Source organism: Lactobacillus sp. ESL0260 (assembly GCF_003692935.1).
Taxonomy (GTDB): Bacteria; Bacillota; Bacilli; order Lactobacillales; family Lactobacillaceae; genus Lactobacillus; species Lactobacillus melliventris.
On record NZ_REHO01000010.1, the window covers coordinates 1 to 57,671 of the forward strand.

At 34.9% G+C, this 57,671-nt stretch carries 52 protein-coding genes, 2 tRNA genes, 1 other RNA gene and 3 pseudogenes (1 of these 58 running past the window's edge); 44 read left to right on the forward strand and 14 right to left on the reverse strand.

The window, feature by feature from the left end; all coding sequences use genetic code 11:
- The 12 genes and pseudogenes from F5ESL0260_RS09445 to ssrA all read left to right on the forward strand — a co-directional run.
- The coding region (locus F5ESL0260_RS09445; RefSeq protein ID WP_199700504.1) for a hypothetical protein at positions 1-2,217 on the forward strand (2,217 nt) is incomplete at its 5' end.
- Between the two features lie 496 nt (positions 2,218-2,713).
- Positions 2,714-3,097 (forward strand): VOC family protein, encoded by a 384-nt coding sequence (locus tag F5ESL0260_RS03710; RefSeq protein ID WP_122025909.1) that lies wholly within the window; start codon positions 2,714-2,716, stop codon positions 3,095-3,097.
- Between the two features lie 133 nt (positions 3,098-3,230).
- Complete coding sequence (gene comGA, locus F5ESL0260_RS03715) at positions 3,231-4,205, forward strand: competence type IV pilus ATPase ComGA (RefSeq protein ID WP_122025910.1); 975 nt, start codon at positions 3,231-3,233, stop codon at positions 4,203-4,205.
- Positions 4,171-5,175 carry a type II secretion system F family protein gene (locus tag F5ESL0260_RS03720; protein WP_122025911.1) on the forward strand — a complete coding sequence of 335 codons (1,005 nt, stop codon included), beginning with the start codon at positions 4,171-4,173 and terminating at the stop codon, positions 5,173-5,175. Before comGA ends, F5ESL0260_RS03720 begins: the two co-directional genes overlap by 35 nt.
- Positions 5,176-5,184: 9 nt before the next feature.
- Positions 5,185-5,523, forward strand: a complete 339-nt coding sequence (gene comGC, locus F5ESL0260_RS03725) for a competence type IV pilus major pilin ComGC (RefSeq protein ID WP_122025912.1) — start codon at positions 5,185-5,187, stop codon at positions 5,521-5,523.
- Positions 5,513-5,935, forward strand: a complete 423-nt coding sequence (locus tag F5ESL0260_RS03730) for a prepilin-type N-terminal cleavage/methylation domain-containing protein (protein WP_158593807.1) — start codon at positions 5,513-5,515, stop codon at positions 5,933-5,935. Before comGC ends, F5ESL0260_RS03730 begins: the two co-directional genes overlap by 11 nt.
- A complete protein-coding gene (locus F5ESL0260_RS03735) occupies positions 5,925-6,200 on the forward strand; it encodes a hypothetical protein (protein WP_052724639.1) in 276 nt (91 codons plus the stop codon). The genes F5ESL0260_RS03730 and F5ESL0260_RS03735 overlap by 11 nt, the downstream gene beginning before the upstream one ends.
- Positions 6,184-6,693: a ComGF family competence protein gene (locus F5ESL0260_RS03740; protein ID WP_122025914.1), complete on the forward strand. Its 510-nt coding sequence runs from the start codon at positions 6,184-6,186 to the stop codon at positions 6,691-6,693. The genes F5ESL0260_RS03735 and F5ESL0260_RS03740 overlap by 17 nt, the downstream gene beginning before the upstream one ends.
- 190 nt (positions 6,694-6,883) lie before the next feature.
- Positions 6,884-7,885 (forward strand): class I SAM-dependent methyltransferase, encoded by a 1,002-nt coding sequence (locus tag F5ESL0260_RS03745; RefSeq protein WP_122025915.1) that lies wholly within the window; start codon positions 6,884-6,886, stop codon positions 7,883-7,885.
- Positions 7,886-7,930: 45 nt separating this feature from the next.
- A complete protein-coding gene (locus tag F5ESL0260_RS03750; RefSeq protein ID WP_122025916.1) occupies positions 7,931-9,115 on the forward strand; it encodes an acetate/propionate family kinase in 1,185 nt (394 codons plus the stop codon).
- Between the two features lie 270 nt (positions 9,116-9,385).
- Positions 9,386-10,192, forward strand: a pseudogene (locus tag F5ESL0260_RS03755) (Cof-type HAD-IIB family hydrolase).
- A 70-nt stretch (positions 10,193-10,262) separates the two neighbouring features.
- Positions 10,263-10,628: a transfer-messenger RNA gene (gene ssrA / locus F5ESL0260_RS03760) on the forward strand.
- Between the two features lie 70 nt (positions 10,629-10,698).
- Here ssrA and F5ESL0260_RS03765 read toward each other — a convergent pair.
- The 4 genes from F5ESL0260_RS03765 to F5ESL0260_RS03780 all read right to left on the reverse strand — a co-directional run bounded on the left by F5ESL0260_RS03765 (position 10,699) and on the right by F5ESL0260_RS03780 (position 13,353).
- A complete protein-coding gene (locus F5ESL0260_RS03765) occupies positions 10,699-11,679 on the reverse strand; it encodes a tyrosine-type recombinase/integrase (protein WP_370448584.1) in 981 nt (326 codons plus the stop codon).
- A 9-nt stretch (positions 11,680-11,688) separates the two neighbouring features.
- Complete coding sequence (locus tag F5ESL0260_RS09525; RefSeq protein WP_233557708.1) at positions 11,689-11,811, reverse strand: Arm DNA-binding domain-containing protein; 123 nt, start codon at positions 11,809-11,811, stop codon at positions 11,689-11,691.
- A gap of 895 nt (positions 11,812-12,706) precedes the next feature.
- Positions 12,707-12,904, reverse strand: a complete 198-nt coding sequence (locus F5ESL0260_RS03775) for a hypothetical protein (protein ID WP_158593808.1) — start codon at positions 12,902-12,904, stop codon at positions 12,707-12,709.
- 116 nt (positions 12,905-13,020) lie between these two features.
- Entirely contained in the window at positions 13,021-13,353 is a 333-nt protein-coding gene (locus F5ESL0260_RS03780) for a helix-turn-helix domain-containing protein (protein WP_122025919.1), read from the reverse strand.
- 132 nt (positions 13,354-13,485) lie between these two features.
- On the opposite strand from F5ESL0260_RS03780, the gene F5ESL0260_RS03785 reads away from it, so the two are divergent.
- From F5ESL0260_RS03785 to F5ESL0260_RS03825, 11 genes and pseudogenes are all read left to right on the forward strand, one after another.
- Positions 13,486-13,704, forward strand: a complete 219-nt coding sequence (locus F5ESL0260_RS03785) for a hypothetical protein (protein WP_122025920.1) — start codon at positions 13,486-13,488, stop codon at positions 13,702-13,704.
- A gap of 33 nt (positions 13,705-13,737) precedes the next feature.
- A pseudogene (locus tag F5ESL0260_RS03790) lies at positions 13,738-14,127 on the forward strand (RusA family crossover junction endodeoxyribonuclease); the annotation flags it as partial.
- Positions 14,128-14,344: 217 nt separating this feature from the next.
- Positions 14,345-14,476, forward strand: a complete 132-nt coding sequence (locus F5ESL0260_RS09565; protein WP_255410399.1) for a hypothetical protein — start codon at positions 14,345-14,347, stop codon at positions 14,474-14,476.
- 169 nt (positions 14,477-14,645) lie between these two features.
- Positions 14,646-14,783 carry a hypothetical protein gene (locus F5ESL0260_RS09450; protein WP_158593810.1) on the forward strand — a complete coding sequence of 46 codons (138 nt, stop codon included), beginning with the start codon at positions 14,646-14,648 and terminating at the stop codon, positions 14,781-14,783.
- A gap of 350 nt (positions 14,784-15,133) precedes the next feature.
- Positions 15,134-16,045, forward strand: a complete 912-nt coding sequence (locus F5ESL0260_RS03795) for a DUF1980 domain-containing protein (protein ID WP_122025922.1) — start codon at positions 15,134-15,136, stop codon at positions 16,043-16,045.
- A gap of 62 nt (positions 16,046-16,107) precedes the next feature.
- Positions 16,108-16,266, forward strand: coding sequence for a sigma factor-like helix-turn-helix DNA-binding protein (locus tag F5ESL0260_RS03800; protein ID WP_122025923.1), 159 nt, complete (start codon positions 16,108-16,110; stop codon positions 16,264-16,266).
- Positions 16,267-16,308: 42 nt separating this feature from the next.
- Positions 16,309-16,605 carry a hypothetical protein gene (locus F5ESL0260_RS03805; RefSeq protein ID WP_147444114.1) on the forward strand — a complete coding sequence of 99 codons (297 nt, stop codon included), beginning with the start codon at positions 16,309-16,311 and terminating at the stop codon, positions 16,603-16,605.
- Positions 16,589-17,044 carry a hypothetical protein gene (locus F5ESL0260_RS03810; protein ID WP_122025925.1) on the forward strand — a complete coding sequence of 152 codons (456 nt, stop codon included), beginning with the start codon at positions 16,589-16,591 and terminating at the stop codon, positions 17,042-17,044. The genes F5ESL0260_RS03805 and F5ESL0260_RS03810 overlap by 17 nt, the downstream gene beginning before the upstream one ends.
- 3 nt (positions 17,045-17,047) lie before the next feature.
- On the forward strand, positions 17,048-17,431 hold the full coding sequence (locus F5ESL0260_RS03815) for a hypothetical protein (protein WP_122025926.1): 384 nt from the start codon (positions 17,048-17,050) through the stop codon (positions 17,429-17,431).
- 46 nt (positions 17,432-17,477) lie between these two features.
- Complete coding sequence (locus tag F5ESL0260_RS03820) at positions 17,478-17,942, forward strand: hypothetical protein (RefSeq protein ID WP_147444115.1); 465 nt, start codon at positions 17,478-17,480, stop codon at positions 17,940-17,942.
- A 229-nt stretch (positions 17,943-18,171) separates the two neighbouring features.
- Positions 18,172-19,365, forward strand: coding sequence for an MFS transporter (locus F5ESL0260_RS03825; protein ID WP_122025928.1), 1,194 nt, complete (start codon positions 18,172-18,174; stop codon positions 19,363-19,365).
- A 62-nt stretch (positions 19,366-19,427) separates the two neighbouring features.
- Here the strand turns inward: F5ESL0260_RS03825 and F5ESL0260_RS03830 are convergent, their stop codons facing one another.
- A complete protein-coding gene (locus tag F5ESL0260_RS03830) occupies positions 19,428-20,300 on the reverse strand; it encodes a LysR family transcriptional regulator (RefSeq protein WP_122025929.1) in 873 nt (290 codons plus the stop codon).
- A gap of 144 nt (positions 20,301-20,444) precedes the next feature.
- On the opposite strand from F5ESL0260_RS03830, the gene glpK reads away from it, so the two are divergent.
- From glpK to F5ESL0260_RS03860, 6 genes are all read left to right on the forward strand, one after another.
- Positions 20,445-21,959: a glycerol kinase GlpK gene (gene glpK, locus F5ESL0260_RS03835; protein WP_122025930.1), complete on the forward strand. Its 1,515-nt coding sequence runs from the start codon at positions 20,445-20,447 to the stop codon at positions 21,957-21,959.
- Positions 21,960-21,992: 33 nt separating this feature from the next.
- On the forward strand, positions 21,993-23,735 hold the full coding sequence (locus tag F5ESL0260_RS03840) for an FAD-dependent oxidoreductase (protein ID WP_122025931.1): 1,743 nt from the start codon (positions 21,993-21,995) through the stop codon (positions 23,733-23,735).
- A gap of 228 nt (positions 23,736-23,963) precedes the next feature.
- Positions 23,964-24,926, forward strand: a complete 963-nt coding sequence (manA, locus tag F5ESL0260_RS03845; RefSeq protein WP_122025932.1) for a mannose-6-phosphate isomerase, class I — start codon at positions 23,964-23,966, stop codon at positions 24,924-24,926.
- Positions 24,927-24,941: 15 nt separating this feature from the next.
- Positions 24,942-25,337, forward strand: coding sequence for an SdpI family protein (locus tag F5ESL0260_RS03850; RefSeq protein ID WP_122025933.1), 396 nt, complete (start codon positions 24,942-24,944; stop codon positions 25,335-25,337).
- The gene (locus tag F5ESL0260_RS03855; RefSeq protein ID WP_122025934.1) at positions 25,334-26,053 is read left to right on the forward strand and encodes a response regulator transcription factor; all 720 of its coding nucleotides are present in this window, start codon (positions 25,334-25,336) and stop codon (positions 26,051-26,053) included. The genes F5ESL0260_RS03850 and F5ESL0260_RS03855 overlap by 4 nt, the downstream gene beginning before the upstream one ends.
- An 8-nt stretch (positions 26,054-26,061) precedes the next feature.
- Positions 26,062-27,513 carry a cell wall metabolism sensor histidine kinase WalK gene (locus F5ESL0260_RS03860; RefSeq protein WP_122025935.1) on the forward strand — a complete coding sequence of 484 codons (1,452 nt, stop codon included), beginning with the start codon at positions 26,062-26,064 and terminating at the stop codon, positions 27,511-27,513.
- Positions 27,514-27,556: 43 nt separating this feature from the next.
- Here F5ESL0260_RS03860 and F5ESL0260_RS03865 read toward each other — a convergent pair whose 3' ends face one another.
- Together F5ESL0260_RS03865 and F5ESL0260_RS03870 are read right to left on the reverse strand one after the other, a co-directional pair.
- Positions 27,557-28,396, reverse strand: a complete 840-nt coding sequence (locus F5ESL0260_RS03865; protein ID WP_233557712.1) for an SPFH domain-containing protein — start codon at positions 28,394-28,396, stop codon at positions 27,557-27,559.
- Positions 28,397-28,449: 53 nt separating this feature from the next.
- Entirely contained in the window at positions 28,450-30,651 is a 2,202-nt protein-coding gene (locus F5ESL0260_RS03870) for an LTA synthase family protein (protein ID WP_122025937.1), read from the reverse strand.
- Between the two features lie 141 nt (positions 30,652-30,792).
- Between F5ESL0260_RS03870 and F5ESL0260_RS03875 the strand changes: the two genes are divergently transcribed.
- From F5ESL0260_RS03875 to F5ESL0260_RS03890, 4 genes are all read left to right on the forward strand, one after another.
- A complete protein-coding gene (locus F5ESL0260_RS03875) occupies positions 30,793-31,419 on the forward strand; it encodes a VanZ family protein (protein WP_046324683.1) in 627 nt (208 codons plus the stop codon).
- Positions 31,420-31,498: 79 nt separating this feature from the next.
- Positions 31,499-32,848, forward strand: a complete 1,350-nt coding sequence (locus tag F5ESL0260_RS03880) for a glucose-6-phosphate isomerase (RefSeq protein WP_122025938.1) — start codon at positions 31,499-31,501, stop codon at positions 32,846-32,848.
- Between the two features lie 143 nt (positions 32,849-32,991).
- Positions 32,992-34,380, forward strand: a complete 1,389-nt coding sequence (locus tag F5ESL0260_RS03885) for an MFS transporter (protein WP_122025939.1) — start codon at positions 32,992-32,994, stop codon at positions 34,378-34,380.
- A gap of 255 nt (positions 34,381-34,635) precedes the next feature.
- Entirely contained in the window at positions 34,636-35,724 is a 1,089-nt protein-coding gene (locus F5ESL0260_RS03890) for a PTS sugar transporter subunit IIC (RefSeq protein WP_046324686.1), read from the forward strand.
- Between the two features lie 105 nt (positions 35,725-35,829).
- Here F5ESL0260_RS03890 and pgmB read toward each other — a convergent pair whose 3' ends face one another.
- Genes pgmB through F5ESL0260_RS03905 form a run of 3 tightly spaced genes read right to left on the reverse strand, consistent with a single transcriptional unit; the run spans position 35,830 to position 41,014 of the window.
- Positions 35,830-36,498, reverse strand: a complete 669-nt coding sequence (gene pgmB, locus F5ESL0260_RS03895) for a beta-phosphoglucomutase (RefSeq protein WP_122025940.1) — start codon at positions 36,496-36,498, stop codon at positions 35,830-35,832.
- Entirely contained in the window at positions 36,479-39,298 is a 2,820-nt protein-coding gene (locus F5ESL0260_RS03900) for an alpha-L-rhamnosidase (protein ID WP_122025941.1), read from the reverse strand. Before F5ESL0260_RS03900 ends, pgmB begins: the two co-directional genes overlap by 20 nt.
- A gap of 12 nt (positions 39,299-39,310) precedes the next feature.
- Positions 39,311-41,014 (reverse strand): glycoside hydrolase family 3 protein, encoded by a 1,704-nt coding sequence (locus F5ESL0260_RS03905; protein ID WP_122025942.1) that lies wholly within the window; start codon positions 41,012-41,014, stop codon positions 39,311-39,313.
- Between the two features lie 162 nt (positions 41,015-41,176).
- Here F5ESL0260_RS03905 and F5ESL0260_RS03910 point away from each other — a divergent pair, with 162 nt between their 5' ends.
- The 4 genes from F5ESL0260_RS03910 (at position 41,177) to F5ESL0260_RS03925 (ending at position 46,070) form a co-directional block, all read left to right on the forward strand.
- Positions 41,177-42,187, forward strand: a complete 1,011-nt coding sequence (locus tag F5ESL0260_RS03910; protein ID WP_046324690.1) for an AraC family transcriptional regulator — start codon at positions 41,177-41,179, stop codon at positions 42,185-42,187.
- Positions 42,188-42,423: 236 nt separating this feature from the next.
- A complete protein-coding gene (locus F5ESL0260_RS03915) occupies positions 42,424-43,626 on the forward strand; it encodes an MFS transporter (RefSeq protein WP_122025943.1) in 1,203 nt (400 codons plus the stop codon).
- Position 43,627: 1 nt separating this feature from the next.
- A complete protein-coding gene (locus F5ESL0260_RS03920; protein WP_122025944.1) occupies positions 43,628-44,596 on the forward strand; it encodes an alpha/beta hydrolase in 969 nt (322 codons plus the stop codon).
- A 1-nt stretch (position 44,597) separates the two neighbouring features.
- Positions 44,598-46,070, forward strand: a complete 1,473-nt coding sequence (locus F5ESL0260_RS03925) for a beta-xylosidase (protein WP_122025945.1) — start codon at positions 44,598-44,600, stop codon at positions 46,068-46,070.
- Between the two features lie 126 nt (positions 46,071-46,196).
- Here the strand turns inward: F5ESL0260_RS03925 and F5ESL0260_RS03930 are convergent, their stop codons facing one another.
- Entirely contained in the window at positions 46,197-47,300 is a 1,104-nt protein-coding gene (locus tag F5ESL0260_RS03930; RefSeq protein WP_147444116.1) for a helix-turn-helix domain-containing protein, read from the reverse strand.
- A gap of 105 nt (positions 47,301-47,405) precedes the next feature.
- On the opposite strand from F5ESL0260_RS03930, the gene F5ESL0260_RS03935 reads away from it, so the two are divergent.
- From F5ESL0260_RS03935 to F5ESL0260_RS09490, 5 genes are all read left to right on the forward strand, one after another.
- Entirely contained in the window at positions 47,406-49,799 is a 2,394-nt protein-coding gene (locus F5ESL0260_RS03935; protein WP_122025947.1) for a DUF4982 domain-containing protein, read from the forward strand.
- Between the two features lie 19 nt (positions 49,800-49,818).
- Positions 49,819-51,018 (forward strand): MFS transporter, encoded by a 1,200-nt coding sequence (locus tag F5ESL0260_RS03940; protein WP_122025948.1) that lies wholly within the window; start codon positions 49,819-49,821, stop codon positions 51,016-51,018.
- 1 nt (position 51,019) lies between these two features.
- Complete coding sequence (locus tag F5ESL0260_RS03945) at positions 51,020-51,982, forward strand: alpha/beta hydrolase (RefSeq protein WP_158593811.1); 963 nt, start codon at positions 51,020-51,022, stop codon at positions 51,980-51,982.
- A gap of 1 nt (position 51,983) precedes the next feature.
- Positions 51,984-53,450 carry a hypothetical protein gene (locus F5ESL0260_RS03950; RefSeq protein ID WP_199700505.1) on the forward strand — a complete coding sequence of 489 codons (1,467 nt, stop codon included), beginning with the start codon at positions 51,984-51,986 and terminating at the stop codon, positions 53,448-53,450.
- Positions 53,451-53,733: 283 nt separating this feature from the next.
- On the forward strand, positions 53,734-53,910 hold the full coding sequence (locus F5ESL0260_RS09490; RefSeq protein WP_167334237.1) for a hypothetical protein: 177 nt from the start codon (positions 53,734-53,736) through the stop codon (positions 53,908-53,910).
- 28 nt (positions 53,911-53,938) lie between these two features.
- Here F5ESL0260_RS09490 and F5ESL0260_RS03955 read toward each other — a convergent pair whose 3' ends face one another.
- On the reverse strand, positions 53,939-54,949 hold the full coding sequence (locus tag F5ESL0260_RS03955; RefSeq protein ID WP_122025951.1) for a serine hydrolase: 1,011 nt from the start codon (positions 54,947-54,949) through the stop codon (positions 53,939-53,941).
- 198 nt (positions 54,950-55,147) lie between these two features.
- Between F5ESL0260_RS03955 and F5ESL0260_RS03960 the strand changes: the two genes are divergently transcribed.
- Positions 55,148-55,219: transfer RNA gene (locus F5ESL0260_RS03960), tRNA-Glu, on the forward strand.
- An 8-nt stretch (positions 55,220-55,227) separates the two neighbouring features.
- Positions 55,228-55,299: transfer RNA gene (locus F5ESL0260_RS03965), tRNA-Gln, on the forward strand.
- A gap of 481 nt (positions 55,300-55,780) precedes the next feature.
- Here the strand turns inward: F5ESL0260_RS03965 and F5ESL0260_RS03970 are convergent.
- Positions 55,781-56,770, reverse strand: a complete 990-nt coding sequence (locus tag F5ESL0260_RS03970) for an Abi family protein (protein WP_122025952.1) — start codon at positions 56,768-56,770, stop codon at positions 55,781-55,783.
- Between the two features lie 451 nt (positions 56,771-57,221).
- Positions 57,222-57,671, reverse strand: a pseudogene (locus F5ESL0260_RS09530) (DUF3862 domain-containing protein); its annotated part runs 15 nt beyond the window's last position; the annotation flags it as partial.

The window sequence follows — 57,671 nt, forward strand, 5'->3', positions numbered from 1 at the left end:
GACAAGACTATTAATGACTTAATCAATGCGGGCTATGAAGTAGCTTCTGATGGTTTTACTGATGGCGGGGATAAAGTATTTAATGACGCTTCGCAAAAGTTCGTCGTTAAGATGAAGCACAAGAAACAAACTTATCTACCAGGACAAAACAATCCGCTGACAGGTAAAAATGATGATGCGAACCTCATTAAAGAAGTTAAACAGACTATCAAGTATGTTGGTACGCCAGCACCACTGCCTGAAAACGTACAAACGGTCAAGTTTACCCGTGAGGGTACAGTAGACTTCGTAACCAAGAAGACCACTTATGGTCCATGGGGTCCGGCAAGTGCTGCGTTTAAAGATGTCAACTCACCAGAAGTAACTGGGTATGAAGCTGATACCAAAGTAGTAAAAGGGACGCAGGTAAAGTCAACTGATCAAGACATCACGATCACGGTTAAATATACCAAGATAAATAATAAGCAATCGGTTATTGAATACCAAGACGTTGACGATAACAACAAGGTGATTGCTTCTAATAATCTTGCAGGCAAGGAGGGTGAAAAGATCCCTCATGATGAACACGACAAGACTATTAATGACTTAATCAATGCGGGCTATGAAGTAGCTTCTGATGGTTTTACTGATGGCGGGGATAAAGTATTTAATGACGCTTCGCAAAAGTTCGTCGTTAAGATGAAGCACAAGAAACAAACTTATCTACCAGGGCAAAACAATCCGCTGACAGGTAAAAATGATGATGCGAACCTCATTAAAGAAGTTAAACAGACTATCAAGTATGTTGGTACGCCAACACCACTGCCTGAAAACGTACAAACGGTCAAGTTTACCCGTGAGGGTACAGTAGACTTCGTAACCAAGAAGACCACTTATGGTCCATGGGGTCCGGCAAGTGCTGCGTTTAAAGATGTCAACTCACCAGAAGTAACTGGATATGAAGCTGATACCAAAGTAGTAAAAGGGACGCAGGTAAAGTCAACTGATCAAGACATCACGATCACGGTTAAATATACCAAGATAAATAATAAGCAATCGGTTATTGAATACCAAGACGTTGACGATAACAACAAGGTGATTGCTTCTAATAATCTTGCAGGCAAGGAGGGTCAAAAGATTCCTCATGATGAGCACGACAAGACTATTAATGACTTAATCAATGCGGGCTATGAAGTAGCTTCTGATGGTTTTACTGATGGCGGGGATAAAGTATTTAATGACGCTTCGCAAAAGTTCGTCGTTAAGATGAAGCACAAGAAACAAACTTATCTACCAGGGCAAAACAATCCGCTGACAGGTAAAAATGATGACGCGAACCTCATTAAAGAAGTTAAGCAGACTATCAAGTATGTTGGCACGCCAACACAGGTGCCTGAAAACGTACAAACAGTCAAGTTTACCCGTGAGGGTACAGTGGACTTCGTAACCAAGGAGACCACTTATGGTCCATGGAGTCCGGCAAGTGCTGCCTTTAAAGATGTCAACTCACCAGAAGTAACTGGATATGAAGCTGATATCAAAGTAGTAAAAGGGACGCAGGTGAAGTCAACTGATCAAGACATCACGATCACGGTTAAATATACCAAGATAAATAATAACGGCTCCAACGGTAGCAGCAACGGCTCCAACGGTAGCAGCAACGGCTCTAATGGTAGCAGCAACGGCTCCAACGGTAGCAGCAACGGCTCCAACGGTAGCAGCAACGGCTCTAATGGTAGCAGCAACGGCTCCAACGGTAGCAGCAACGGCTCCAACGGTAGCAGCAACGGCTCCAACGGTAGCAGCAACGGCTCTAATGGTAGCAGCAACGGCTCCAACGGTAGTAACGGTTTGAACGGCAGTAATGGTCTGAACGGCAGTAATGGTCTGAACGGCAGTAATGGTCTGAACGGCAGTAACGGTTTGAACGGCAGTAATGGTCTGAACGGCAGTAATGGTCTGAACGGCAGTAATGGTCTGAACGGCAGTAACGGTTTGAACGGCAGTAACGGTTTGAACGGCAGTAATGGTCTGAACGGCAGTAACGGTTTGAACGGCAGTAACGGTTTGAACGGTATAAATGCATCAAATAATGCCGATAACCAAGAAAGTACATTACCACGGACAGGCAAAGAAAAGAATTCTGACATGTCTTTAATAACTTTAGGTGGTTTGATGTTAATTGGTACGCTAGGAGATGAACTTCTAAGATTTTTAAAACGAAAAAATGAGAAATAAGTTTTAATAATTTAAAATCGAAAATTAAAAAAGGGAGCTTAATAAAAAAACTCCCTTTTAATTAAGATAACAGTTTTATTACTAAATTAACGTTTTTCATAATTAAGCTAAAAAGAAGATTAATACATTTTAATATTGAGTCTTTAATTATTTACCTTTTGTCAATATTTTCGTTGATCAAATTTAATACAATATTTCATCTAAAAAATACTAGAATAATGGCTAATTTTCTGTTAGCTATAATAACATATCCCATTGGTTGAATTTTTAGGTTTTTAATGAGGAGAACATTAACTCTAAAATTATAAGGTAATCCAGCGTAATATGTTAAATATAAAATTTAGTTATTACTAGTATATACTAATAATATATATTATTTTAAAGTTAATTTAAGACAGACATGCTGTACACATCGCTCTATTGTTTAAACAACTTTTAAAATAAGTTTAGTGAATTATGTTATTTGCAGAGTAAAAAGCGAAAGGAAGCTTATCCAATGGCTATAGTACGAATAGATCATTTAGTATTAACAGTTAACAATATAAACGTAACAACTGATTTTTACCGTCATTATTTTGGTATTGAAACAATTAATTTTCAAGATGGCAGAGCTGCTTTGAAGATCGGACATCAAAAAATTAATTTGCACGAAGTAGATCATGAAACAGACCCTAAAGCTGCCTATCCAACACCTGGATCTGGTGATATCTGCCTAATTAGTGATACACCGATTGATAATTTACTGGATGAATTCGAAAAAAATAATTTACCTATTGTTTTGGGACCTGTAATTAGAACTGGAGCAGAAGGTAAGATTCGTTCAATATATGTAAGAGATCCAGACCAGAATTTGATTGAAATTTCAAATTATATTAATTAGTAATATTTAAATAGTAAAAACATATCTAACATGATTCTTAAATTTAGGGATCATGTTTTTTTCGTAAATTTTTTTAAAAGTTTTATCTCAATTTCGCGTATTTAATATTAGTACAAAGAAAAGGAGTGAATTGATGAGAATCAAGGATACAGTTAACAATTTGATTGAAGAAGCAATAAATAAACGTACAAGTGATATTTTTTTCTTATTGCAGAGAAATAAGTTAGCGGTAAATTTTAGAACAATTGCAGGAATCAAAAATCAAGCTCAATATTCAGTGAATGAAGGGAAAGAAATAATTAATTTTTTGAAATTTAGTGCTCAAATGGATATAGCTGAACACCGGAGACCTCAAGTGGGTGCTTTTGAATATGAGTATAAAAATGTTGTGTACTATTTAAGACTTTCCAGCATTGGAGACTTTAATGATAATGAATCTTTAGTTGTTAGGATTATCTATCAAATTGATTCTGGCAAATATTTTTTTAATAGGCAAATTGAAAAGTTAACAGACTTAACTAGAAGAAGGGGATTGATAATTACCAGTGGGCCAACTGGGTCGGGTAAAACAACTACTATGTATAATTTGGCAAAAATAGTAGGTAAAAACCAAATGGTAATGACTATTGAAGATCCTGTTGAAATTCAAGAGGCGGATTTCTTGCAAACGCAGGTTAATTTAGCAGCTGATATTAGCTATGAGGGACTACTTGAAGCATCTTTGCGCCATCGACCAGACATTCTGATTATTGGAGAAATTAGAAATAAAGTTACTGCAAGATTAGCTGTAGATGCAGCTTTAAGTGGACACCTTGTCTTTGCTACGGTTCATGCCAAAAGCACTTTACAAACTATTTCTAGATTAGAAAGTTTGCACGTTAGTACAGCAGATTTGTATAACTGTTTGACGGCTGTATGTTATCAACGCCTTTTACCTACAGCAGATGGTTTTGCCTGTTTGATGGATATTGATAGCGGCTCCCAATTGCAAGAAGATATTAGCCAAGAAAAAAGGGCAGATTTTGTCTCTTGGCCAGAAAATTTAAGTGAGCTCAAAGAAAGAGGGAAAATAAGTGCGCAAATATTTGAGCAATATCAACAAGGATAAATTAACGAGTAAAGAACGACTAGAATTTTTGGAATATTTACAAAATAGTTTATCTAACGGCTTTTCCCTTAATGCGAGTTTAGAAATGATGCCAGTAATATGGCCAAATCACAAAAATATTTTTATTAGATTGTGTACTGAAATTCAAGCAGGAAAGAAATTGAGTTCAGAAATGTTAAAGTTAGGTTTTTCTAAAACAATAGTAACTCAAATCGAATTATCAATGGCACAAGGAAATTTAACAGAATGCCTGACTCAAATTGCCACACTGAATCGCTTGAAAAATGATCAGCTTAAAAAACTAAAATCTGAGCTGACCTATCCCTTTGTTTTAGTTTTGATGATGATTTTCCTTTTACTATTTATGCAAACTTTTGTCGCAAATCAATTTGCTGAATCTGGTGAACATACTGGCGATTATATGTTGTTAATTTTATTATTTTCCTGCTTAGTAATAATTTATTTTATGAGTAAAGTCTTGCTTTTACTAAAAAAACAAGATTATATTTCTCTACGTAAACTGAGGCATTTTCCTATAATTGGGCCCTTAGTGCAAATATATGTGGAATATATTTTAATTTACGATGTAGGACTTTTGCTTGCGAGTGGGTTCTCTTTACAAAAAATTTGTGATTATGCTGCTATGCAGGTGGAGGGCTCATTACAACAACAAATTGGCTTGAGTGTGGTTAAGCAGTTGGCTCAGGGAATAAGTCCTGACTTAATAATCAAAAAAGAGGATTTTTTACCGAATGAATTACTTTTGTTATTACAAACCGGTTCAAAGAAAATAGATTTAAGTAAAAAATTCATGCTTCTAGGACACGCACTTTTTAATGAATTAGCACAAAGAATAGAAAAGTTAATTGTAAATATACAACCTTTTTGTTTTATTTTAATTGGATTATGCATTATTGGCTTATATTTGAAGCTATTATTACCAATGTATGCAATGATGCAAAAAATTTGAGGAATAATGATGAAGAAAAAAATACTAAATTTGATATCGAAAAAGAGTAAAGCTAAGGGATTTACTTTAATAGAAATGGTAGTTGTAGTTGCAATAATTATGATGCTTTTAGTGATTATTGCTCCGAACTTAGCAAAACAAAAAAACAATGCAAATAGAAAAACAGATGACGCCTTTAAATCAACTTTACAAACTCAAGTAACTTTATACGAAGATGATAAAGATCGTAATGGTAAAACAATCAGTTTTCAGAACATGTTTGCAGATGGTTATCTAACTAAGAAGCAACTGACAAAGTCGAAGGACTATGCTGTAAAAGATGGTATCGTTGAAAAGAATGCTAAATAAAGTTAATTTAAAAGGATTTACTCTCGTAGAAATGGTTATTACCTTGGCCATAGCAATAATCATCACAGGAATAGGTGCAATAGAGTTAAATGCTTATAAAGAAAAATTAATTTTAGAGAATACAGTTGGAGAAATTAGGAGTGCAGTGGAACAAGCCGCTCGTGTTTCAGCAACAAGTAAACAAGCATGTGTTATTAAATATTTTCCGGATTTGAAAGAAATAGAATTTGTCGGAGATAATTACTTTAAATCATTAAAAATAAGCCAGCCAATACATGTTTATAATTTGTCTATTTTAAGAATATCAACTACCGGTTCAATGGCTCCTCATACTATTACCATCAGTAACGATAAAAATACACGAAAGATAAAATTACAAATGACTTGGGGACGTGCTATAAATGATTCATAAAAAAATGTGTGGCTTTTTAGTAATGGAAAGCATGATTGGATTAATAATCGCATGTATTGGAATTACCACTGTAGAATTAATAATTGGGGAAAGTAGACTTATTGAAAGGAAAATTGAGCAAAAAACTGACCGTACTTACGCTTGGAACGTGATGAAAAAAACCAACGTTAAACAGGTAATGGTACATGACCGCCTTTATCGCTTTGTAGATAATAAAAAAATTCTCGATGTAAAAAATAATAAAAAATATGAAATTAAAAAGTAAAGGCTTTATTTTAGCTGAAGCAATGCTCTCAGTTCTTATTACCTTAATTGTAGTATTGATGTTACAAAATTTGTTAAAGACATTGACATTAGCTAATAAAGCACACCATAAAACAGATGATGTTGTTTTTTCATATGTGCAATTAAATCGGTTTATAAATGAAGAAAAGGGTATAAAGGCTTATACCTTACCTAAAGATTCAAATTTCTCAAAAGCAGTGTTTGTAAAAACAAATAAGAAGAATGAGACAACTACCTATTATTTGACGCTATACAAAGATATGGTACGTGTGACAACACCTAAAGGAGGGCACATGCCTTTATTACTGAATGTTGAAAAAGCTGATTTTCTTACAAAAGATAGGTTGATTAAAATAAATGTAATGGAAAAAGATGGTAGAAAGTCTGAATTATACTTTAAATTTAATTCTCGTCCCAATTTGAAGAAGAAGGTAGTAAATGATAAAAAGCAAAAGTTGGAAAATAAGAGGTAACGCACTTTTAAGTAGTGTCTTAGTTTTGACTACCTGTTTGATTTTTATTCAATTTTATTTAGAAGTTTATCAGGAAAGTATGGAAAATAATTTTTTATTGATTGAATATCTGATTAATAATTGATTTGCTTGCTCTTATAACCTTGTTTCTATTAAAATTAAAATGTTTAGGAGATAAGGGGAAGAAATTATGGATAATATAGAAAAACTTTTTAATAATTTTTTGGATTGTGTTAAGTGTTTACAAGAAGCATTGAATGTCTCTTTGGGTGATGCTCTAGTTGAAACCTTTGACAATTTAGAAAATAATCAGATAAAAGTTGAGTTGGGAGCTCCTGACAAAGAGACCGTTCAAAAATTGAGTCAAAAGTATGCTAATTTGCACTACGATCAGCTTTCACCAAAAATTAAGATACAAATCTTCACTTTGTTAGTTTTAAAAGCTGTTAATGAAGATGGGCTAGATGTTAATCAAATGCCGACTCCACCTGCTATTGCTACTGTTATCGCTATGTTTATGCTCAAACTGTTGCCAAAAGAAAAACTAATTATTGCTGACCCGGCAATTGGCACTGGCAATTTGCTATTTTCTGTAGTCAGACAACTAAAAAATTCCAACCATTCTAAAGCGGATTTTGAACTTTATGGTATTGATAATGATGAAGAAATGCTAAGCTTTGCAGATATTGCAGCCCATTTGAATAAAATTGATATTGAAATGTTTTGTCAAGATGGTTTAACTCCTTGGATGTTTCCCAGCCCAGATGTTGTTGTAAGTGATTTGCCTGTAGGTTATTATCCGGTTGATGATAATGCTGCTAATTTTGCTACTAAATCTGTGAAAGGTCATTCGCTTGCTCACCTTTTATTTATAGAACAAATTATTAAGAACCTCAGGCCAGCTGGTTATGCTTTTCTACTCGTACCACAGACAATTCTTTCTGGTAAAGGAGGCAGTGACTTCATGCCTTGGCTGTCAGAAAAAGTTTTTTTACGGTCAATAATTGAATTGCCTGACAATGCTTTTCAAAACAAATTTAACCAAAGATCAATTTTAATTTTTCAAAATCATGGAAAAAATGCCAGAAATAGTGAAGTATTTCTCACAAAGTTAGACTCGTTTAAAAAGGAAGAAGACCTAATAAAGCTTAATGTTAAACTAAATGAGTGGTATACTAAAAATATTAATTGATTTGTGAAAAGTTAAAAATTCAAGTTTATGGAGGGAATTACATTTATGAAAAAAGTTTTAGCAATCAACTCAGGCAGCTCTTCTTTTAAATATAAGTTGTTTGCTTTACCAGAAGAAAAGGTTTTGGCAGAAGGAATTGCCGACAGAGTAGGCATTAATGGTTCCTCTTTCCAAATTGAACTGGCAAATGGCGAAAAACATACTGAGAAAGTTGCAATTTCAGATCAGGAAACTGCTGTTAATTTATTGCTTTCGGCTTTGAAGAAATACCATGTTGTTAATGACCTAAGCGAAATTGTTGGTGTAGGTCATAGAATAGTTGCGGGTGGCGAAGAATTTACCGATTCGGCACTAATTGACAAGGATAAGTTACAAAAAATTTATGATTTAAAAGAATATGCCCCCCTTCATAATCCTGCAGAAGGCAAAGGCATTGAAGCCTTTATGAAATTACTACCAGATGTTCCTGAAGTAGGCGTGTTTGATACATCATTTCACCAAACTTTGGATCCTGTTCACTACATGTATTCAATTCCTTACCATTATTACGAAAAATATGGCGTACGTAAATATGGAGCCCATGGTACTTCAGTTCGTTATATAGTTGGTCGTGCGGCTCAAATGCTTGGTAAAGATGCCAAGGATTTGAGACTGATTGTTTGTCATCTTGGTTCCGGAGCATCGATTACTGCAGTTAAAGGTGGCAAGTCTTTTGATACATCTATGGGCTTCACTCCATTAGCAGGCATCACTATGGGTACTCGTTCCGGTGATGTTGATCCATCTGTTTTGCAATATATCATGAATAAAGACCATATTGATATTAACGAAATGATTGATATTTTGAATGATAAATCTGGTCTATTAGGTATTTCTGAGATTTCCTCAGATATGCGTGACCTAGAGAAAAATTCTGATAAAAAAGCTGATCTTGCTAGAGCTATTTTTGTAAATCGTGTCATTCAATATATTGGTTCTTACATGGTTGAAATGAAAGGTGCAGATGCGATTATTTTCACTGCTGGAGTAGGTGAGCATGATTCTGGTATTCGTGAAAATATCATGAAATCATTTGAATTTATTGGTTTAAACCCTGATTTAGAAGCAAATAAATCAAATGGTGAGAAATTTATTACGAAGCCAGATTCAAAAATTAAAGCTTTAGTTATTCCAACTGATGAAGAATTAATGATTGAACGGGATGTCGTTCGTTTAGCTCACTTGAGTTAATGATGAAATTTATAATAAAATAGAGAAGTTGCTAAGAAAAAATTAGCGACTTTTTTTGTTTATTTTTGATATTATAGTATTCGAAAAGCAAAGCATCATCATAATGAAATATTATATTTGATTGGCAAAAAACAAATTGGCTCAAAAATTTCGAGACAAACTTAATAGTGATGGCTGAGCTGGTCTGACTATCAAAATAATTTGCAAAAGTATGGTCGGCTGCGATAGAAAATAACTGTAAACCTGAAGGAAATGGTAAAGGAAAAATAAATGATTAAATTAGTTGCAATTGATGTTGATGACACACTATTAAATAGTCAGGGAAGGTTACTTCAATCTACTATTGAAGTAGTTAAGAAGGCAGTAGCGCGAAATATCAAGGTAGTACTTTGCTCTGGACGACCATTAGCTGGTGTGAAGCATTTTTTGAATGAACTAGGAATAGTTCAAGACAATCAGTATGTTGTTACTTTTAATGGCGCTGTCATTGAGACAGTGACAGGTAAGACTCTTCAACAATTGGGAATTGATCAAACAACTTATGAAAAGATTGACCAATATTCTAAAGAGCATGGCGTGGCTTAAAATGTTGTCGCTGAAAACAGTGCAATCATTACAAGTAATTTAAATGTTAATCGAATTACTATTGTCCAGGCGTGGGAAAATAGTGCTGGTGTTCTAATCAGAAGGCCTGATGAACTACCTAAAGATGAACAAATAATTAAGGCTGTTTTTGCTGACGAAAAAGTCAAGCTTGACGAAGTTGAAGCTAATGTTGTAAAAACCTTTGGCAAAGAAAATTATGTGGTGCGAGCAGCCGATAACTTTTTAGAAATAATGCATCCAGATGTTAACAAGGGGGTGGCACTTAAATTTTTGACAAAAAAACTAGGATTTGAAACTAATGAAGTGATGGCAATTGGAGATGAGCGAAACGATATACCTATGTTTAGGGTTGCAGGAACTTCAGTAGTTATGGCAAATGGCTCTTCTGAAGCGAAAAACCAAGCTAACTTTGAAACTGCATCAAATAATCAAGATGGAATTGCCTTGGCTTTTGACCAATTTGTTTTTTAGATAAAGTGCAAGGTTTCTTCTGGTATTAGGCAATTTAGCTATATTATGCTATAATTGTATTACCTAAAGCGGGGGTGTTTTGGGATTCGACAGGCGTAGATTCGCATTGACTGCGGTTCGTAGGTCACGTCTACGTAAAAACGTCACAGTTTTATAACTGCAAATAAAGAAAATTCTTACGCATTAGCTGCCTAGTTTAGGCGCATGTGTTGCTTGTTTTCGGATTACTCACGTCTGAATTCAAGTATCAACTTAGTGAGTTACGTTTAACTACCCCATCTGAATAGTTAAAAAGAGTCATTCCAGGTTAGCTAGTCCATATTAGCCCTGTTATATGGCGTTTTGGACTAGTGAAATTCAAATAATATAACTATGATCGTAGATGTCAGTGACGGAATGCGTTTGGACAGGGGTTCAATTCCCCTCACCTCCATAAATAAAAGCCTATAGCCTTTGTGGTTATAGGCTTTTTTGTTATTAGTGGTCGCCATTTGGTCGCCAACGTGTTATATTTCATCTAACACTTCGATGATTTGATTGTCAGATTTTTGTTTTAATTCGTCTAACATATAGGCATATGTGTTTGCAGTAATACTCATGTTTGAATGACGCAATCTTTTAGAAATGGAATAAAGATCTATCCCTTTAAATAAAAGTAATGCAACGTGAGTATGTTTTAAGCTGTGAAAATGGAAACCTTTTTTCTTGATTCCTAATATATCTAATTGCTTTCGTAATACTTTGTTTACCGCGCTAGATGAAGGAATGGTTCCCAACTCATCGATAAATAACCTTTCATGATTATTTGCTTTTAATTGGTTCAAAATGTCTAGGAGTTTTTGGTCAACCTTTATCACACGTGTTGAGGTCTTGTTTTTTGTTTCTTTATTAATTTCATTTGAATCGTAATCAATAATTTTATTGTTATCATAATCCCACGACTTTGTTATGTGAATTTCAAGATGCTTAAAATCTATATTGTTCCAAGTTAAGACTCTTATTTCTCCAGGACGCATGCATGTATAGATAATGGTTAATAACATATATCTGCTAATGTAATTTGGCTTTATGTCTTTTAATAATGAATTTTTAAGAGATTTTATTTGATTAAACTCTAAATATTCTACTTTGATTGTGCGTTCATCATTCCAAGTAAGTTTTAATCTATCAGTAAGGTTTTTACTAATGATGCCCTCACTAATAGCATCTTTAACACAAGAACGGATGCTACCGTCTGTCTTTTTAACGGTATCTTTAACACGATCTTTACCATAGTAGTTAATAAATTCTTGATACTTGAGTTTAGTAATTTTAGTTACCTTTAATTTGCCAAAATAGTCTAGAAGTAGTTTGTAAATAGTTTTGTATCGATTTTTAATGTTGTTAGATGTTCCAGTTTTCTTGTAAGTATTAGCCCATTCAAGAAAATATTCAGCAAAAATAGGATCCTTATTGGTAATTTGATTATTATATTTGGTAACTTCAATTTCATTGGCTCATTTCAGTGCTTGAGGTTTAGTATCAAAACCGCTCTTAGTTTTATGCTGGCGCTTATTGTCTGAATCATACCAAGATATTTGTGCTTGCCATTTGGTACCACTTTTTTTGAAGTATGCCACTGTCTTAATTCCTCCGATTTTTTGATAAACTAGAGTAGACAAAAGGGCATAGTTGTCCCAGCGTCTATATTGATAAGTCTTTAAGGACAAAGTTTTCCGGCAGGGTTCTTAACGGCTTTTTTGTTTTACTTAAATATAGTAAGAAATTTGTCTATCTTTTAATTAATTTTATTTTGATTAAGTCTGTGTCAAGGACTGTACCTTTTCTAAGTACCACCTTTGTTTAAGTAACTTGGCCAGTAGATTTATCGTTCTTGGTACCTAAAATTTTATTTATCCAGTTTTTGGATGAAAAATTGTCTGATAGAATATTTCCTTAGCCTTTTATTGCCTTAATTATATTTACGTGACTTAAAATCACGACCTGCTCTCCATTGACCAACTGGCAACAATTAACGATATTTTTTCTTGGTCGATACTCTGGTTAAATTAATTTGATTTAGGTTTTGTACTTTATTTTTTTTGTTTTCAGTTAATTCAATTTTATGACTATTTGGATAAACAAGAGTTTTATCGTTACCATCTCTAAGAAGAACTACAAAATTATTTGTTTTTTTAGCGCCACTAGATGACACATTACCAAAATCGTTTATAGCTTTAATTATGTATCTACCTGGCTTTATTTTCTTACCTACTTTGTATGTACATTTTGAGAATGTATATTTTTTAGCTGCATAAACAATGTTTGCTTGTTGGTTATTGCTAATACTTCCAAAAAATGTAAGTGCAATAACACCAGCAGTTACTAATGAAAAAGCTTGGTGTACTTCATAATTTTTACCTCCTGATTAAATATCATACATATAAACTAGAATATTAAGTCATTATATTTTTGAAAAAGATTAGCGGCATCATCAAGCATTCTAATAGGGATACCATATTACTCAATGAATTCTTATGGTTCGTCAAAATAATCAGCATTTTTTATTAAATAATCAAAAAGTAATTTAAGTGAAAATTTGTCAGCTGTACATTCTTGTGAACCTTTAGAAGAGGAGTATGTATAACCGTTATCACCTGAATCGCCATTTATAAGGTGTCTGATTTCAAGGTCAATGATAAAAGTCAGTTCGACAGGATTGTACCAGCTCACATTTGTGAGCATTCTGTTTGTTTCGTGAAATGACATTGAAGGATTAGTGGGATCTGAGTCAACTATAGCGTAACTGATACCGTGATTTTTAGCTTAATGTAGTATAAGTAATTAAATTATTCATCTTTTGACTTTTTCCCTTTTACAAAGTCACTATCCATAAGATTGCGAACTAAGTCTAGGTATTTTTTAGGGATGTGCTTACCTCGATAGGCTAGTGGCACATCATCATCTATATCGACAGTTTCATGTCTTGACTCATCTTTGCCTAATAGATAATTAGTTGAAGTATGGAATACCTTTGCAACAGCTTTTAGATTATCTATTGATGGTGTTTTATTTTTCCAATGGTAAATTGTTCTGGTACCAAGACCAGCTTTATCATTTACTTCTACAAGTGATAAGCCTCTCTTTTTAGCTAATATTTTAATCCTTTCGAATACAGTCATTTTACTATTCCAAAAAAATTGAACTTTTTCGCAATTTTCGCTTTATTTATTTGCACTAATGCGTATTTTTGTCAACAAGTTTCGTAACAAGTTGATGAACAAATTTGTACAGTACAGAAAGAAGTGGAATAAATGCCAACAGAAGAAAAATTGGAAAAGGTCAAGTCAGAAATCGAAACAAAAATTATGGTTGAGCTAGCGAAAAGAGGTTGGAAACAAGAACAATTGTGCGAATTGATGAATATTCCTAAGGGTAGTCGGTCTAAAGTAATTTATGCTATTCATGGAGATATGGCACATCTATCTATAAAACTTCTCAAAAATATTTTTGAAATTTTAGGAATTAAATAACCAGCAAGAGTTTTTAGAAATAAATATTCAGGGACTATCCGCGATGTAACACAAAAAGCAACAGTGCAATTTGAAAACAATGTGCGTTATGCGGTAACTAATGCTTATCAAGAACAACTGTTCGAAGGTGAAGTCTATGTGTCGATTGTGACCTACATGAAGATACTTAAAAGCTGGAGCCAGAAAAAACAAAAGATGCCCCAATTAGGTCTATTAAGACCAATACACAAGCCAGATTGTGACAATATTATTAAGTCAGTATTGGACGGGATGAATACAGTTACAAAAAAGGATGTGATTGTCAAGAATGGTATTTATAAAGATAAAAATCAAGTGGTCGAAGTTAGAATAAGACAATTTTATTCAATCAGACCACGAACTAAGGTGGTTGTTTTATTGAATGATCGAAAAAAATTGATTTGAAGAAAAAGAAGAACAATTGGTTCTACGTAATGCCGAATTGCAAAGAAGTAGCAGTAAAGAAAGAGGTATAAGAGATGAATCAAATTTTAGAATCAGCATATTTTAATAAAAAGAGGTATTGGGATTAAGTTGCTAGCCAACAAGGTGGTTTAGAAATTTGTACTGATACTGATGGGCAGCCAATGTATACGATTGTTTGTATTAAGGAGGTAAATAAATGGTAAAAACATTGTTTAAAAAAGAAGAAAGCAAGTTTGTTAATAAAGGCAATGTACCTAACGATTACAAACTGAAAAATGTGAGACTTTTAATTCTATTTCTGATGATGAAGATGCATACAGAAAGTTAGGATTATATGAGCCAGATTTGCGGGTACAAAACGTGATTGATTGTATTAATCAATTTGATAGACTTGCAACGAATAAGTTTCATGTTGAAGATGTGAAATTAGATCATTATTTGAATAATTGCAATGGTCAAATTACAGTGACACATAATTAATGTAAAGGAAAATAATGATGGTAGGTATAACATTAGAATTTGCAGGCAGTATTAAGAATTTTAAGACACAAGATGGAAAAATTACCATTCAAATGGACATGCAAACTTCACAAGTATTGCTAGATAAATTAGATGAAATTTTACAGAGCGGTTAGATTTAGAAGATTTACGGGTGTTTGATGATACCAATGGAATTTCGAAAACCATGGATGACCAAAGCTCGACCAAATTGAAGTCATTATACTATGGTAATATCGAAAGACTAGGGCAAAGGTCTTCCGATAATGAAGTACTTTTTGACAATTGCCTACTTTAGAGCAAATATGAGCTACGATGCTGGTACCGTGAGTAAGTTCGATTCTCGGACATTGCGATAGGGTTCAATTTGATAATTTCTGAATGGGCCAATAATTCTTAATAGCTATTGAGAATTATTATTTTATTCATCTCAAAAGGTCTGGTTATTTTGACTAGTCTTTTGTATTATGTGTGTGAGGTGAATGTTATGAATATTATAAATGATACTATAAATAAATTTAAGTTGTATTTAAAATGTTTTTTTGTAAAAATATTTTCAAATTATATAAAGCCAAGTTGGCAACCAATATCATTAATTATAATTTTATTCTTTTCTTTTGGCGTTGTTTTTTTTATTATGGGTTGGAATAAAAAAGATAGTAGAGAAAAAGAATTAAACTATTTGAAAAGTGATGAATTTAAAGATTCCGCAAAAATAATTTTTACTTTTGTTATTTTATTCTTGTTCACAGTTCCATTAGTATTGGGATGTATTTTTCCAAATGAAAAAACGAACTGGATAAGTTTTTTTGGATCATATCTCGGAAGTATGCTAACGGTAGCATTTGCATTTTTTAGTACAAAATGGCAGCTGAAACAAAGTAAGAAGAATGATATTGATAATGCAGTTAAGTTAGATTGCTTAGAACGCTTATCTAAATTAAGGGCCAAATTAATAAAAACAATGGATCTAATAGTTCGCTCAAAAGCCCAAAGTAAATATAATTTTGATACTTATAAAACAATGACCAAAGCAAAGACAAAAAGAAAAGCTTTAGAATTCAATAAGATAGATGAATTACAATATAGCATTAGAGTCTTAATTGAAGAATGGAACCTTGATAATTATGTGTTTTTAAAAAAGTATGCTTGCTTAAGTAAAAAGTTCACAAACCTATATAGAGAATCAAATTGTTTTATGAGTAAGATTTATCCTGAAATATACTTTATGTTAGAGTTATCAATAGTCTCTAAAAAAAATAATTTATCACTTAAGGAGGTTAAAGAAATTTTACAAAAGAAAGATTATGTAATTGATTATTTAAATAATATACAGTCAATATGCGATGAGGTAGAAAAAAGTTTAAAAGAAATCTATAAGAAGGAAATAAATGGTTAATTTTGCCGAGTTACTAACTCGGCTATTTTTTTACGCAAAATTAAAGGTGGTGGTGAAATGATGTGAAAAAATCTAACAAAATCGAACATTTGAATGCTTTTGAAAAGTTAGATGAAAGACGCAAAAAAGCTATAAGAATGGTGTTTGAAAGAAAATATACTGAGAAAGAAATTGCCGAAAGAGTTGGACGGAAAAGACCCACCATAAATTTATGGAAATAAGAAAAATGATTTAAAGATGCATCCGCTGAGTATGTTTCTAAGTTGGAAAAAATTAAGTATAAAAGTAATGCTTTAAATACGATGGTTGATCTTTTACACGGTAAGTATGAAATGGTTAGATTACAGGCAGCAACTAGCATTTTAAAACTGTCCAGCATGTTTTCAGACAATTCAACCCCAGAATCAGATAAAGCTAAGACAAGAAAGACCAACGACGAAGCAACTCTAGCAGAAGAGCATGTAAGAGAAATGAAACAATTAACTAATGAAGATAATAAAGTGCTTAATGACTTATTGGATAAAGTTCATAATGGAGTGGATTATGAAGATACTGACTAAAAAGCAGCAACATGTGCTTCACTCTTACTTTCACGATGATTGGAAGTATCTGATTTTAGCTGGTGCTAAGCGTGCTGGTAAAACTTACATCAACAACTTTATATTTCTGTATGAGATTCGCGGAATAGCTAAGTTAGCTGCAGCAAAGAATGATCCGCATCCCCTATACTTTTTGGTAGGCTTTAGTTCGAATACGATTTACACGAATGTGATCAGTACCCTCGCGTCCCAATTCGGCTTAGAGATTAAAACAGACAGGCATGGTCACTATCATTTGTTTGGAGTGGACATTGTACCTGCTTATACAGAATTATTAAGAGGTATGTATAGTGTACGTGGTATGACATCATACGGGGCATCCGTTAATGAAGCCAGTCTGGCAGTGTATGACGTTTTCCAAGAAATCGTATCACGTGTTTGGTTGAGCAAGCTAGGATAATTTGTGATACCAACCCAGATATTCCAAGGCATTGGTTTAAAACAGATTACATTGATAATCACACGCCAGCAGCCAGGATTAAGTCGTTTACCTTTACGATTAATGACAACACATTCTTGGCTAAGGGCTGCGCTGAAGCCTTTAAATCACAGACACCTAAAGGTATGTTCTACGATCGCGATATTTTTAGACCTTTGGGTCACCGACGAAGGTATTGTTTATTCAGATTTCAACAAAGATACAATGATTGTTGATTCTGCTCCGAACAACTTGACTTATTATGTTGGCGTTGACTGGGAGGTTGAACACAAGAACTCAATTGTAGTGTTTGGCGATAATGACCAACAGAATACTTATCTTTTAGAAGCTTACGTTGGCAAATATTAATTTATCAATCATTGGGTTGAAGTAGCAAAAGATATTCGAAGGCGATGTGATCAGAATATCAACTTTTGGTGTGATAGTGTTAGGTCGGAAAATATTAACGAATTTATTAGAAGGCAAAGAACGTGAAAAGCTACGAAAAGATTTGGTGCAAGAACTAAAATTAACTAATTTAGCAGTCGTTGATATTAATAATAAAGCAGAGGAATTGGATAGTTATTTTTCAGAAATTAAAAATATTGTTGTTTCGCCAGGTGCAGGTGTAATTCAGTTACATCGAAATTCTCTTAATCCAGAAAACATTGATTCACTAACAGCACAAAATAATGATGTATCTCCAATGCAAATGAATGGTAATGGTCTTGAATTTATTGGCCCTAATGGCTTTTATAGTGCAATTACAAAAGGCAGAGTTGTAGGAAACCTGCTTGAAGGAGTTATGTTAAGGCTATGGAAATTGATGCATTGCGGATTAATGGTTCCTTGGTTTCAACCACTCCTGGAGGCTCAATGACTGTTAATATCGGTACTGATCCTCCAGGTAGCTTGTCTCCTAATTTCAGGGTTCACATCAATATTCATAGGGCTTTATTTTGTCTCCGCACGGCATAGAAGGACCAAACTGATTTTATATGAGCATAATTCTAAGTTTTGCGTCATATTGATATATTTTCAATTAAGTCAATTTATCTGCGCTATAATAAATTTTAATAGATACTAATAGATATAACAAAGAAGTTACAATGAAAAATTTATCACAAAAAAACAAATTACTTTTAGGCTATGCTATTTCGGGAATAGGAGATCAATTCTACACCTTTGCAATTCCGCTTTTAATGCTTTCTAGAACTCATTCATCAGTTATCATGGGACTTTTAACGGCAGTTGAATATTTGCCAACGGCGCTCTTTGGATTGACGATTGGACCGCTTTTTGACATCTATTCCCGCAAGAAAATTATGTTGTTGTCATTAGTCATGCAAATGATTCTGATTATTATTGCCCCGTTTTTAGTAATAAAAAACTTTTCTATATATTGGCTTTTATTAGTAGTATTTCTGCTAGGCACATTTGATTTAATTACTTGGACTGGATATCAAATATTCATAGCTGAATCAGTTAAAAAAGAAGAACTATCATCTGTTTCTGGTCAAGTTGGTTTGATTTCTTCTTTACAAAAAACTTTTGGTCCTGGCATCGCTGCTATAGTCATTAATTTAATTAATTATATCGGTGGTTTTTTACTCGATGCTCTAAGCTTTGGCTATTTGACTTATGTTGTTAAGGGCTATGAGCCATTGCATAGGGAAAATAAGTTATTGAAAAAGAGCAATTCGTTTATTAAAAGTGCTAAGAAGGGAATTTCTTTTTTATTTGCTCATCACAACATTAAATGGTTAATTGCCAGTTTCTTTGTGGCTAATGTTGGTTTTCAGGCGGTTGTGCCTATGTTAACTTTTTTATTAAAACAAAAAATGCAGGTTTCCGTTAATCTCGTTAGTATCTTTTTCACAGTCGCCGCTGTCGCCAGTATTATTGGCAACTCTGTCTATTTAAAAATAAATAAAAATTTGAAATTAGGTACGCAAATGCTGATGATCGCTTCACTGATAATGATTGGCTTTATAGTTATGCTTAATGTTCAGTCATATCTACTAGTTACTTTTGGTTATGCTTTAGTTTCGTTTGGTAGTGTCTGGTCACAAGCTAATTTTTTTACTGTAATTCAAGCAGAGACTCCAGACCGGTATAAAGGCACAATCACATCAATTTCAACTTCGTTAACTAGAATTATTGGACCGATTATGTCGTTAATTAGCGGTTTTCTCATTAAGGCGGAGGTACATGCAATATTTATTGTTGCGGCTATCTGTATGTTCGGTTCCATATTGATTACTGTATTCAGCGGTTTAAGCAAATTAGGCAAGTTGGAATAGTAAATATTTAATCATTGCCAAAAACGCGGTAGCAGAAATTAATTTATCATCATTAGAATTTGCTAATCAGTTGCACGTTCCAAAATATTGGCGAGAGCCGGATTTTTATAAATAGCCACCACGTCATATTTCAGTTCAGGCAGTTGAGGTAAAAAGCAGAGACAATCATCATATTTTTTTGGTATTGATAATTCTCGCGGATAAATTGCCAGACCATGATTTAAAATAACATTCGATACTGCTGCGTCGAAACTGTCTAGATAAATGATTTGAGAGTAGTCAATGTGCATGTTACGCAGAATTATTTTGATTTTTGATTGCACGTCATTACTATCTGTAGCAGTCCATTTTTGTAAAAAAAGGGGTTGCCTTTTAATAGTCTTTTTGCTTATATTGCCATTTTTAGTTAAAGAACTCTGATTAAGTAAAATGCTAAAATTGGCTGTTCCAATTTTTTTAACGTGAATATCTTTAATTTTGCTTACCGCCGTTGAAAAACCAATCAGGACGTCATAATTTCCTGCATCCAACTTTGTAAAGCTTGTCGCAAAATTCTCTGTATCTAATTGTAATTGTAATTTGGGGTTAGATGTTAACAAAGATTGTGCTAATTTGACTGTCCAAAAACCAAATCCATGCAGATAATGAATTTTTAGGATACTAAAAGAATTATTTAACTGGGTTATTTTTTCAGCAAATTCGTAATAGGTATTTAAAAGAGGGATGGCGCAGTGATAGAGATTGCTACCTGCTAAAGTTACTTTAAAATGGGAGGTCGAACGGTCAATTAGCTGCACTCCAAGTTGCTTTTCCAAATTTTTAATTGCGTTGCTAATCGCGGTTTGAGAAACAAAATTTCTCTTAGCGGCCGGAGTAAATCCTTGAGTTTCTACAACATCTATAAAATATTTATATGCTAATAGGCTATATTTCATCACATTTTGTCCTTTTACTTATAACTTTATCTAATAAGTTATCATCATTATATGTTAGCGCTTACTAAAAAGCGAGGGTAAAATTGAATTGTAACGACAGTTACCTTTACTAAATTAGTTTTGTAACTAAAAAGGAGAAGTATAATGGCTGAAAAATATATTTTAGCGATTGATGAAGGTACTACAAGTACACGTGCAATTATTTTAGACCATTCTGGTAAAAAAGTAATTGATTCACGGAAAGAGTTTAATCAATATTTTCCTAAACCTGGCTGGGTAGAACATGATGCTAACGAAATTTGGAATTCAGTTTTATCGACTATTGCCAATTCGTTTATTAATTCAGGAATTAAGCCTAACCAGATTGCCGCTATTGGTATCACTAACCAACGGGAAACTACTGTAATTTGGGATAAGAAAACTGGCTTGCCAATCTATCACGCAATTGTCTGGCAATCTCGGCAAACTTCAGATATTGCAGATAAAATCATTGCTGACGGGTATTCCGATATGATCCATGAAAAAACCGGTTTAATCCCTGATGCATATTTCTCTGCAACTAAAATTCGCTGGATACTTGACCATGTTCCTGGCGCTCAGGAGCGTGCTGAAAATGGTGAATTATTATTTGGCACCATCGATTCATGGCTCGTCTGGAAACTGACTGGCGGCAAAGTTCATGTCACTGATTACACTAATGCCAGCCGGACAATGCTTTTTAACATTACCAAACTTGATTGGGATGATGAGATACTAAAATTATTAAATATTCCAAGAAAAATTTTACCGGAAATTCGTTCTAACTCCGAAATATACGGTACTACAGCAGAATATCACTTCTACGGTAGTCAGGTTCCAATAGCTGGAATGGCTGGTGACCAGCAATCAGCTCTGTTTGGCCAATTAGCTTTTGAACCAGGAATGGTTAAAAATACTTATGGAACCGGTGCGTTCACTGTTATGAATACGGGTGAAAAGCCAAAATTCTCGGCCAATAACTTGTTAACGACTGTGGCATATGGCATCAATGGCAAAGTAAATTATGCTTTGGAAGGTAGTATTTACGTTGCCGGTTCTGCTATTCAGTGGCTGCGTGATCAATTGGGCATTATTGATGATGCCCCGCAATCAGAAGAAGCCGCAAAACGTTCCAAGGATAACAATGAAGTTTTTGTCGTTCCAGCATTTACCGGTCTTGGTGCACCATATTGGGATTCTAATGTCCGTGGTTCAGTCTTTGGCTTAACTAGAGGTACGACAAGGGATGATTTTACCAAAGCAACTTTACAATCTTTGGCTTATGAAAGTCGCGACGTTATTGATACTATGCATGAAGATACCAAAATTAAAATTCCTAAATTAAAAGTTGACGGTGGTGCTGCTAATAACGATTATCTGATGCAATTCCAGGCAGACATTTTAGGAATTGAAATAGAGCGTGCGGCTAATCTTGAAACAACCGCTTTAGGTGCTGCTTTTCTTGCTGGCTTGGCCATAGGTTTTTGGAAAGATTTTGAAGAAATAAAGAAAATCCAAAAAGTCGGTAAAATATTTAAACCACAAATGAGTGGCGCCGAAAGAGACCATCTATATGAAGGGTGGAAATCAGCTGTTAAGGCTGCTCAAAGTTTTTCTTACAAACCTTACCAAAAGAATTAGTTATCAGTTTTACTAAAAGAAAGAGGTTATACCATGACGTTTTCAATTAAAACCAGACAGGAAGAAATTGAACGTTTAAAAAATGAAAAATTAGATTTATTGGTTATCGGTGGCGGTATTACTGGAGCTGGCGTTGCATTGCAAGCTAGTGCAGCTAAGATGAAAACCGGTTTAATCGATATGCAGGACTTTGGTGGCGGAACTTCATCACGTTCAACCAGGTTAGTTCATGGTGGTATTCGCTATCTTAAGACTTTTGATGTCCAAGTAGTTTCTGATACTGTCAAGGAACGTGCAATAGTTCAGCATATTGCTCCTCATATGACTAGGCCTGACCCTATGATTTTGCCAATTTATGATGAACCGGGAACAACCTTTACCATGTTTTCGGTCAAAGTAGCAATGGATTTATATGATCATTTAGCTGGAATCGAGGGTGACTCTCCTTTAATTAAGTATGCCAACTATACAATGGATAAAGCAGAAACTTTAAAACGTGAGCCACAATTAAACAGCGAAAATCTACAAGGCGCGGGCGTTTACCTTGACTACCAAAACAATGACTCCCGTTTAGTAGTAGAAAATGTCAAAAAGGCACATGAATTGGGGTGTTTGGCTGTTAGTCGCCTGAAATGTATTGCGATCCTTCATAACGATCAAAAGCAGGTTAACGGGGTACGCGTCCATGATAACTTAACCGGTGAAGAATTTGAAATTCATGCAGATGTAGTTATTAACACCTCCGGGCCTTGGTCCGACTTAGTAAGACAGGAAGATAAAGCAGTTTATAAGAAGCCACGTCTGCGTCCTACAAAAGGTGTTCACTTAGTAGTTGACCAATCACGCTTAACTGTGCCGCAACCTACTTACTTTGGCTCAGGTACAGCAGATGGTCGTATGATTTTTACTATTCCAAGAGAAGGCAAAACCTATTTTGGCACTACAGATACCGACTTTACCGGTGATTACGCTCATCCAACTGTTGAACAAAGCGATGTCGATTACTTATTAAATATTATTAATAAGAAGTATCCTTCCGCTCATTTAACTATTAACGATATTGAAGCTAGCTGGGCTGGAGTGCGTCCTCTAATTGAAGTCGAAGTTGAAGGCAATGAAGCAGCAGATGCAGCAACTGGGGCCAGTGTCTCTGACAGTACTTCAGCACCGTCCGCTGTCTCTCGCGGTAGTTCATTAACTGAAGCTGAGGATGGCTTAATTACTCTAGCTGGTGGTAAATTAACAGATTATCGTATTATGGCTAATGGTGCCATGAAGAAAATACAGCAAAAACTTCATGACAAGTTTTCTAAGAACTTTACTTTACAAGATTCTGCTGAAATTAAAGTTGCAGGTGGTGATTTTGATTCCGATCATGCAGAAGAAGAACTTGCTCGGATTGCTAAAGATGGTGTAGCGGCTGGTATTACAGCTGATGATGCTAAGGAAATTGCTAACCTGTTTGGTTCACAAGCAGAACAAATTTTTGACTATGCAAAAACGATTAAGCCCGCTGCAGGATTAAGTCTAGGCGAAACAGCTGCCCTTGATTATTCGCTAGCTGAAGAAATGACATTGACACCTGTTGACTACCTCTTAAGGCGTACGTATCACATCTTATTCAAGAGTGATACTTTAAGTCAAGTTAAAGAAGGTGTCATTAACCACATGTCTGATTACTATGGCTGGGATAAAGAGCAAAAGACTCAATATGTACATGATTTAGATCAAGAAATAGCACAATCAAGACTAGATAAACTAAAGAATAAAAAATAAATGATTATCAAATAGAAATAGTAGTAAATTATTCCCCCAAAAAGCCCGTCAAAACAAACAGACGGGCTTTTTCTTGGCCTTTTTAACCGCACTATTACAATTAAATTATTTTATGTGAGCAAGGAATATGAAAAAGTATTATTATAACAATAATAAATGTTGTCATATTTGAAAAAATAGTTTTAAATTTACATCTTAAAAGATTAAACTAATAGAGAGGTGATTAAAATGGAGCCAATTTTTCTCACTCCTTATTTCAGACCAAAAATTTGGGGTGGACGCAAATTGAAAACAATCTTTAATTATAATATCCCAGATGGCAAGGTAGGAGAAGCTTGGGTAATTTCCGGCTATAAAGAGGATGCTTCTACAGTAATCAATGGTCAGTTTAAAGGGCAAAGTCTGCGTCAGGTTTATCAAGAAAATCCGACGCTATTTGGCAATCCTGAAAGTAAAGAATTTCCGCTGCTTGTTAAGTTCCTGGATGCAAATGATAATTTGTCTGTCCAGGTTCATCCCAATGATGAATATGCTCGCAAAGTGGAAAATGATAGCGGAAAAACTGAAAGCTGGTATGTTTTACAGGCTGATCCTGGATCATATCTAATTTATGGGCATACTGCCAAAACTCGCGCAGAACTGACTGAAATGATAGAAAAGGGAGAATGGGATAAACTTTTACGCAAAGTACCGGTAAAAACTGGTGATTTCTTTTATGTCCCCTCAGGAACAATCCACGCGCTTACTAAGGGGATACTAGTTATAGAAACCCAACAATCTAGTGATGTGACCTACAGGTTGTATGACTATGATCGTGTTGACCAAAAAACCGGTAAGAAACGCGAACTACATACCCAAAAATCAATCGCTGTTACACAGGTCCCACATGTTGATCCTAAACTGGATATTAAAACAGATCACGTTCAGGATGCTACTATAAAAACTTTGGTTGCACCACCCGTTTCACCTCATTTTTATTTGTGGCAAATAGATTTAGCTGGACAATGGCGCACTGGTTTAAATAGTCACCCCTACTTATTAGTAACAGTTATTAAGGGAACGGGCACTCTTCAAATTGAAAGTAAATCATATGACCTAGCAATTGGAACAAATCTGATAATTCCTAATAACATTAAAAAATTTACATTCACAGGTAATATGAAATTGGTTATTTCTACGCCTAATAATTAAGGAGAATAATAAGATATGATCTATATAGCTTGTGGCTCAATTATGTTAATAGTTGGGCTATTATGGCTCATTTCACCTCCGAAAAGACCTTGGCCGTTTTACGGATATTATTCGTACTTGGCCACAGTGAATAAAGCAAGTTTTAAATTTGCTCAGCATAAAGCAGGTGGTTATTTTATTATATTTGGTTTAATGCAATTATTATTAGGAGTTGGAATCCATTTACTTAAATGGGATCGTTACTTTTTACTTTGGCTGCTGACATTTTATCTTTTCATTATCTTTCCAATCATGGCTACTGAAAAAAGTCTTAAAAAATTTTTGATAATTCGTCATGAATTGCCAGCAGATTATATAGACCCTGACAAAGTAAAAAAGGAGAGAACAAAAGGATTTAGGGACAGAAAATGAAACTGAAAATTTTAATGGTCGAGGATGATCAGTCGGTTGCAGAAATGATGGGGATGTTTTTCGAAAAAGAAGGATGGTCCATGGATGTTGCCACTGATGGGGAACAAGCCGTTAAAATGTTTGCTGAGAATCCTGATCAATATGATTTGATCACTCTAGACCTTAATTTACCTAAAAAAGATGGCATAGAAGTTGCTAAAGAAGTTTGTGCAATCTCACCATCAATTCCAATCATTATGCTTACTGCGCGCAGCAGTGAAGAAGAACAAATTCAAGGATTTAATGCTGGTGCCGACGACTATGTATCTAAGCCATTTAGTCCTTTGGCACTAATAGCACGTATTAAGGCTTTGCAACGAAGAATCAGAATTGATGATAAGCAGGAACAAGCCAAGGCAGCAGAATCCGGAGAAAAATTTGATGTGGTAACTAATCATATTAAAATTTCTACCAGCAGACGTGAAGTATTATATGATAATAAACATGTTCAAAATATTACACCAAAAGAATTTGATTTGTTATATACCATGGCCCAGAAGCCAAAGCAGGTCTTTTCTCGTGAACAATTATTAGAATCTGTTTGGGGTTATAATTATTATGGTGAAGATCGCACCGTGGATGCACATATTAAAAAATTGCGCCAAAAATTGGAAAAAGTAGGTGCAAATGTCATCCAAACCGTTTGGGGTGTTGGCTATAAATTTGATGATTCGTAGGCTTTATTATGAAGTTGATTTATCAGCATATGCTTAGTTTTTTACTAATCATTATTACTACGGTATCGATAATCGGTTTTTCTGAAATCAATAATACTACTCAGCAGTCATATGAATATAATTATCAGCGAATGGAAGATTTTGCCGCGGCGTTAGGGACTTTGGCTACAAATGATAAAAAGGACGGAGCAGCAATGCTGAATCCCAAATTTTTAAATAAGCTGGAATTTGTCCTTCATAGCGATAGGGTGTACCTTAGCGTTTTTGATGCACGTGGTTCACAAGTTTATCCTCAAAGAAATGATAAAATTAAACTTACTCCTCATCGCCTGAGGCAATTAAAACATGGCAAGAAGTTACGTATTAAAAATAATAACGAAGCACTTTCCAGCTTAGGCTATAAAAAAGATGCTTGTACTGGTGTACTTTTACCATGGAAGGATAAAGGCAAATTTATGGGAGCAATGTGGTTAGGAGTCAGAATTGCCCAAGTGGAGCGGCCTGTAAGAATTGCCAAGCAAAATCTCTTCAACGCATTAGTTTCTGCCATTATTGTAGGTTTAGTACTCAGCTTGATCCTTTCTTTTTATGCAACCAATAGAATTAAAAAGTTATCTGTCGCTACCAAAAAAGTTACAGCAGGTGACTTTGATGTGCAGACACATTACAGTGGTCATGATGAAATAACTCAGCTGGCTGATAATTTTAATCAGATGGTTCGGACATTAAAAAAATCAAATCAAGAAGTGAAAGAGCAGGAAAAAAGGCGAGACCAGTTTATGGCTGATGCTGCTCATGAGATGCGCACGCCTTTGACTACGATCAATGGTATTTTAGAAGGCTTACAATATGATGCAATTCCTGATAAAGCTAAGCCCAAGTCTATTGCCTTGATGAGTAGAGAAACTAAACGTCTAATTCGTTTAGTCAATGAAAATTTAGATTATGAAAAAATTCGTAATAATCAAATCAATTTAGTTAAAACGCGCTTTAACGCCAGAAAGACATTTGACGATGTAACAATGCAACTTAAGCAAAATGCTGCTAAGGCTGATGATACAATCTTTATCACTGCTCCCCAAAATTTGCCTGTGTATGCAGATAAGGATCGTTTTACCCAAATAATGGTTAATTTGGTACAGAATGCAATTCAGTTTACTGCTAATGGTAAGATTGAAATTAGCGGTTATAGAATTGCACACGCAACGGTAATTACGATTAAAGATAATGGTATTGGAATGAATCAGCAACAAATTAAATACGCTTTTGAAAGATACTTTAAGGCTGATCCTTCACGCAGTCGCTCTGGTAAAGGAGAATATGGTTTAGGATTATCTATAGTTTCTTCTTTAATCAAACAGCATGGTGGTAAAATTAGTGTCCAATCTGCAATAAATCAAGGAGCGGAATTTACTATCGTGCTTTTTGACCAGGGCTATGAACAATATCTTGAAGATTAAAAAATCATTTCCTTTTTTGGAAATGATTTTTTATGTTTATAACCTATTTGTCATTTTTAGTTGTTTCGTGCCAAACTTTTGCAGTTACAGGAATTGAACCAAGATTAGTCATTTCATCTTTTCCTACCACAATTAGATTATTGGGACCTTTAGCTAAATTATTGAAACTGTCTAAGCTTTGATTCTTAAAATAGCCATCACTGGCTTTTGCTAAGGTCAATTGTAACTGGTTAATGCGATACGCTTCTGCGTCTGCTTCGGTTTTAACAGCTTCAGCTTTGGCCTTTGCTGTAGCAATCAGAGCGTCATTTTTAGCTTTGGTAGTTAATTCAATATTTTTAGCTTCACCTTCCGCCTTTTCAATAGCTGCTATTTTTTCACGGTCTGCAGTAAGCTGCTTATCCATTGCTCTTTGAATCTCTGGACTAGGTAAAAGTTCATCAATATTGACCCGAACGACCCGAATGCCATAAATGTCTGTTAAATCGCCAATAGCTTCTGAAAGTTGAGTGTTAATGCTGCTAGTTGAGCCTAAGGCGTCGTTTAAGTCCATTCTTCCGATGATGTCACGCAAGTGTCCCCGAATGAGTTCGACCATAGATTTAACTGAATCCGTGTTGTTGTAAAAATACTTGTACGAATCTGTTACCAAATAATTTAGAGTTAGACTGGTAGTGATTTCTGCATTGTCTTTAGTAATAATTGAATATTTGGAGATTTCTGCGGGAAACATTGCCAGTGAGACCTTACGTAATCTCTGAATTACTGGAATAATCAGTACTAATCCAGCCTTTACAGTTCTGGAATACTTTCCCAGTGTTTCTATTAGGCCTTCATTATTTTGAGGTACAACCCGGCAGCAGGAGAGTAATAAAAGTACAATAACTAAAATAATTACTAAATAAAGCATTTTAATCCTCCAAAGATTCCGAATCTTTATTTTTCTTTATTATATGACTTTTTATCCTTTTTACTAGATTTATTTTTCTTTTCAGTTAAGTGATTACCAGAAACAGATTCAGGAATGGTGGTAATTTCTTCTTCACGTCCCTTTAATTCGATGGCGTCTGTCTTATACAAACCGGTAGTAGATTTGCGGTGTTTACTTATCAGCGCGGTTGATTTATTGTTTAACTGCTGTCTAATGTCTTCCATTTGTTTAAAATTAGTTAAGTAGTCAAACTCATCTGGGTCAACCGGTTTAAAACCGCTGGGAGTGTAAAATCGTAACAAATTATGATTATTTAATAAATCTGAGTATTTTAATGATTTTTTACCTTCTTTTGCTAACTCGTTTATTTCATATTTCTCTTGTTCAGTAAAATTGATAATTTGCTTGCCGCTTTTACGGTCATAGACTACTCCCTTAAGGCCCTTACCACCGATAATGACGTACTTTTGACTAACAATCGTGCCATTCCTAAAAACAACCCACGGACGATATTTGGGAGCTAACAGATCATGGCCAAATTGAATATAATTACGGTTAGAAATGCCTAAAAGATGAAGTATTGTTGGCAAAACATCAATTTCACCAGCGACTTCGTGTTTAATTTTTCCTTTGAGATTGGGTGCGTGGATCATAAAAGGCACGCGTTGCATTTGTACGTTATTGAAAGCATTCCAGGTATCAGAGCTTTCACCAACAATCGGTGCTAAAGTTTCATTCTCCGAATTAGTTAAGCCGTAATGATCACCGTAGATCACTACCATAGTGTTTTTGATTAAACCGGATTTCTTTAAGTAATCGAAAAATTCGCGAATAGATTGATCCAGATAATGGGCTGTTTCAAAGTAGTTGTTAATTGACTTGTCCGAAGTATCACTGGTTTTAAACGTTGGATCCAGATCTTCTTCATCCATATCAAACGGTGTGTGATTAGTTACGGTGATGAATTTAGTATAAAAAGGTTGCTGCATTCTTTCTAAATATTTAATACTTTCAGCAAACAATATTTTGTCTTTAATACCGTAGCCAATGTGGTCGTTTTTATCATGGCTAAAGTAATTTTGGTCAAAGAAATAATTATAACCAAGATTTTTATAAACATCATCGCGATTCCAAAAAGTACCTACATTACCATGAAATACCGCTGACGTATAGTTGCCGTGTTGACGTAAAATCTGTGGTGCAGCCTGAAAGGTGTTTGAACTGCCCATCGCTGTAAATAAAGAACCATCAGAAATACCGTATGTGCCAGTTTCCAGCATGTTCTCCGCATCACTGGTACGACCAATACCGACTTGATGGTAAAAATTGGCAAAGCTCAAAGTGTGTTTGTCGTGATAAATTGAATTGAGGTAAGGTGTGACCTCTTTTCCGTTAATTTTCAGATCAATCAAAAATTGTTGAAAGCTCTCAAGGTGAATAATAATAACATTTTTGCCCTTTTCTTTACCGAAGTACTCTGGATTTGCGGGCAATTTATTTCTTTGGTTATAAGTCAAAATTTTGTTTAAATCGGCAGTATTGGCATTTCTATTTACCTGTTCCGTTTGTTCATTCTTAATACCATCATAGACAGTATAAGTATTAATACCGAGGTACTTGACAATGTATGAACGATCAAAAGTTGTCCCTAATAACCTTGGTCTGGATGATTCGGCCAGAAAAATATTTAGAACCAAAACCAAACTACCGACAGAAGTAACAGCAAAAGGGGTAAGAAGGCCAAAAGATTCTTGATCAATTTTTATTTTGTGAGTGATTAATAGTGTAACTACAACGATAAGATCAAGCCACAATAATAGATCGGAAGGCTGAAGTAGTGCGACAGCGCTTTTTCCTAAACCAGGAGCGACTTTTCCAGCATTAGTTATGGTCTTGACGGTGATAAAATCAGAGAATTGACGGTAATAAAGAATATTTGCAAATAACAATCCAGAATTTGCAAAATCAAGCAGCAGCATGGCACAATAAGAAACAAGCGGCTTAGAAAAATAAAGTCCAATGCTAATAAGTAAAATAGCACTGCCAACCGGACTCAGCCACATTATAAAATGTTGATAGGGGTCGGAAATACCCAAGTTGAAATCATGATAGGCAGCAAAAATGTATTTCAGTGTAAATAAAACAACCAGAAGGCAAAAAAAGCCTATACGAGTCTGAATGAAATTGGTCAGATTTTTTTTATTCAAAATGAACTCTCCCTTATCAGACTATTTTAAAAGTTTCTGGACTTTTAGACAATCTTTTCCAAATAGTTAGACCTTTTTTAATAATTAAACAGGAAATTTGAGTATAATTTAAATGAACTCTATTTTAGGAACTGAACCAGTATGATATTTTTAGGACCAATATATAACCAGCTTTCACAACTTTATGCGACCAAAATAAATCATTTTGCTTTGATTAAGCTAATCATGTTGGCACTTGATAAAACTCTTTTTTACTTTTTATTTTTTATGGTAATGCGTTTAATTTGGCTGATGACTATTAGAAGCAGACGTACAGTAAAGTCAGAAGCAGCAGTATGGCTATTTGCTTTTTATTTGATATTAGTTTTAATGTTGACGACTTTTCGCAATACGTATTTTCCTTGGAATCTAACCTTAAACCTTCACAGGCCTCTTAATGAAATTAATTTTGTCTTTCTCAGGGAAACGTGGAAAATGTATCACGCTCAAAGTAGGCTTGATTTTTTTTATAATTCTTTGGGTAACATTCTTTGTTTTGTACCTTTTGGCTTTTTGTCACCATTTGTTTTTCCCAAAAAGCAAACGTTCTGGCGGGTTTTATTAGCCGGAATTATTTTTTCGGTTTTCATTGAAGGGATGCAATTTTTGCTTGAAACTGGAGTGACCGATATTGATGATGTGTTCTTTAATAGTTGCGGCACGGCGGTTGGCTATTTTGGTTACTTATTGGTTATGTTAATCAGGAGAAAGTCTCGTAAAACTAACTAAAAGGTCTGGCATTTATAAAATAAGATTGCTAAAATGTTCTTGTGAAAGAAGTATTTAATTCAGTAAGGAGAGCGTAAATATGAGTTTAATTAAATTTGATAGCACCAAATTAACCCCATTTGTTCATGAAAATGAACTAAGTGAAATGCAGGCTATTGTTGATGCTTCTGCTAAAGAGCTTAAAGATGGCACAGGTGCAGGTAATGATTTTCTAGGCTGGATTGATCTGCCAGTTAATTATGACCAAGATGAGTTTGCCAGAATTAAAAAAGCCGCTAAAAAGATTCAAAGTGATTCTGAAGTATTGGTATGTATCGGAATAGGTGGTTCTTACTTAGGTGCTCAAGCTGCCGTTGAATTTTTGAATGGCGCGTTTTACGGTAAGGGTAAAGAAAAATATCCTACTATTGTTTTTTGCGGCAATTCATTGTCCGGCTCATACTTACATGACTTAATCGAGTGGGTTGGCGATAAGGACTTTAGCGTAAATATTATTTCTAAGTCTGGTACAACTACTGAACCAGCTGTTGCTTTCCGCATTTTTAAAGATAAATTAATTAAAAAGTATGGTGAAGAAGAGGCTAAGACCAGAATTTTTGCTACCACCGATAAGGCTAAGGGAGCATTGAAGACTGAGGCAGACGCTGAAGGCTACGAAGAATTTGTTGTGCCGGACGATATTGGTGGTCGTTACAGCGTTTTGTCGGCTGTGGGTCTTTTACCAATAGCTGTTTCTGGAGCTGATATTGATCAGTTGATGAAAGGTGCTGCTGATGCCAGAGCCGATTACACCGATACAGACTTGAGTAAAGCAACCCCTTATCAATATGCTGCATTGCGTAATATTTTGTATCGCAAGGGTTACACTACTGAAATAGTTGAAAATTACGAACCAACTTTAAGAATGTTTAGTGAATGGTGCAAACAATTAATGGGTGAATCTGAAGGTAAGGATAATAAAGGTATTTGGCCAGCAAGCGCCAATTTCACTACCGACCTTCATTCATTAGGACAATATATTCAAGAAGGCAGAAGAAACCTCTTTGAAACTGTTATTAGAGTTGAAACCCCCACAAATGATGTCGAAATTCCTTCTGATGATCGCAATTTAGACCAGCTGAATTTCTTATCCGGTAAGAGTTTAAACTTTGTTAATGAACGTGCTTATGAGGGTGTTGTTCTGGCTCACACAGATGGTGGAGTACCGGTAATGACAGTTAACATTCCAGATCAAACTGAACATACTTTAGGCTACTTAATTTACTTCTTTGAGTTGGCTATTGCTGTTTCTGGTTATGTCAATGGCATTAATCCATTCAACCAGCCAGGCGTTGAAGAATATAAGCGTAATATGTTTGGTTTGCTTAACAAACCAGGTTATGAAGAATTACACGATGACCTAGCTAATAGATTTAAACAGGAAAACTAATTTTTATTTATTGCAACTTCTTTTAAATAAGACTAACATAAATATATAGAGATTAACCTGTACATCATATATAGTGATATTTAATCATAATGGAAAGGGTAAAAGTTTATGACTTTTAACCCTTTTTTATTAAGGAGAAATATATGGAAGAAAAAAGAGAGACACCAAAACGGGTTTTGGCGATTATCAGTTGTGCTTTAATGGCTTTTGTTTCAATACTAACTGAAACTAGCTTAAATGTTACTTTTCCCACTTTAATGAAACAATTTCATATCGGTTTGGGATTAGTTCAGTGGACTACAACTGGGTACTTACTGACAATTTCTGTAATTATGGTTGCGAGTTCATATTTGAATGATCGTTTTTCCGCGAGACAATTATTTTTAACTGCTGCAATTGCTTTTATTGCCGGATCGGTTGTAGCGGGCTTTGCGACTAATTTTGGGGTCTTACTGGCAGGTCGCTTAATTTCGTCAATCGGTGCTGGTCTTTCAATTCCATTAATGTTCAACATGGTTGTTGAACTGATGCCGCAAGAAAAATGGGGCTTTTACATGGGACTAACAGGCTTAGTTATTATACTTGCACCATCTTTGGGGCCAACCTTTGGTGGCACTGTGGTTTACTATTTTGGCTGGCCACTAATTTTTGAAATTGTAGCTATAATTGCAATAATCATCATGATCTTGGGCCTATTTGTGGTAGAGCAATACCATGAAAAAAAGCATCCCAGCTTTGACTGGTTAAGCTATATCGTTATTGCCAGTGCAATGATTATTTTTAACTTAGGCTTTAATCGCATTAGTAATGGTTTAACAGATGTTGGCTTTTGGCTCAGCATGGTAGTAGTGGCGATTTTAGTATACGTATTTATTAAACTTTCACGCTCAAGTAAGAAGAAATTAATAAACTTGAGTATTTTCAAAAATAAGCCCTTTATTTTTGCCATGATTTCCTATCTGTTACTTCAGTTTATTAATATTGGCACCAGTTTTGCCGTTCCTAACTACGTGCAGATTGTTAATCACGCTAGTTCTCTTGTTGGTGGTTTAGTTTTACTTCCGGGATGTATTATTAGTGGTATCTTAAATCCGTGGTTTGGACGTATTTATGATAAAAAGGGTGCACCGTTACCTTTGTTGACTGGAACAGTATTTTGTTTAACAGCATGTCTGCTTTTTGCGATTTTTAGCTTAAAAATTAGTACAGTGATGGTCGGAGTCTTTTACGGAATTATGATTATTGGTCGCCAAATGGCGTTTAACAACACAATGGCAGAGGCCTCAAAACTGCAACCAGAAGAATTGCATACTGATGCTACTGCAGTCTTTCAAACTGGCCAGCAATATGCTGGCTCAATGGGGACTACCGTAATGGCTGCCATTATTTCTTCTTGGCAAAAAAGACCGGGCAATTATGCTGCACTCACTGCTCAAGGAAGTCAAGAAGCCTTTCTATTTTTGACGTTTGTCAGTGTCATAATTTTACTAAGTTATTTAAACTTGTTTAGATTTGAGCAAAAATTGAGATAAATAATTAAATAGTTTCGTTAATTGCTGTAACTTCATTTGCAATAAATGAAGTTATTTTTTTGCCAGATAATTAACATTAAAATAAATTAACATTTTAGTGTACATTTTTAAATAAAATGATAAAATACTTAATAATTAATTTTAAGGGAGGAAAAAGCAATGAGACGAATTAGCAATCAGCATATTTCGATTTTGTCACAAATTATTTTGCTGACAAAGCATACTTAAGAACTATTTAATTAAAGGAGTATAAATATGGCTGATACAACCAACACCAATAAACTAACAGTAAAAACTTTTCTTAATAAGATTTTAGCCGGAACCGCAACTGGAATTATTGTGGGGCTGATTCCCAATGCAGTTGTCAGCGCAATTTTAAAGTTATTTGGACAAAATCCGGTGACTGCAACTATTAATCAAGCGCTTTTGATCTTTCAATGTGCTACGCCACTATTGATTGGTGCGTTAATTGCGATTCAATTTAAAATGGAGCCACTCGATGTTGCTATTGTAGGAGCTGCCGCATATGTTGGTTCTGGGGTAACCAAGTTTGTGCCACAGATTGTTAACCCAGCTACTAAAGCTCAGGGAGTTTTTGTATCTGCAGGAACAGGCGATCTGATTAATACCATGATTACCGCTGGTTTGGCTGTGGGACTTTTGCTATTAGTTGGACAACATTTTGGCTCTGTCAAAATTGTTGCCGCACCGATTTTTGTGGGTGGTGGAGCTGGTCTAATTGGCATGTTAATTTTGCCTTATGTTAGTAAAATTACCACTTGGCTAGGCACTGTAATTAACTCCTTTACTAACCTGCAACCAATATTAATGTGTATTTTAATTTCCTGTATGTTTGCAGTCTTAATCATTTCGCCAATATCAACTGTTGCTATTGGTATGGCTATTCAGTTAAATGGTATCTCCGCGGGAGCAGCTGCGATGGGAGTGGCCGCAACCACTTTGGTATTAGTAGTTCATTCCTGGCGTACTAATAAATCAGGAGTTACCATCGCCATAGCACTAGGAGCTATGAAAATGATGATGCCTAATCTTTTCAGATATCCAATTATTGTTTTGCCAACCTTAATTACTGCAGCTCTTTCTGCTATTCCAGTAGCTTTATTCCATGTTAGTGGCACACCAGCTTCTGCTGGTTTCGGTCTTGTTGGCTTAGTTGGACCTCTTGCCTCATTAGACGCTGGTAAAGCAAGCATTAATATTGTAATGGCGTTAATTGTCTGGATAGTATTTCCGGTTGTAGTAGCAATGATTTGTCGCTTTCTTTTTGAAAAAGTATTTCATCTTTATGATGAAAAAGTTGCCTTTGCTTATTTAGGCGAATAATTATTTCTGTCATTAAAAAACCAATCCTTACTTACATCAATTTATTTTAAACATCAAAAAACTCGTGAAAAAATATTATTTTATTCACGAGCTTTTATTTTCTAATTATTTTTCTAAGCTAAATTTTTTCCAGGCAGTTTCGATTTGCTTATAGTTTAAAGCTGCTGTTTTAGGGAAAAGGACTTTAGCATCTTTGAGGTCTTTCTTAGAGCCAACACCAACGGATAATGCCCCTGACTTATTAATTGCAGTGATGCCAGCAATTGAGTCCTCAATACCAACGCAGTCTTGTGGCTTGAGACTTATGGCCGCGGCTGCAGCAATAAAGATATCTGGAGCAGGTTTACCAGCAGCTACTTTACTAGGATCGGCAATAGCATCGAATGCATCTGTTAATTGTAATTTTTCTAAAATAAAGGGGCCATTCAGACTCGCCGAAGCCAAGGAAAGTCTGACATTATTCTTCATAAAGGAAGAAATCAATTCATTAATTCCAGGCAAGATATTTGCGGGTGTTAAATTGGCCAGCAAATTGCGGAAAATATTATTCTTCTCATTAGTCATTTCATTAAACTGTTCTTTTGAAACGGAGATAGCTAAAAAGTTTAAAATTGCTTTTAAAGAATCACTGCGATTAACGCCTTTAGTTTGCTTTTCCAGTTCATCCGGCAACTCAAGATTGAAATGATTTTTAATTAATTTGCGCCATGCCTGGAAATGATAGACAGATGTATCTGCGATGACTCCATCTAAATCAAAGAGAACGCCTTTCATTTAAAAACTTCCTTTCACTTGCTACAGGTGTTGTGTCAAGTATTTTATTAATTTGGGTAAAATCTTCGTCTGCGATATTAATAAAAGGCAACAAACCGTTTAACTTTACCAGGGAATTTTCGCCAAATTTTGCGAGATTATCAGGATCTTGCAAAAAATCAAAGACTGGATTAATTGACTTTAATTGTTTAACAAGCTCTGAATCTTTCATTAGTTGTTTGGCAGGCATGTTGATATTGTAGTATTCGATATAACTTCTTTCAGGTACATAAGAGATTGTAAAGTCACCATTAGTTAATTCCAATGGCATCGATGCTGGCTGACCATTAAGTTCTACTTTATTCTTCACTCTAGGTAATTTTACGGTTACTTTTTGACCAAACGGAATATTAAGCGTGACTTTAATAGTGTGCCGAGTATCAGTTTCAAGTTGGTATGCCATTTTGAGGTCACCATATGAACTGTGATAGTGTCCATAAACCTTTTTAAACCGATAATCAAATTGAGGCGCAAAGAGCACATTTTGGTAGCCCTTGGTTTGCTTTCTTAATCCCAAAACTTGTTGATAAACCCATTGCATGATTGCACCGATTGAATAGTGGTTAAGAGAATTCATTCCTTCAGGATTCATTGAGCCATCAGGCAGCACGGAGTTCCAACGTTCCCAAATAGTAGTAGCACCTAAATTTACTTCATAAAGCCAGCTTGGAAAATCTTCATTTAGAAAAATTTGTGTCGCTAACTTATGTTCGCCATTTTCAGATAAAACCTGACAAATAAAAGGCGTTCCAATAAAGCCAGTTTGCAAATGGTTGTGATCCTTATTTAACCTTTGAACTAAATCTTTAACTACACGTTTTTTCTGTTTTTCTGGTACTAAATCGAAATGAAGGGCTAGGGCGTATGCAGTTTGTGTGTCAATTGCCAGCCGGCCATTTTTAGTAATAAATTCGTCTTTAATGGCTGTTTTAATAGCTTGAGCTTGTTGTTCATATTTCTTAGCATCACTGGCATTACCTAAAATTTTAGCTGTTTGAGCAACAATCCAACTGGAATAGGCGTAATAAATTGAAGCAATATAATCTTCGTCAGTCTTTCCACTAGGCAGCGCTGGGTTTTCACCATCTAAAGACAGCCAATCACCGAATTGAAAGCAACCAGTCCAAAGATTCTTGGTAGTGGTTGCTTGACCAATCCAATCTACCCAGGACTTCATACTGGAGTAATTTTGTCTTAAAATAGCCGGATCAGCTGTTGCTTGGTATGCTGTCCAGGGAATAACGGTTGCGGCATCTCCCCAAATTGCTGCACCACCACTATTATTGCCCATTGCAGGAGCATACATTGTTAGCATTCCATTGTGTGCAGCCTGTTCAATTTTCATATCTTTAGCATATTTTTTGAAAAAGGCGTATGCATTCATATTTAAAATGGCAGTGCTGGCAAAGACGTCGGCATCACCGGACCAGCCTAAACGCTCATTTCGTTGTGGACAGTCTGTTGGAACATCAAAGAAGTTGCTTTTTTGACTCCACAAAACATTCTGGAGCAGACGATTAACTTTGTCATTAGTAGTTTCTATACCACCAGTAATTTCAAGATCGGAATAAATTACCGCTGCCCTAAAATCATCCTTTCTTAATGGCTGAGAATTGCCGGAAACTTTAACATAGCGGTAACCGTAGTAGGTGAAGTGTGGTCTAATCCATTCTTTTTTACCATTCGAAACATAATGAAAGGCAGCACGAGCTAATCGAAGATTATCCCGGTAAAAGTTACCATCTTGCAGAATTTCTCCCACTTGTAAATCAATTTCGCTGCCAGAAGGTTCCTGATTTTTGAATTCTGGCCAACCAGCCTGATTTTGACCGAAATCAAGAACAGTTTCGCCTTTAGGAGTATGAATAATTTCTTTAATAGGCAAATATTCTTTTATTTTTAATGGTAGGCTTAAACGGTCGTGCAATATTTCTTTAGAATGGTGTAATACGATTGCCGGTTGCCAATTAGTTATTTTCTTGGTAGCGTCAAAGTCTTCACCATAATAAATGGCTGATTTGGTAATTTTTCCAGCAGTAGTTTTCCAAGAAGCGTCTGTATTTATCACTTGGCTGCTGCCATCATCATATGCGATATGCAGTTCAGCAATGGCCATTTGCTGGTCGCCATAAATGCAATCTTTACCACCATCAAAGCCAAAGTTGCCTTTATACCAACCATCACCAAGTGAAATCAAAAGCTCTTGCTGTGATTTTTTCCCCAGCATTGCGGTAACATCATAAGTTTGAATCTGTACTAGCTTGTCATAAGCTGTGACGCCTGGTGCAAGAAACTCATCACCAATTTTTTGCTTGTTTAAATAAGCTTCGTAAACACCTAAACCGCTAATATAAAGACGTGCATTAACAACTTTCTTAGGTACAGTAAATTCTTTCTTTAAAAGAGTATTTTGAATGTTTTTATTTTCGTTGCCAATCCATTCGGCTGTGAAAGGCTCATTCATCTTACCAGTTTCAAAGAAACTTTTTGCGCTTGTCTGGGTATCAGCGTTTTTTAGCCAAACAGTAACGTCATATCTCGTGCGTGGTTTAAGCTCCAATTCAAAGTCAAAGTAATTGTTGTCATATTGTTGCCACTGACTGTCAAAAATTGGTTCATTTGCATCAATTGTTATTCTTTTTTGAATATTGCTTGAAATCTGACTCGCTTCAGCGCTGAATTCAATTCTCAAATGATTGTCTAAATCATAACCAAGAGGCTCAGTATAATGGTTGACTGAAATATCTTTAATTTTTAACATTGTTTTTCCTCCTTATAAACGAGTTTCAAAACGACCACAAAATGGATCTACAGGACTATGTCCACTAAATTTATCATTTCCCATCATTTTTTCCAGAAGAGCATCAATTGTGACATCATTGCCTGTATAAGCATTAATATAAGTTGAAACCATTGGAATATCGAATAGGTGATAGGGATTACAAGTGGAAACAAAAACAGTAGGGATGTCCTTCATAAACCACGGAGCGTCTGCTGCCATTAGATGAATCCAATCAAGTCTTGTTGTCGTTTGATTACTTGCCGTTTCAACGTTAGCAACATAAAATGCCAGGTCAAATTGATCTTTTTCATATTGCACTCCACCTTCGAAAACCTCTTTAAAATTAAGATTTTTCCGATCAAAAACTGTAACTTTAAATCCCTTTTCTGTCAGTTTCTCTTTAAATTTTTCGGTTACTTTACCGCCTTCCTTAAAACCACCATCGTCTGTATCACCTAAAACGACTAAACGAACACGAGGATATTTTTCTGGTGTAATCGGTAGCAGTTTGTCACGATCTTTAACTAAAGTAACAGATTCTTGTGCTACTTTGGCGGCCAGTTTTTCGTGTTCAGCTAACTTTAAATTAATTTCTTGCGATGCGGGTTCGCAAAGATTATTTTCTGTATTCATTACGCCTTGTGCAATTTTAGTTGCAATTATTCTGGTAACAGCTTCGTTTACTCTTGCCATAGAAATCTTGCCACTTTTGACTGCGTCAGTCACAAATTGATAGTCTTCATCGATATCCTTGTTAAATAAGATCATATCGACACCCGCATTAATGGTTGCAGGTAAGGCTTCTGAACGTGGCAAAATTGCATTGTATCCGATCATTGGTGTGGCATCAGTTATTGTGAGTCCATTAAAATGCAAAACGGAGCGTAAAAGGCCATCAATTAGCAATTTAGAAGTAGATGCAGGACGTAAATCCTTATCTTCAATACCAGGTTGTAAGCGACGTTCCCAAGCTGGTTGCATAATGTGGGCAATCATGACAGCAGGCAGACCATTTTGAATTAAATGATGATAAATTTGCCCGTAAGATTCCATCCATTTGTCAGCAGGCAAGGAGTTAATTGAGCTCAAGAGGTGTTGGTCGCGTTCATCAACGCCGTCTCCAGGGAAGTGTTTAGCTACCGGAATAACATGATTAGCTTTAAGACCTTTGATTTGTGAATCAGACATTCTGATGACACGCTCTTCGCTACTACCAAATGTGCGCACATTCATGATCGGGTTGCGGAAGTTTTGGTCTAAATCAACAATTGGTGCAAAAGACATGTTGCCGCCAACTTGTTTTGCTTCATAGCCTGATACATCACCCAAATTATATGCATTCTGTTCATCATCCGTAGCGGCAACCTGTAAGGGTCTGCCAAACCATGTGCCTTCAGTTAATAAACCATTGCCGCCAGCTTCTAAATTAGCAGCAATGAACAGGGGAGTTGCACTTGCTTTTTGAGATACTGCTATTTCATGTTGCAATTTTTGGGCTTTATCAGGCCGGTACATGATGCCACCTGGTTGATATTTTTTAACAAACTCTGTTAAGTCAGTGTTGTCTTCATCCTCACCAATTACAAAGAAAAGTTGTCCTATTTTAGCAGAAAGTGGCATATTTTCCACTTTGTTTTTGACAAAATCAATTTCTGCGCTTGATAAGTTATAAGGCTTTTTTGTTAGATCTGTCATTATTTTCCTCCATGTGCTATAAATATATTGATTCGAAAACAAGTTTATTGTAGCTTAATGGTAGCGCTATCGCTATTGTCAAAAGTCATGTGTAGTATGTCGATTTCACAGGTTTTATTTATTATTCTTAAAAATATTTAGATTCTACGAGGAGAAAATAAATTGAAAGAAGAAATTCTGCAGCTACTTCGAAGTAGAAATATGCCCAGAGAATGGGAAGATGTTATAGCAACGATTGCCAAAAACGGTAATCTTACCAAAGAGATAGGAAGGATAGGTAAAGAGCCAGTATATCGTTTTTTTGAAACTTATACAGACGACCTTGTTTTGAACAATAGTTCAATTTCAATTACGGTTCAACCGACAAAATCATTTATTCCTTACCACATTCATAATTATGTAGAAATTATGATTCCACTGGTAGAAGACTGTTTCGTTTACGTCGAGCGAACAAAGATTAAAGTTAAACAAAATAATCTTATTTTTATGGGGAATAAAACTGTTCATAAAGTTAGTCCAATCAGCTCAAAAGGAGTAGTTGTCAATATTGCTTTACGCAGTTCCGCCTTTTCACTTAATGACCTTGATTTTTTACATCACAAGAAAAACGGCACCAATATTTCTAATATTTTATTTTCGCTTCTTTCTGATGAGGAATATGGTGAAGGACGGTATAATCTGTTTGATATAAAAGAAAATTCTAAAATTGTTGCTCTTATTTACGATTTGATTTATGAATATTATCATCCTGATAGCCAGTCTAACCAGTTGATCAGATTGGAGATGCTGACTCTGTTTTCGCGTTTAATTCGCCAAGCAAATTATTCTGGAAACGTCGTGAAAGAAATTCGCAAGCAAAAAACAAACTTACTTTCTTTATTACTTTATATTGAAAAAAATTACGCTAAAATCACCTTGCAAGAAATGGCCAACTATTTTGGCTTTAATCCGAATTATTTGTCCGACTTTTTAAAAAAGCACACAGGGAAGACCTTTATCCAACTCGTTCATTTACAAAGAGTTAATGTGGCAGCAGAATATTTATCATATACAGTTGCCCCAATTGATCGTATTGCTAATAAAGTTGGTTACGAAAACCCATCTTATTTTTATAAAATTTTTAAAAAATATTTTGGAATTTCGCCAGCAGAGTATCGGCAGAAAAATAGCTAGTAAATTATTGTAAAAGTTATGATTTGCAATTACTAACTGAAGTGAGTTTAAATCAGACTAAAAATCCGCTAAAATGGCTTTTTATAGGGCTGTTTTGTCGGATTTTTTATTTCTTTTTTTTAAAAAAAACTGGGAAATGAATATAATTTCCCTGTTTTTTGACTATGGTTATCGCAAAAATTCACTAATATACTTTAAGCTGAAGAATGAAAGCGAATCCATAGGAGGAGAAGAAAATGACTAAAAAACAAATTTTTAAAGTAATAGGTATTTTGAGTATGAATCTGCTTTTAATGTTGAGTACTGCTGTTACTTCAGCGATAGCAGCAATAGCAAGATCATTTCCGAACGAACCTATTTCTAAAGTACAATTATTAGGATCCATTTCAAATCTTGGAGGAATTATAGCAACTGCTCTTTTTGCTTATTTAACCTTTAAAATGACCAGAAAAAATCTGGGCTTAATGGCCATTTTATTTGTGGCAATTGGTGGTCTGATACCAGCAATCTACAGTAATAGTCTTAACTTGATTTTGGCTTGCATGGTCCTGGTTGGATTTGGTACTGGTACCATTACTAACGTTGTTCCAGTTTTATTACAAGAAAATTTTGAAGGTGAAGCCCGTGCCACTGCAATGGGTTGGGGTTCCGGAGTTACCAATGTTGGTATGATGATTTTTACCGCCCTAGGCGGGGTTCTCGGTGGAAGCAACTGGCGCAACTTATTCTGGATCTATGGTCTAGGTTTAGTAGTTTTTGCTTTGGCGCTGTTTTTAATTCCGCAAGATCAAAAGCTCACTAACAGCAATAAAAATAGTAGAAATGGTCAAAAGGTCGGTTTTTGGTCCTTATTAAAGCACCTTAAAGGCTCTGTGTATGTTTTATATTTAATTAATTTTATGCTTTCACTAGCAATGATGACCTTTCTATCTAATCAGTCTATTGTCCTGGCAGCACAAAATAAAGGTACAGCTTATGTTGCTATGGTAACTTCCTTAGGAAACATAGGAGGAATTATTACTGCAGCGTTTTTAACTTATATTAGAAAATTTACTAAAAGCGATACTATTGCTTATGGTTTTATCGCATTTGCTCTATCTTTCATCTGTATCATGTTCTCGTCTAACGTTGTTTTACACATCATTGGTAATGCCTTTTCAGGTATGGGGATTGTATTAGTTGGTGCTACTGCCCCATATGAAATGTCAATCTTAACTGATCAAAAACAATTTCCACTAGCAGTTTCAATCAATACCTTACTTGGTTCCGTAGCTGGAATGATTGTACCAATGTTACTAGCAGCCGTAAAGATTGCACCGGGACGTGATTCATTTATAGCAGGAATCGTTATCTCAATTGCTACAGCTATTGTGTTGTTTATTACTAGATTCGGTAGTCGTGTAGAAAAACAACAGAATAAAGTTAAAGGGGAAAATTAAAATGGACATCCAAAAAATCTATTTAGATAAAGAAAGCGAATCTGCAACGCTTACAACGTATGTTTTGGATGATTCAACAGAAACTTTAAAAGGTGAAGCTAGACCAGCAGTCATAATTTGCCCTGGTGGAGGCTACTTCAGTTGCTCGGACCGTGAAGCTGAACCCGTAGCTCTATATTTTGCCTCTATTGGCTATCATGCTTTTGTTTTAAGATATACTACATACTACACACGTACATTAGAAATGCCAGACTTGTCTAAGCCCTTACCCAAGAAGGAGAAAAAGATTTATCCTAAACAGATAAGAGAACTTGGTCAGGCCATGTTATTAATCAGAAAAAATGCTTCAAAGTGGCACGTTGATACCGAAAGAATTGGTGTATGCGGTTTTTCAGCTGGCGGACATGTTGCCGCTCTTTATTCCACAGAATTTAATGAACCAGTTCTTACAGATTATTTAGGCGTAGACAAAAATGATTTACGGCCAGCTTTTGCCATTCTTGGTTATGCCATCACTGATTATCATCTTTTAGATGCCGATCTTGAAAAGAAAAAGAATAATCCTATGGATTACCACTTTATGAAAGCTTCAAATGTTGCCACATGTGGTACAGAGAGGCCGGATAAAAACTTCGAAACAAAAATGAGTGCTGTAGATCATGTAGACAATGATACACCACCATTCTTCATATGGACTACTGCAACAGACCCTTTGGTTAATCCGCTTCACTCACTGGAACTGGCTTCTGTTTTAGCCCAAAATAATATCTCGTATGAAATTCATGTTTTTGATCGAGGTACCCATGGTCTAAGTTTGGCTTCACAAGCTGCTGCTGGTTCTAAAGCTCAAATTTCTCCTGTTGTTAATCAGTGGACCAATTTATGTGCCAAGTGGTTAGAAAATAATTTTGCTCTTAAACTGCCTGCAGTCAGTGATTTTGAAAAAATGAAAGGAGAAGGAAAAAATTAGAATGCTAGATTTTAAAGTAAATTCAAGTATAAAAACACCGTTTCCACACTATTGGGAAATGTGTGTTGGTAGCAGTCACGCTTATACTGCTTTGAGAGCTGACTATCAAGAGCAATTAACAAAAGCACATGATGAACTAGGAATAAAATATGTTCGTTTTCATGGTTTGTTCGATGATGAAATGAGTGTCTGCATTGAGAACTTTGATTTTACGGGCAAATCACAAGGCATCACCTATAATTTTGTTAATATCGATAAAATATATGATTTTTTACTAAAAATAGGGATGAAGCCTTTTATTGAATTAGGTTTCATGCCAAGTTGTTTAGCTTCAAAAAAGAATAAAATTTTTCCTTATGGCGGCAATAATTCCATGCCTAAATCCGATAAGGCATGGGAGAATCTAATTACTAAATTTATCAAGCATATTATTAACCGCTATGGTAAAGATGAAGTAGAATCATGGTATTTTGAAGTTTGGAATGAGCCAAATTTGCCACTATTTTTCTCTGGTACACAGGATGATTATTTTCACTTGTATGAAATCACTGTAAAAACAGCTAAGAAAATTGATCAGAAATTACGTTTTGGTGGACCTGCCACATCTTATAATTCTTGGATTCCAGACATGGTAAACTTTTGCCAACAAAATAATTTGCCTTTAGATTTTATTTCAACTCATCATTATCCTACTGACGATCCATTATGGAAGAGTGGCATGGATATTGAAGAATTTTTCAAGAAAACTAAAGGAAAACAAACTGATTATCACCGTGGCATCCTCAAAGAAATGACTAGTAAAACTAGGAAAGAAGCAGCTGAATACCCATTGTTTTATACTGAATGGAACGTTTCAGCTATGCTAGGTGATGCTATTCATGATGAACCATATGCAGCAGCAATGGTTGCCAAAACTTTGGCAGATAATGACGGTTTGGTGGATTGTTATTCATACTGGACTTTCTCTGACATTTTTGAAGAAGAATCCCAAAAACCAGGTGTATTTCACGGCGGCTTTGGTCTGCAAACAGTGGACGGCATTGAAAAACCAGTTTATCGCTTGTTTGAGTTTTTCCATAATCTTGGTAATCAACGAATTAAAGTTGAAGATAACAATAATAGTACTGCAGAAATTTTAGCTGTTCAAAAAGGTAAAGATTTACAAATAGTTGCCTACAACCATAACGTACCGAGTTGCAAAATTAAAACGGAACAATTAACTATTGATCTTGACCACGAGTTTAATGGAAACTGTGAAATTAAAAGAATTGATAAAAATCATGCTAACCCTAAGAAATTGTGGCAGGAGATGGGAGAACCAACTTATGTTGACAAAGAACAACTAGCAAAATTGCGTTCTGCTTCTCAACTTGTCTTAGAACAATTGGCAATAAAAAAGGGTAAGATAAATTTGGAGTTAATACCGCAATCATGTGCGCTGATCACTATTTCAAATTATTTTGGTCAAGAGTAGACTAGCATGAAAATTAAATACTTGAAATAACTTAAAACCAACTTTGAACTTTATGTCGAGGTTGGTTTTTGTATCATAAATTAATTGCGAAAAACTTGATTACAACTTGAGTATCACATATTAAAACTATTCAGATTTTTTGCGATATGCGCTGGGTGTGAGGTGGAGTATAGTTTGAAAACTTCTTTCAAAGCTGTTGACTGAACTGTAGCCAACTTGTTCGCTGATGCTATTGATACTGTCATCCGTATATTTCAGTAAATTGCAGCTTTTTTGTATGCGATAGTAGTTGCGTAAATAGTTAAAAGAATGTCCTGTCTTTTTAGAAATCAACTTTCCCAAATACGCTTTATCATAATTATATTGCCCAGCCAAATCTTTTAACTTAGCAGTATCACAGTTAACTTTAATAGTATTAATGATTTTGGCAAATCTATTGGTCAGATTATTATCGTAAGTTTTAAAATTATTTGATTCGCTTAAACCGCGTAGAGCATAGGATAATAAAATAGAAATATAGTCACAACAAATCGCGTTTGATTGTGGTAAGGAAGAATAGGATTCAATGAATATATTTTTGATTATTTCTAAAAGTTTCTCTGTGATTTGAACGTTAAATGTTAAATAGTTTTCGGTAGAACTATAGAGACATTTGTTAAAAAAATCAGCCAGTATGTTATCAGCTTTTATTAAGTTAAAAAAAGAATTATCAAAAGTACTTTTCTTCATCACAATACAGATAACGATACTACTCTCAATGACTTCTATTTTATGAGAAGTACCAGGTGAAATTATTACTAGGTCACCTTTGTGTAAGGTAGAGACTGAATTATCGGTAAAAAACTTAGTTTCTCCGTCTAATACTAAGTCTATTTCAAAATAGTCGTGTTTATGATAATGAACTAATTCATTTTGAAACTGCAGTAAAATTTTGGCATCTTTTTCTTCAAACATGAAATAAGACTCTGACACGTTTTTATATAGCTGTTGGGGTTTTTGGATAATGGCTGTTACGTCAACATGTAAATTTTGCAAACATTGATAGAGTGAAAAAATATCATGAGACTTGTTTAAAGAATTTGGAGTTTTAGGCAATTCATACGAATAATTACTTTTTTGATATAAATGCAAAATTGCATCCAGTAAAGAAATTTTTTGATGTCTTTTAAAAAAACAAAATGACAAGTACTTTTGAATTGCCTTGTAAGACATATAAATTCGACGATTCACTTTTTCTCCTAACACTAATTTTGTTAAATTTAGCACTAAAAAGTATATCTGGTTAGTCTATGAAAGCGCTTATAATTGCATTGGAAAGTAAAAATGGAGGCAAATATGAACGAATCTATTTCTTTAAATTATAACTGGAAATTTCACTTTGGTGAAATCCAAGAGCCAAAATTATTAGCAAAAAAATCTTATGCTTTTGGTGGGTTAACCGCTCCGCTTGAAAATGAAACTGGCAATATTTTGCCTGTTGGTCCAGGCGGTGTCCATTTCCTGAATTTAATATCTAATGGTGATGCCAATAAGGGCTTACAAAATTTAGCAGGTACAGATTTTGTTCACTCTCTAGATAAAAATTGGCAATCAATAAACATACCTGATGATTGGAAGAGACGTGAGGCGTATCGAAATGATTCAAATACATTGATGACGGGCTCTAAGCTTGACGGAATAGCCTATTACCGCAAAACTTTTAAACTTTCAACAACTTCACCGGAAGATAAAGAGTATCTGTTACATTTTGATGGCATTATGGGGTCAAGTGACATTTGGTTTAATGGTTGTTATTTGGGACACAATGACAGTGGCTATGTAGATATAGACTATGACATTTCGTCAATAATTAGATTCGCTAGCGATGGGAACAATGTTATTCTTGTGCGCACCGATACAACAACTGGCTCAGAAGGGTGGTGGTATGAAGGAGCCGGAATTTATAAGAATGTTTGGCTTGAAGTCAGAGATTTAGTCCATTTAGAAAGCGATGAGTTCTACTTTAGGACAACGGAAATAAATGCTCAAAATGCCAAAATGTTGGTCAGCTTTGCTGTCAAAAATGATTTGAATCACCCTGTTTCTGTCACGCCAAAACTCACAATTAATCAAACGAATCAAGTTGATTTTGCGGCTGTGATGATACAGTCTCAGTCGGTTAGACGGTTTAATAAATCATTTGAGATAAAAGAACCAAAATTATGGTCGCCTGAGCATCCTAATTTATACCAAGCAAGATTGGAAATTGAAAATGATTCGGTAGAACAAACTTTTGGTATTAAAACAGTCAGCTATGATGTTAATGGTTTTCATTTAAATGGCAAGCTTTATCTGTTGAAGGGTGTATGTGAGCATCAGGATTTTGGTGGAGTTGGCGTTGCTTTGAACCAAGATATTATTGATTTTAAAGTCAAAAGGCTAAAGGAAATGGGCGTTAATGCACTTAGAAGTTCACACCACTTTGCTTCAAAAGAGCTATTAAACGCTTGTGATCGTTTGGGATTGATTTTAATTGATGAAAACCGTCTTTTAGAGGCTACACCGTGGCGATTAAGAAATTTGACTAAAATGATAAAGAAGAGTCGGTCCCATGTGTGTATCGCATTTTGGTCAATTGCCAATGAAGAGATTATCGGCAATACAGAATATGGTTGTCGTTCAGTAAAAAAGATTACAGGAATTATCCGTAATTTATCTCCTGATACATTATTAATTTCTGCTGAATTGTTAAATCCTGAAGGTAAAGTAAATGACGATTATATCAAGTACTTTGATATTCTGGGAGTCAATTATCCTGAAGCAGGTGTAATGGGTGAAGGAGCAGAATTCATTCATAAAAGTCATCCGACCCTACCAATGATGTGCACAGAAAATGCATCATATTTTTCAACACGTGGTATTTACAAAGATGACGCTGAAAACTGTCATACTAATAATTTTGGCTCTTTATTTTCAATGGTTTTACCAGGGAAAAGGAAGCCGGAAGATCCGGGAGTAGGAGGGACTGCACGCCCTGAAACTGTGATGTCTTACCTACATGAACATAAATATATGGGTGGTGTATTTTTATGGACTGCTTTTGATTATTATGGTGAACCATCACCATTTGGCTGGCCTGGTATTAGTTCTCAGTTTGGGATTATGGATTTAGGTGGCTTGCCTAAGGACTATTTCTACTATTATCAGGCTCAGTGGCAAGATCAGCCGGTACTTCATCTCATGCCTTCTTGGAATAAAACTGATTTAACAATTGAAAATGGTCAAACTAAGGTCAGAGTCTTTTCAAACTTGGATGAGGTGGAATTATTTGTCAATCATAAAAGTTTAGGCAAAAAAGCAGTTAAAAACTATGAATGTAATTGGCAGGTTAAATATGAACCAGGAGAACTTTTAGCTAAAGGATACGTGAAAGATAAAGTTGTGCTAGAAGATAAAAAGGAAACCAGTGGCAAAATAACTAAAGTAAATACTGCTATTTTGTACCAGGGCAAAAACTTTACTTTATTTGAGTTAAAGGCAATTGATGGACAAAATAACTTTGTGCCTGATGATAATAGTTCGTTGCAAATTAAAGCAAATAATGGTCAGATTATCGGATTGACTAATGGCGATCCTTCTGATATCAGCAAATATTCTTTAAGTAAAATTAAGCTTTTTTCTGGTAAAGCAGTTGTAATTGTAAAACACGAAGAAAGTGTTTTGCCTAAACTTAATGTGGATTTTGACTAAGAAACGAAGGTGACTTTTTATGACTAAAAAACAAATTTCGAAGGCAATAGGTATTTTGAGTATGAACTTACTCTTGATGTTGGGAACTGCCGTTACTTCAGCGATTGTGGCAATAGCACGATCCTTTCCTAAAGAACCAATTTCTAAAGTCCAGCTGCTAGGTTCTATACCACAACTTGGTCAAATTATCTCTACAATATTTTTTGCATATTTAACTTTTAAAATGACTAGGAAGAATTTGGGCTTAATGGCGATTTTATTTGTGGCAATTGGTGGTCTAATACCGGCAATCTACAGTAACAGTCTTAACTTGATTTTAGCCTGCATGGTATTGGTCGGCTTTGGTACTGGCACCATTACCAATGTTGTTCCGGTTTTATTGCAAGAAAATTTTGAAGGTGAAGCTCGCGCCGCTACCATGGGTTGGGCTACCGGTGTTACTAACGTTGGTATGATGATTTTTACCGCCTTGGGTGGCATTTTGGGTAATAGCAACTGGCGCAATTTATTCTGGATTTATGGTCTAGGTTTAGTAGTTTTTGCTTTGGCCCTAGTGTTAATTCCCCAAGACCAAAGACTCTCGAATGATAATAAAAACAATAAAGACAGTAAAAAACTTGGCTTTTGGACTTTATTAAAGCACTTTAACGGCTATGTTTACATTTTGTATTTGATTAATTTTATGCTTTCACTGGCAATGATGACTTTTTTATCTAATCAGTCTATTGTTTTGGCAACTCAAAACAAGGGAACTGCTTATGTAGCGATGGTCACGGCGCTAGGTAATATTGGTGGCATCTTAACTGCCGCATTTTTAACTTATATTAGAAAATTCACCAAAAAAGATACTATTGCCTGGGGCTTTATCGCATTTGCTTTATCTTTTATCTGCATCGTGTTCTCGTCTAATGTTGTTTTGCACATCATTGGCAACGCTTTTTCAGGTATGGGCATCGTGTTAGTTAATGCCACAGCCCCTTATGAAATGTCAATTTTAACTGATCAAAAGCAGTTTCCATTAGCAGTTTCAATTAATACTTTAATTGGTTCCGTAGCTGGCATGATTGTGCCAATGTTACTAGCAGCCGTAAAGATTGCACCAGGACACGATTCATTTATGGCTGGCATAGCTGTCTCAGTTGTAACTGCAGGTGTCTTGTTTATCACCAGATTCGGTAGCCGAGTAGAAAAACAAAATAATGAAAAAAGAGAAGATTAAAATGAAAATCAAAAAAATATTTTTAGGTAAAGAAAATCAATCTGCATCGCTGACAACCTATGTTTTGGACGACTCAATAGAAGCTTTGAATGGCAAGAATAGACCAGCAGTCATAATTTGCCCTGGTGGAGGCTTCTTCACTTGCTCGGACCGCGAAGCTGAACCAATTGCCATGTATTTTGCTTCGCTTGGCTATCACGCTTTTGTTTTAAGATATACTACATACTTCTCAGATACATTAGAAATGTCAGATTTGTTAAAGACTTTGCCCAAGAAGGAAAATACGATTTATCCTAAACAGATAAGAGAACTTGGTCAGGCCATGTTATTAATCAGAAAAAATGCTTCAAAATGGCACATTGATACTGAAAGCATTGGAGTATGTGGCTTTTCAGCTGGCGGACATGTTGCCGCTCTTTATTCCACAGAATTTAATGAGCCGGTTGTAACAGATTATTTAGGCGTAGACAAAAATGATTTACGGCCAGCCTTTGCTATTCTTGGTTATGCCATCACTGATTATCATCTTTTAGATGCCGATCTTGAAAAGAGGAAAAATAATCCTATGGACTACCACTTTATGACAGCTTCAAACATTGTTACATGTGGTACAGAAGTTCCAGATAGAGAGCTTGAAACCAAACTTAGCCCAGTTGATCATGTTGATAGTGATACACCGCCATTTTTCATATGGACAACTGCAACTGACCCCTTGGTTAATCCGCTTCACTCATTGGAACTGGCTTCCGTTTTAGCCCAAAATAATATTTCGTATGAAATTCATATTTTTGACCAAGGTACTCATGGTCTAAGCTTAGCTTCACAAGCTGCTGCTGGTTCTAAAGCTCAAATTTCTCCCGTTGTTAATCAATGGACCAATTTATGTGCCAAGTGGTTAGAAAACAATTTTGCTCTTAAACTGCCTGCAGTCAGTGATTTTGAAAAAATGAAAGGAAAAAATTAGAATGTTAGATTTTAAAATAAATTCAAGTAAAAAAACATCGTTTCCACACTATTGGGAAATGTGTGTTGGTAGTAGTCATGCTTATACTGCTTTGAGAGCAGATTATCAAGAGCAATTAACAAAAGTACACCAGGATATGGGTATCAAATTTGTCCGTTTTCATGGCTTATTTGACGATGAGATGAGTGTTTGCATTGAAAACTTTGATTTTACGGGCAAATCACAAGGCATCACCTATAATTTTGTTAATATCGATAAAATATATGATTTTTTACTAAAAATAGGAATGAAACCTTTTGTAGAATTAAGCTTTATGCCAAGTTGTTTAGCTTCACAAAAAAATCAAATTTTTCCTTATGGTGGTAATAATTCCATGCCTAAATCCGATAAGGCATGGGAAGAACTAATTTCTAAATTTATCAAGCATATTATTAACCGCTATGGTAAAGATGAAGTAGAATCATGGTATTTTGAAGTTTGGAATGAGCCAAATTTATCGCGCTTTTTCTCAGGTACCAAAGAAGATTACTTCCACTTGTATGAAATAACAGTAAGAACTGCTAAGAAGATTGATGAAAAGCTCCGCTTTGGTGGTCCAGCTACATCTTACAATTCCTGGATACCAGATATGATAGACTTTTGTCAGAAAAATAATTTACCGCTGGACTTTATTTCAACACATCATTATCCAACAGATGATCCGTTGTGGGAAAGTGGCATGGATATTGACGAATTCTTTAAAAAGACTAATGGAGTTCCACAAGATTATCCTCGAGGAATACTTAAAGTTATGACTTCGAAGACAAGAGAAGAAGCTCAAAACTACCCACTATTTTATACGGAGTGGAGCGTTTCAGCGATGGTTGGAGACTCCGCTCATGATACTCCTTATGGAGCAGCAATGGTTGCCAAAACTCTGGCTGATAATGATGGACTAGTTGAAGGTTATGATTATTGGGCATTTTCAGACATTTTTGAAGAAGAATCCCAAAAACCAGGAGTCTTTCACGGTGGCTTTGGTTTGCAAACAGTGGATGGCATTGAAAAACCAGTTTATAGATTATTTGAAATATTCCATAATCTCGGTAATCAAAGAATAAAAGTTGAAGATAATAATAATGCTACTGCAGAAATTTTAGCTGTTCAAAAAGGTAAAGATTTGCAAATCGTCGCATATAATCATAATGTGCCAAAAGAGCCAATAAAAACAGAACAATTGGAAATAAATCTGGACAAAACAATTAGTGGTACTTGTGAAATTAACAGAATTGATGAAAACCATGCTAATCCAAAGAAATTGTGGCAGAAGATGGGAGAACCAACCTATGTTAACAATGAGCAAGTTAAAGAATTGCGTGCTGCTTCACAATTAAAAGCGGAAAGCCTAAAAATGCAAGATGGCAAGATTAACTTGGAACTAATGCCACAATCATGTGCATTGATTACAATTTCTAATTATTTTGAATAACAAATAAAAGGACTTTAGAATTGTAATTTTAAAGTCCTTTTTGATAGTTAAAAAACCAATTAAATTACATAACTCACAAAAATGATCGAAAAGCTTTTTATCAAAAAATTTTTTGAAAAAAGTTCATTAATGCTTACGAATGTAAACATTTTGAATTAATAACAATTATGGCAGATCATAATGAAACTTGAGCTTTAATGTGATTAAATAACTTGAAATAACCCCCCTTTTTTTACGTTAAAAACGGTATAATTCTAAGTAAATTGAAGGGAGTTTTTTACAAATGATGTGTGATAACTTATTTTTTAAAGTTTTGTGGGTAGTAGTATACGCTATTACTGCTTACTTTACCTTTACAGGCAATATGATGATGGGAATGTACTGGATGGCTGGTGGCATGCTTGCTCAAGCAGTGGTAGATCTGGTTTATCATTTTTGGCCTAATCGTAAAAAGTGTTAAAAAACAGCTTCTATATGAAGCTGCTTTTTTAATGGTCGTTTTCTTTTAAAAAGCTTTGAATGATTCTTTCTCTCATTGTTAAGAAGACTTGATTATGGCCGGTAGGGTGTATGCGATTGGTCAAAAGAATTAAGCCAGATTTTTTAACTCTATCGAGAAGCATCAGAACTCCAGTAAATCCCGTATGAAGAATTAAGGGATAGTGCAACTCTGGATCAAAGCGTAGATCCCAACCCCATGAACGAGGCTTTAAGCCTTGGGGATTTTTATTTTCGAATAGCTTTGCGACTAAGTTTTGACTATAAGGCAATATACTTTTATCCAAGCCCAAGTACCCCTTACTTAATTTAACCAAATCGTTCATAGAAGAGAACAGACCGGCTGAGCCACAATCACTTCCTAATTGGCGTGCTTTGGGATCATGAGGAATTCCTTGTAAAACTCTTCCTTGATAAACTGCAGTGGGAACACATAAGTCTTTTTCGGGAGTAAAAGTCGTATTTTTGAGTCCAGCGGGCTCAATTATTATGTTCTGACCAACTTCTTGAACTGGTTTACCAAATATTTTTTTGATAACTAAACCTAAAAGAATAAAATTGGTATCTGCGTAACGCATTTTATGTTCAAATTCTTCTGTTACAGGCAAGTGGATGATAGCATCGATTAATTCCTCGCGAGATAATTGATCCCTATTTTTTATCCAGCCCCTTATTCCACTAGTGTGAGTTAGCAAATGAAAAAGACGTACGCGTTCATCTTTAAATTCAGGAATAAAGTCATGCAGTGGTTCAGTAAAATTGAGCTGTCCATTTTGATATAATTTAAGCAAAATATTTTCAGTGATAATCACTTTGGTCAGACTGGCTAAATCATAAATGGCAAACGGACTCAGTTGCGTCACCTTGGGGTAAGTACTCGCAAAGCCAACGGTTGAAGTAAAAACCTGTTCATCTTTAATAAAAGCATAATTCACACCCGGTACAATGCGCTCCGTGACCATTGATTCGATTAAGTTCTGGGTGTTTGAGTAGTCAATCATAAAAACTATCCTTTAGTAAAAGTATCTTACTCTATTATATACAATTCTCAAATTAATTTTGAGAATTTGTGGCTACTGGTAGTCAACTGAAAATGATGATGCGTTTGCCAAAAAAATAGTTCGATAATTTTTACCGCTAAAGCGTGAAAACTACTTGACATTGCGTGTATCTTCAAGCATAATAATTACTGTTGATTTTGCCCGCTGGTCAAATGGTTAAGACGCCACCCTCTCAAGGTGGAGTTACGAGTTCAATTCTCGTGCGGGTGATTTAACACTGGGATATAGCCAAATGGTAAGGCACAGGTTTCTGGTTCCTGCATGTTTCGGTTCGAGCCCGGATATCCCAATAAAAATAGCTCAACGGCAAGGCTTATGAGAGCTAAAAAACAAATTTGCCCATCATTTGCCATCAGAATTGTTACAAAACGCTAGATGAATTGGTCATCTAGCGTTTTTCCTTATCTCATGGTGTTTTAGTGTTTTATATCCAATATGTTTTTAGGTGATTCACTATTCATAGAAATAATCGACGAAAACTGGGTTTCTCTCAACATCTACTCTTGGGTATGTTAGTATTTTTGTTCCATAGAATATTGTTCAGATTCAGCCTTGGTATATTAAAAGCATTGTTTCCAATTTAGTAAAGCCGACCATTAGCGTCTAGACAATTAATTCTAGCAGATCATGATTTACCATGATTTTTGCTAACATATTTATTTCGCCTTTGATTTCTAGCTAAATAGGGTAAATTAGTTGCTTCGCTACTGCTTATCATAATTTAACTTTAGATTTGGTTTCCAGCGAGTTCTTAACCGCTTTTTGTATTATTCACTTTACCTTCAGGATTGCACGATAGTTTTTTGGAAAATGCATATCGTGTAGGATTGCAGCAAAACTTACAGATTGAAAACATGGCTCATATTTGTCAAATAATTTATAAAGTTGTTTGACAAAATCGTAGTATTCTTTTTTACTTAAAACTAATTTTAGGGCAACTATTAATTCGAAGACACCGCTTTGACTGTTAACAATAAAATTATTGAGTTTTAAATCCTGCTTTATCAATCTAAATTTTTTAGTTTTTAAAACTAATTTGTTATAGGTGATTTCATCATGGGCTACAGAATTTCTAAAATAATTTACTAAAATATTTAAAGTTTCAATAGATTGGGGTTGAATTTTAATTTTAGTTTTATAGTTGCGTTTATATTTTAGTGAAAAGTCGCTAGCTATAACTCTTTTGATTTTATCTGTACAAACACTGTAAAAATAATTTAATTCTCCAAAAGTTAAATAGTTTACAAGAACCCAAAGAGGTACATGCTTATGCTCATTGACATAATGACTGATAGCATTCTTCTTATTGGCGTTTCTTTTAATTTCATTAGACAAATTGCTTATCGTTTTTACTATAGAAACTATTTTTTCTTTATCGTTTGAATAATTGTCTATTGCTAGATAGGAATGGGGTTCTTTGTATTCTTCAGAAAACCTATAAGATATTTCGGAGCCTAAATTGCTTTCATATTCCATTAATGGTGTATATAGAATTCTGCGCAAGTTCTTGTCAAAATCGTATAAACTCTTTATTTCTTTAAAACTAGCATTCTTTAAATATTTTTCTGGTGATACAGGGGTACCATTGGAATCCCTCTGTAAGAATAATTGCTTGTATCCATTAACTATTGAATAGTAACCATGTTCTTCTAAAGCACGTTTATCACTAGACTTTACCGTAAGACCTCTTTCGCGAAGAATTTTCATTTGTTGATTATGACTTTTAAACGGTTTTTTATTAATAAAATCATTTACTGACATTTGTATTCCTTAAAAATTATTTAGGTAAAACAAAAAGCCCCATATCCGTAATAATACAGAACATGAGGCATTGTTAGTTCGACACCTACTCCTCGGGCCCTTCGAACTTGATCCATATTCGTATTATAGCAAATTTATTTTTATAGTAAATATACAATATTTGGTAGTTTTTCTTCAAAAATCACTAAAAATAGAGAAGACTACACAACATCTTGTGTTTTTTTACATATTACCTATAAAAGAAAAAGTTATATATCTTGAACCATTTTTACTCAAATTTAATGTTTATATAAATTTGCTGTAGGTCAAGTATCGCTATTTTGATGGACATTTGACATTTCATTTACCATTATTTTCAAACTTTTTACTACGATCCATACAAACCATATGTACTGAGACTCAAAAGCTAGACAACTTTTGTAGTTTTATTTCTCTTCTAACAGAAACTACTTTATTTTAAATTAGTTTCTGTTTTAGACACTAGTTTATCATCGGCAAATATGAAACTGGCATTTGCTCCTGCATTTTTTCCTTTAATTCCAGTGAAGTAAACCGCAGTTACATTTTTCTTTCCTAAAACGACATTTTCGTTCAATCCGTCGGGTTCACCATAAGTGTTGACAAGTGTACTGTAAGAACTACCTGTTTTTATTGAGTTAAATGCTTTAAGCGTTAGCTTAGTGCTGTTTCAGCTCCATTTAAAGCCTGATACCGTTTTGGTAATAGCCTTTTTATGACTAAATTGAACCATTATTGTAGTCCCATATTTAGTCCATGAATATGATTTTACCTTAAAGCCTTTGACCTCAGTTGATGAAATCGAATTTGGCTGACCCAAAATGTTTTTCACATCTTTAAGAGTGCTCCCGCCATTACCTTGTTGCATGATGTCACCGACTTG

Bases quoted from the DNA above. Each gene is read 5' to 3' on its own strand.
- comGC (WP_122025912.1), top strand. From the start codon at position 5,185: ATGAAGAAAAAAATACTAAATTTGATATCGAAAAAGAGTAAAGCTAAG.
- F5ESL0260_RS03750 (WP_122025916.1), top strand. From the start codon at position 7,931: ATGAAAAAAGTTTTAGCAATCAACTCAGGCAGCTCTTCTTTTAAATAT.
- F5ESL0260_RS03730 (WP_158593807.1), top strand. From the start codon at position 5,513: ATGCTAAATAAAGTTAATTTAAAAGGATTTACTCTCGTAGAAATGGTT.
- F5ESL0260_RS03925 (WP_122025945.1), top strand. From the start codon at position 44,598: ATGCTAGATTTTAAAGTAAATTCAAGTATAAAAACACCGTTTCCACAC.
- F5ESL0260_RS09565 (WP_255410399.1), top strand. From the start codon at position 14,345: ATGGTAAAAACATTGTTTAAAAAAGAAGAAAGCAAGTTTGTTAATAAA.
- F5ESL0260_RS03825 (WP_122025928.1), top strand. From the start codon at position 18,172: ATGAAAAATTTATCACAAAAAAACAAATTACTTTTAGGCTATGCTATT.
- F5ESL0260_RS03860 (WP_122025935.1), top strand. From the start codon at position 26,062: ATGAAGTTGATTTATCAGCATATGCTTAGTTTTTTACTAATCATTATT.
- glpK (WP_122025930.1), top strand. From the start codon at position 20,445: ATGGCTGAAAAATATATTTTAGCGATTGATGAAGGTACTACAAGTACA.
- F5ESL0260_RS03900 (WP_122025941.1), bottom strand. From the start codon at position 39,298: ATGTTAAAAATTAAAGATATTTCAGTCAACCATTATACTGAGCCTCTT.
- F5ESL0260_RS03735 (WP_052724639.1), top strand. From the start codon at position 5,925: ATGATTCATAAAAAAATGTGTGGCTTTTTAGTAATGGAAAGCATGATT.
- F5ESL0260_RS09450 (WP_158593810.1), top strand. From the start codon at position 14,646: ATGGTAGGTATAACATTAGAATTTGCAGGCAGTATTAAGAATTTTAAG.
- F5ESL0260_RS03890 (WP_046324686.1), top strand. From the start codon at position 34,636: ATGGCTGATACAACCAACACCAATAAACTAACAGTAAAAACTTTTCTT.
- F5ESL0260_RS03740 (WP_122025914.1), top strand. From the start codon at position 6,184: ATGAAATTAAAAAGTAAAGGCTTTATTTTAGCTGAAGCAATGCTCTCA.
- F5ESL0260_RS03850 (WP_122025933.1), top strand. From the start codon at position 24,942: ATGATCTATATAGCTTGTGGCTCAATTATGTTAATAGTTGGGCTATTA.
- F5ESL0260_RS03905 (WP_122025942.1), bottom strand. From the start codon at position 41,014: ATGACAGATCTAACAAAAAAGCCTTATAACTTATCAAGCGCAGAAATT.
- F5ESL0260_RS03840 (WP_122025931.1), top strand. From the start codon at position 21,993: ATGACGTTTTCAATTAAAACCAGACAGGAAGAAATTGAACGTTTAAAA.
- F5ESL0260_RS03880 (WP_122025938.1), top strand. From the start codon at position 31,499: ATGAGTTTAATTAAATTTGATAGCACCAAATTAACCCCATTTGTTCAT.
- F5ESL0260_RS03830 (WP_122025929.1), bottom strand. From the start codon at position 20,300: ATGAAATATAGCCTATTAGCATATAAATATTTTATAGATGTTGTAGAA.
- manA (WP_122025932.1), top strand. From the start codon at position 23,964: ATGGAGCCAATTTTTCTCACTCCTTATTTCAGACCAAAAATTTGGGGT.
- F5ESL0260_RS03875 (WP_046324683.1), top strand. From the start codon at position 30,793: ATGATATTTTTAGGACCAATATATAACCAGCTTTCACAACTTTATGCG.
- F5ESL0260_RS03745 (WP_122025915.1), top strand. From the start codon at position 6,884: ATGGATAATATAGAAAAACTTTTTAATAATTTTTTGGATTGTGTTAAG.
- comGA (WP_122025910.1), top strand. From the start codon at position 3,231: ATGAGAATCAAGGATACAGTTAACAATTTGATTGAAGAAGCAATAAAT.
- pgmB (WP_122025940.1), bottom strand. From the start codon at position 36,498: ATGAAAGGCGTTCTCTTTGATTTAGATGGAGTCATCGCAGATACATCT.
- F5ESL0260_RS03780 (WP_122025919.1), bottom strand. From the start codon at position 13,353: ATGACTGTATTCGAAAGGATTAAAATATTAGCTAAAAAGAGAGGCTTA.
- F5ESL0260_RS03935 (WP_122025947.1), top strand. From the start codon at position 47,406: ATGAACGAATCTATTTCTTTAAATTATAACTGGAAATTTCACTTTGGT.
- F5ESL0260_RS03940 (WP_122025948.1), top strand. From the start codon at position 49,819: ATGACTAAAAAACAAATTTCGAAGGCAATAGGTATTTTGAGTATGAAC.
- F5ESL0260_RS03920 (WP_122025944.1), top strand. From the start codon at position 43,628: ATGGACATCCAAAAAATCTATTTAGATAAAGAAAGCGAATCTGCAACG.
- F5ESL0260_RS03955 (WP_122025951.1), bottom strand. From the start codon at position 54,949: ATGATTGACTACTCAAACACCCAGAACTTAATCGAATCAATGGTCACG.
- F5ESL0260_RS03945 (WP_158593811.1), top strand. From the start codon at position 51,020: ATGAAAATCAAAAAAATATTTTTAGGTAAAGAAAATCAATCTGCATCG.
- F5ESL0260_RS09490 (WP_167334237.1), top strand. From the start codon at position 53,734: ATGATGTGTGATAACTTATTTTTTAAAGTTTTGTGGGTAGTAGTATAC.
- F5ESL0260_RS03855 (WP_122025934.1), top strand. From the start codon at position 25,334: ATGAAACTGAAAATTTTAATGGTCGAGGATGATCAGTCGGTTGCAGAA.
- F5ESL0260_RS03785 (WP_122025920.1), top strand. From the start codon at position 13,486: ATGCCAACAGAAGAAAAATTGGAAAAGGTCAAGTCAGAAATCGAAACA.
- F5ESL0260_RS03710 (WP_122025909.1), top strand. From the start codon at position 2,714: ATGGCTATAGTACGAATAGATCATTTAGTATTAACAGTTAACAATATA.
- F5ESL0260_RS03885 (WP_122025939.1), top strand. From the start codon at position 32,992: ATGGAAGAAAAAAGAGAGACACCAAAACGGGTTTTGGCGATTATCAGT.
- F5ESL0260_RS03950 (WP_199700505.1), top strand. From the start codon at position 51,984: ATGTTAGATTTTAAAATAAATTCAAGTAAAAAAACATCGTTTCCACAC.
- F5ESL0260_RS03810 (WP_122025925.1), top strand. From the start codon at position 16,589: ATGAAGATACTGACTAAAAAGCAGCAACATGTGCTTCACTCTTACTTT.
- F5ESL0260_RS03970 (WP_122025952.1), bottom strand. From the start codon at position 56,770: ATGTCAGTAAATGATTTTATTAATAAAAAACCGTTTAAAAGTCATAAT.
- F5ESL0260_RS03795 (WP_122025922.1), top strand. From the start codon at position 15,134: ATGAATATTATAAATGATACTATAAATAAATTTAAGTTGTATTTAAAA.
- F5ESL0260_RS03915 (WP_122025943.1), top strand. From the start codon at position 42,424: ATGACTAAAAAACAAATTTTTAAAGTAATAGGTATTTTGAGTATGAAT.